The following is a 40,546-nucleotide window of genomic DNA, read 5'->3' as shown; positions in this document are numbered from 1 at the left end:
CTGCGTAATGCACTCCATCCACTGGCTACTGCGGCATAAATCGCTATTTTGTTAGCTGAAATATTGAATTTTCAAGGAACAAGTCCCATTTGGGGTATGGGAAGTCTTAGTTACTTAATCATACACACAACTCAGAAAAAACATGTGTATAGTTGTATGTTATCATACAATTTATTTTTTTTCAACATTTCATTCATTTTTTTCATCATTTTATATCTGTTTTGTACCCACATTCTTCATTTGAACAGAGAAGTTTATTGCCTTTTTCCACCATATAGCTTCCACACTTTGGACATTTCTCCTTAGATGGCTTTTGCCATGACATAAATTCACAAGTTGGATTATCTTCACATCCGTAATATTTTCTTCCTTTTTTTGTCTTTCGAAGAACCACATCTTTTCCACAAACCGGACATGGTACACCGATTTTTTCAAGATACGGTTTTGTATTTCTACACTCTGGAAATCCCGGGCAGGCAAGAAATCTTCCGTGTGGTCCATATTTAATCACCATGTTTCTTCCACATTCTTCACAGATTACATCCGTCACTTCATCTTCAATCTTGACACTTTCCTGCTCTTTTTCAGCTATTTGCACTGCTTCTTCCAAATCTGGATAGAAATTACTGATCACAGACTTCCATGCAACTTTTCCTTCTGCAACCATATCAAGCAGCCCTTCCATATTTGCTGTAAAATTCTCATCTACGATGCTTGGAAACGATTGTTTCATGATATTATTTACGACTTCACCAATCTCTGTCATATAAAGATTTTTATTTTCCTTGGCCACATATCTTCTTGCAATGATCGTTGAAATTGTCGGTGCATACGTACTTGGCCGCCCGATTCCGAGCTCTTCCAACGCCTTTACAAGAGATGCCTCTGTGTAATGTGCCGGAGGCTGTGTAAAATGCTGCTTTGGTTCCAGTTCCTCTTTGGTAAGTTTGGAATCCTTATCTATGCTCTTTACAAGTACATTGTTTTCTTCTTTTTCTTCATCCGATTCCACATAAACAGCCCGAAATCCTTCAAATACATTTTTGGATGCCGCAACAGAAAAACGATACTCCCCAGCTGCAATCTTAATAGATGTAGTCTCATATTTTGCCGGGTTCATTCTACTTGCCGCAAATCGTTTCCAGATCAACTGATACAATCGAAACTGATCCCTTGTAAGGGAGTCTTTCAAAGTTGCCGGTGTTCTTGTAATATCTGTCGGTCGTATTGCTTCATGTGCATCCTGAATTTTCTTCCCGTCATCTGCCTTTTTTGCCACCACCGATACATAATTCTCTCCATAATTCTGTGCAATATATTCTCTTGCATTCGCATCTGCTTCCGCGGAAATTCTTGTTGAATCTGTACGGAGATACGTGATTACACCGACCGTTCCACTTCCTTTGATGTCGATCCCCTCATAGAGCTGCTGCGCAATTCGCATTGTCTTCTGCGTTGCAAAATTTAGCACTTTTGATGCTTCTTGCTGTAATGTACTTGTCGTAAACGGAAGCGGTGCTTTCTTTGTCCGCTCACCCTTTTTGATGTCATCTACGTAATATTGTGCACTTTCGACCACTTTCATGATCTGTTCCAATTCTTCTTTCGAGTGGATGATCATTTTTTTTCTATCTGTTCCATAAAATTTTGCAAGGAGGGGCTTTCGCTCTCCTTCTACTTTTATCTTTGCATCTAAAGTCCAATATTCTTCCGGAATAAATGCATTGATCTCTTCTTCACGGTCTGCAATGATACGAAGCGCTACTGACTGAACGCGCCCTGCACTTAGTCCTCGCTTTACTTTTGCCCAAAGTAACGGACTGATCTTATAACCCACAATACGGTCCAACGCTCTTCTTGCCTGTTGTGCATCCACCAGATTCATATCAATCTCTCTTGCATCTTTGATTGAAGCTTTTACCGCATTTTTTGTAATTTCATTAAAACTGATCCGATACATTTTTTTGTCTTCTAACTTTAATGCCTTCGACAAGTGCCATGCAATCGCTTCTCCCTCACGGTCAGGGTCAGTTGCAAGATATACTTTATCCGCTTTTTTTACTTCTTTTCTTAAATTTGCAAGAATGTCTCCTTTCCCGCGTATGGTAATATATTTTGGTTCAAAATCATGCTCTACATCGATTCCAAGCTGGCTCTTTGGCAAATCACGTACATGCCCATTCGAAGCAGTGACAACATAATTACTGCCCAAAAATTTTTTGATTGTCTTTACTTTCGCAGGAGATTCTACGATTACAAGATAACGTGCCATTGATAATTCCTCCACTATGATTCTCTCTATTTCAATCTGATATAATGATTTTTTGAAATTTCACGAACATATCCTTGCAACTCTAAACTTACTAACACATTCATCAGTGTCGCTATCTTCATGTCTGTAATATCTGCCAATTCGTTCAAGTTCTTTGGATACAAATCGAGACAACTATACACCAAATTTTCTGGACTTTCAAGTGCTATTTTATTTTCTTCCAATTTTTTCATCTTTTCTTCACAAACAAATGATAATTCTTCTAGGAACTCCTCCGGCGATAACAATACCCCCGCACCTTGTTTAATCAGGCTGTTGCACCCTCTGCTCAACTGGCTGTTTATCGGTCCCGGCAGTGCATAAATATCTTTTCCCTGTTCCAACGCCATATCTGCTGTAATCAAAGATCCACTTCTTTCTCTCGCCTCCATCACAAGTACGATATCTGACATACCGCTGATGATTCGATTCCTCGCCGGAAAGAACTGTGGCAGTGGCTTTGTCCCGATTGGTTGCTCTGATAAAAGCCCGCCTCTTCTTTCCAGTTCCGTATAAAGTTCGATATGTTCTCTAGGGTAACAAATATCTACCCCGCAGCCCAGAACCCCATAGGAATCTCCTCCCTCCTCCAATGCTCCAATCTGTCCTGCACCGTCAATTCCTTTTGCCATACCGCTGATAATCTGTACTCCCACACTTGCCAGTTTCTTCGCAAATTCCTTTGTTAATTCTTTCCCATAAGGACTGCATTCTCTTGCTCCTACAATCGCTACTGAAAGCCTGTCTTCTTTTGGCAGTCTTCCCTTTACATACAGTGCATATGGAGGTGAACTGATCCGTTTTAATTTCTCTGGATAAACACTGTGAAAAAACGGATAAAACTGAATTTTCTTCTGTTGCATCCTCTCATATTCTTGTTCCAAATCCCATGTTTCTATACTTTTCCGAATAATTTGAGCATCCTTTTCTTCCATTCCAAGTTCTTGTAAGCCTGTTTCTTCTATATAATATAACTCTTGTGCACTCGCCAAGCGCTCTCGAATTTTTTTCTTTTTCTGATTGCCAATTCCTTTTATATTTGCAAACCAATATTCGTATTTCATGTTATCACCTGCCCCAATATTTTTTATCCAATGTCCGGTATCCGATTGCCTCTCTCAAATGCGACAAACTGATTTTCTCCTCGCCCGCCAAATCTGCAATTGTTCTGGCGACACAGAGGATTTTATGATACATTCTCGCTGTGAGATTTAGCTTGTCAAACGCCTGCCGCATCATCTTCTCCTCCTCGTTTCCAAGAATACAGTATTGCTTTATCTTCTCTGCATTCAACTGCGAATTTGTTGTAATACTTTCCCCTTTGTACCGTTCTTTTTGCCTTTCCCTTGCCATGATCACACGCTCTCTGATATCCTTTGAAGACTCTTCACGGGCTCCCTGTAAATCCTCATAAGCCACTCGTTCTGCCTCGACACAGATATCAATTCGATCCAATAGCGGCTGGCTGATCTTACTTAAATACGCTTGAATCTGAGTCGACGTACAAAGACATTTATTCAAGTTCGGATAGTTTCCACAAGGACAAGGATTCATGGCTGCCACCAACAAAAATTCTGCCGGGAAATGATACACACCTCGATTCCTTATAATTTTTATAAAATGTTCCTCAAGTGGTTGTCTTAGCATCTCCAACACCGGCTTTTGAAATTCTGCAATCTCATCCAAAAACAAAACACCTTTATCTGCCAGACTAATCTCTCCCGGCCGAGGTATCAAACCACCTCCGATCAACGCAGACTTTGTCGCTGTATGATGAACTTCCCGAAATGGTCGCTCCAAAATCAATGGCCTGTTCGCATTCAGCCCTCCAACAATACTGTAAAGCTTCGTCAGTTCCATGCTTTCTTCTTTTGTAAGCGGTGGCAAAATCGTCGGTATCCGTTTTGCAATCATTGTTTTTCCTGCTCCCGGTGGTCCGATCATCAACATATTGTGATTTCCGGCAACTGCCACCTCCGCCGCTCGCTTTGCAAGCTTTTGCCCTTTGATATCCTGATAATCCAATTCGTATGTATGCTCTCCTGCATCTCTCATCGTTCTTGTCTCCGTCGGATCTGCAGCAACGCCCTCATTGAGCACATCGCATGCCGCTTTTAAATTTTCCACTCCGATCACTTCAATTCCCTCGACAAGCTTTCCTTCACTTTCATTTTCTTTTGATACCACGCAAGCTTGAAAACCATGCTTTTTCGCCTCCAAGGCAATCGGCAGAATCCCCGGAACACTTCTCACCCTTCCGTCAAGGCTTAGCTCCCCGACAAAAACCGTTTTTGCAAGCCTCTCCTGCCCTACCAATCCAAGTGATGCCAAAATTGCCACTGCTATCGGAAGGTCAAATGCCGTACCTCTCTTTCTGACATCTGCCGGGGAAAGATTCACAACAATCTTCTTCGCCGGAAGCACAAGCCCCGAATTGCGAATGGCCGTTCGTACCCGCTCTCCTGCCTCTTTTACTTCTGAGGATAAATAGCCCACCATATGAAACATCGGTAATCCATTGCTTAAATCCGCCTCCACATCAATAAACTCTACCTGTAACCCTTGTAGTGTAGCGGATAACACTGTGCTAAACAATCATTTGCACGCTCCTTTCTTTATTCCTTTTTTCTTAGTTGAAATCTCTGGCAGAACTGCCGGATATTACTATAGAAGACAGAAAATCTTCTGAAATATAGTGTCCTTATTTTTGCACACTTCTCATTCATTGTCAATATTTACAAGTGGAAAAGCACAAATATTTTTGTCCGCTCATACATTATATTAAATACGCTAAGAGGTGTTTTCCTTGAAATCATTTCCAACTCCCCTAACTGCAGCCGAAGAACAATACTATATACAAAAATATATCGAAGGTGACCTTGAGGCGAAACACATCTTGATCGAGCGGAACTTGCGCCTCGTCGCCCACGTCATCAAAAAATATCAATACTTAGATGATGATCCGGAAGATTTGATCTCCATCGGAACCATCGGACTAATCAAAGCAGTTGCAACCTTCAATCCGGATAAAAACAACCGCCTCGGAACCTATGCCGCAAGGTGTATAGAAAACGAGATCTTGATGATGCTGCGCAGCAAAAAGAAAGTGTCGAAAGAGATTTCTCTCTATGAACCCATTGGCACCGACCGTGAAGGAAATGAAATCCAGCTTTTCGACATTATAGAAACTGACGACGATGATGCGCAGACAAAGGTTGCTCTCAAAGAGGATATCAAAACTCTCTATACAAAAGTTGAATCTGAGCTCTCACCTCGTGAACGTCTTGTTTTAAAAATGCGATACGGCCTCTACGATGATGAGGAGTATACACAGCGGGAAATTGCCGCTCAGCTTGGTATTTCTCGTTCCTATGTGTCTCGTATTGAAAAAAGTGCAATAGAAAAACTGCGGGAATTTTTTTAGAATCCCGCAGTTTTAACTGTCACAATTGCTTATGGTTCACGTCGTCTTAAAATATCATATGCATCCACTTTGATTCCCAAGTCTATATACAACACCTGCTTCGGATGTGGCGCACTTTCCTGCTCTACTCCGTCCTCTGTGAGAATCCGCTTTACAGTCACTTCAATGTTGTCGCCATTTGGCTTCATCACCTCGATCATCTCTCCGACAGAGAATTTATTTCTCTGTTCAATCCGATAGGTTCCCTCTTTTTCTTCCCCGATAATGCCAAGATAGGTATATTCCTTCACATAGGTATTACTGTCATAGATCTGTGTCGTCTCGTCCGGCTTTCCAAAGAAAAATCCGGTGGTGAACTGACGATATGTGCAATTAGATATCTGTTCCAAATACCACGACATATTCTCTTCGTAAATCTTTGGATCTTTTTGATAATCGTCGATCGCCTTACGGTATGTTCTTGCAACAGTCGCCACATAAAGCGCTGTCTTCATACGACCTTCAATTTTCAAACTGTCAATTCCGGTCTCTAAAAGTTCCGGAATATGCTCGATCATGCACAAATCTTTCGAGTTAAAAATATAAGTGCCTCTTTCATTTTCAAACACTGGCATCACTTCGCCCGGTCTTGTCTCCTCTACGATTGAATATTTCCATCGACACGGATGTGTACATGCTCCCCGGTTCGCATCTCTTCCGACCATAAAATTGCTCAGAAGACAACGTCCAGAATAGGAGATACACATTGCACCATGTACAAATGTCTCAATCTCCAGATTATCCGGAATATTTGCACGGATCTCTCTGATTTCCTCCAAAGACAATTCTCTCGCTGTAACCACACGGGTTGCGCCAAGCTTATGCCAAAAATTAAATGTACCGTAATTTGTGTTATTCGCCTGCGTGCTGATATGACGCTCTATCTCCGGACAGATCTCGCCCGCGATCTCAAAAATTGCAGGATCAGCGATAATGAGTGCGTCCGGTTTGATTTCTTTCAACTCTTGAAAATATTCCCTCACGCCTTCCAAATCATCATTGTGAGCTAAAATATTTGCGGTCACATACACTTTCACATCATGCTCATGGGCAAATGCGATTCCTTCCCGCATATCTTCCATCGAAAAGTTCTTTGCTTTTGCGCGAAGTCCAAACGCCTCTCCTCCGATATATACCGCATCGGCTCCAAACATGACTGCTGTTTTCAATACTTCCAGACTACTTGCCGGAATTAATAATTCAGGATGTCTTGCCATTTTTTATTCCTCTCTTATCTTTGTACTAATTGCTACTCCATCTCCCAATGGGATAATGGAAGTTTCCAATAATTTATGGTGTTTCAATTCATATAAATATTCTCTCATTCTGCTGTGGATCGTGCGATTTCTGCGTTCCACCGCAAACCGGGACTCAATAATATCTCCCTCTTGCAGCACATTGTCTGACACCAGCACACCTCCATGTTCCAACAGACGGAGCACTTCCGGCATATAATAAATGTACTGCCCTTTCGCCGCATCCATAAAAATAAAATCATACGTCTCATCAAGTGATTTTAAGATTTCCAATGCATCCCCCTCAAGCAGTGTGATCTGTTCTTCTTTCCCTGCTCTTTTAAAATTCTCGTGGGCGATTGGAATCCTCTTTTCATATTTTTCGATTGTTGTAATCTTGCAATTCTCAGGAGCATATTCACTCATCAGAAGTGCGGAGAATCCAACTGCTGTTCCGACCTCCAATATCCGCATCGGCTTTTTGATCCGCAAAAGTACCTTCAAAAAGCTCTGCATCTCCTTTCGGATAATCGGCACATAAGTATCGAGTGCTTCCTTCTCGATCGTCTCTAGTATCTCACTGTTTTCCGTCTCCAGCGAATGAATAAAAGTCACCATACGCTCATCTACTATCATATCTCTTATCTTTCTCCATTCATAACGAAACCAAAGACGGAGAAGTCACTTTCCCCGCCTTTCTCTCTAATTCTATACATCCATAATAATCGGAAGAATCATTGGTTTTCTCTTCGTTCTCTTCCAAATAAATTCATTCATGGTATCGCGTATCACAAGCTTAATACGGCTCCAATCTGCATTTCGGTTCGTCAGACACTTCTCCAGCGCTTCCTGAAGAACCTGTCTTGCCTCTTCCATCAAACTCTCAGACTCCCTTACATACACAAATCCTCTGGATACAATATCCGGTCCCGCAAGAAGCTGATTCGTTCTCTTTTCTAACGTAAGAACAACGATTAAAATACCATCTTCCGCCAGATGCTGACGATCGCGTAACACAATATTTCCCACATCTCCGACACCGAGTCCATCGACCAGAATTGCTCCTGTATGCACTTTATCTATAACTTTCGCCTCTTTTTCATCCAAAGCAAGCACATCTCCGGAATGTATAATAAAAATATTTTCTTTCGGAATTCCGAGACTCTCTGCCAACTTTGCATTTGCCTTCAAATGGCGATATTCTCCATGCACCGGAATAGCATATTGGGGTTTCAACAAAGAATAAATCAATTTCAATTCTTCCTGACAGGCATGTCCGGATACATGTGCATCCTGAAAAATGACATCCGCCCCCTTCTGCGACAATTCATTAATCACACGCGACACTGCCTTTTCATTCCCCGGAATTGGATTAGAACTGAAAATAACAGTATCTCCCGGCTTGATCGTCACTTTTTTGTGAATGTCCGCAGCCATGCGTGACAACGCCGCCATAGATTCTCCCTGACTTCCTGTCGTGATCAGAACCGTCTTCTCATCAGGATAATTTTTCAACTGATCAATCTCAATCAATGTCTTATCCGGAATGTGAAGATATCCCAGTTCTGACGCTGTTGAGATAATATTGACCATACTGCGCCCTTCCACAACTACTTTTCTGTCGTACTTATATGCAGAGTTAATAATCTGCTGTACTCGGTCTACATTGGACGCAAATGTCGCAATAATAATCCTTGTATTACGGTGTTCCGCAAATATCTGATCAAATGTCTTTCCAACTGTTCGCTCTGACATCGTAAATCCCGGTCTCTCTGCATTCGTACTATCTGACATCATCGCCAAAACACCTTTTTTACCAATCTCTGCAAATCTCTGCAAATCAATGGCATCGCCAAATACCGGTGTATAATCTACCTTAAAGTCACCTGTGTGTACTACAGTTCCCGCCGGCGAATAAATTGCAAGTGCTGCCGCATCCTGAATACTGTGGTTCGTACGAATAAATTCAATACGAAACTGCCCTAAGTTAATTGACTGTCCGTGACGCACTACTTTTCTTCTTGTACTGCGAAGCAGGTTATGCTCCTTTAACTTATTCTCAATAATGCCCATCGTCAACTTTGTCGCATATACAGGCAAATTCATATCTTTCAACACATAAGGCAAGGCACCGATATGATCCTCATGTCCATGTGTAATGACAAATCCTTTTACTTTTTTAATATTATCTCTTAAATACGTGATATCAGGAATGACAAGGTCAATTCCGAGCATATCATCTTCCGGGAATGCTAAGCCGCAATCCACAATAATAATACTGTCTTCATATTCAAAGGCAGTAATATTCATTCCAATCTGCTCTAAACCGCCGAGTGGAATGATTTTCAATTTTGAGTTACTTTCTCTTTTCAAATTTACACCTCCATGTGTTTTATGTAACTTTTTCCGCACTTTTTTTGACGCAGTCCTTACATTGTCCATAGAATTTCAATTCGTGGTCTAACACACGGAATCCCATCATTCTTTCTATATGGTTTTCTAATTCTTCCAAAAGATCATCGTTAAATGACAACACCTTTCCGCAATCTCTACAAATCAAATGATGATGTGTATGCTTCGACTCTCCATCCACCAAATGTCCGATCTCATACCGTACACATCCGTCATCTAAATTAATTCGATCCACCAATTGCATCTCTAACAACAACTGTACCGTTCTATACACTGTAGCAAGTCCGATATCCGGACATTCTGCTTTCACTAATTTATAAATATCTTCTGCTGCCATATGGATATCTCGATGCTTATCCAATACTTTTAAAACAACTAATCTCTGATTCGTCACCTTCAATCCCTTGGCTTTTAACATTTCTTTAAACTTTTCCTGGTTAATTGACATAGTGTCTCCTCAAAATGCAGCCATCTGTTACATATCAATATCAATATCTTCTAATAGTTCCTCGAATACTTTCAGTACTCCCATAAGCTCAGTTTCGTCTTCTACCACTTCATAGAGACTCTCCACGTCTTCTGCCGCACTTGTATCCTTTAAAATAAGACACTCCGCCTCATCTTCTTCGGAATCCGTTACTAAAATATACGAATTTCCATTTACTTTTGTCTGTTCCAGCACAAAAAACTCTACTTCATCTTTTGTGTCATCAAACACAAATTTAATTTTTTCCATAAACTCTCCTTAAGAATTCTTTCCTCTTATTCGTGATTCATACGAACTGAATCCAAATATCCCTGCAATATAAAAACTGCCGCTATCTTGTCCACATATTTTTTCCGGTCTTCGCGTCTTACTTTACTTTCAATCAATGTCCGTTCTGCCTCTAAAGTCGTCAGACGTTCATCCCACATAATAACCGGAAGACCTGTCCGTCTCTCCAGCATCGCTTTTAATTCCAAAGATTTTTCCGCACGATCACCTATTGTATTATTCATATGCTTTGGAAAGCCAAGCACAAGTTTGTCCACTTCGTATTCTTTCGCCAATTCTTCAATACGAGCAAGCGTCTGCCGTAACTTGTTCTCCGCTTTCCGATGAATTGTCTCTATTCCCTGAGCTGTAATTCCAAGTGGATCGCTTACCGCCACTCCCACTGTCTTCGAGCCATAATCTAATCCCATCACTCTCATAATTATTTTATTCCCAAGAATGATGCTCAATATACGACTTCAGCATCTCTTCTACCAATTCATCTCGTTCCATCTTCATGATCAAACTTCTTGCCCCATTATGACTTGTAATATATGTAGGATCTCCAGACATAATGTAGCCAACAATCTGATTCACCGGATTGTATCCTTTTTCCCGCAGAGCTTTATACACAATTTCAAGAATTTCTTTTGCCTGAATTTGTGGTGCGTTCCCTACTTGAAAAAATTGTGTGTTACTTAATTCACTCATTTGCTCACGTCCTTTTGTTTACTTCACTTTCTATTCTAATATAATTTTTAGTAAAATTCAATGAATAATTTGTGAATGATTATCAATTTGGACATCTACCAACTGATTCTGCAAATTCTCTCCTGTCTTTAATGCAACTTTCACATACTCTTTTGTATGTCCTACCTGATAGGTCTCTCCACCGATCTCCACTTGTTCTTCCATCAAAACTTGTACCGTAGTTCCAACAAACTGTTCTTCATATTTTCCCCGCTTTTTTTGATCCAATGCAAGCAATACATTGCTTCGTGTCGCTTTCTCCTGCTCCGGAATCTGGTTTTCCATCACTGCTGCTTTTGTGCCTTCCCGTTTTGAATATTTAAAAATATGCGTCTCATAAAAGTCTACTTTGTCGATAAACGCTTTTGATTTTTCAAATTCTTCTTCTGTTTCTCCCGGAAATCCTACAATCACATCTGTTGTAAGAGCCGGTTTTACAAAATATTTGCGGAGCAACTTGCATTTTTCATAATATTCCTCAGAAGTATATCTTCGATTCATGCGGCGAAGTGTATCATCACATCCGCTTTGCAGTGAAAGATGAAAATGAGGACATAGCTTTTCAAGACCCGAAATCGTTTTCACAAAATCCTCTGTAATAATACGCGGTTCTAATGAACCAAGACGAATCCTTTTAATGCCTTCAATCTCATTTACTGACAAAATCAGAGAAAGCAAATTCTCGTTTTCTAAATCTACGCCATAAGAGCTCAAGTGAATTCCAGTCAATACAACTTCCTGATAGCCATTTGCCGCAAGTTCTGTCACTTCCCGAACTACATCCTCTTTCGCACGACTTCGCACTCTTCCTCTCGCAAACGGAATGATACAGTAGGTGCAAAATTGATTGCATCCATCCTGTACTTTAATGTATGCTCTTGTGTGTTCTGCTGTTTTTTTCAAGTGCATCCGCTCATATTCGTGTGTATGATTAATGTCAATTACAGCCTTATTTTGACCTTGCTTTTCCTCATAAAATGCATCCAGAATCTGAATCAGATCTTTCTTTTTATTATTCCCGATAACGATATCAATACTCTCATCAATCTCTCCGCTTGCTTCTTTTGCCTGCACATAACATCCTGCCGCAACTACAATTGCATCCGGATTCATCTTTTTTGCACGGTGAAGCATCTGACGGGACTTTCTGTCTGCCATGTTAGTCACAGTACAAGTATTGATAATATACACATCCGCGCCTTCTTTAAACGGCACGATCTCATATCCATTTTCCTCCAAAAGCTGCTGCATTGCTTCCGTCTCATATGCATTTACTTTACATCCTAAATTATGTAATGCTGCCTTTTTCATATTCTTTTCCTTTCTATATATATGTTTAATTTGCCGAAAATGTTGCAGTTTTCTTTGGCAATTTATTTCTTGACTTTTGTGTCCATCCATTTTAAGATAGTCATAGAACAAAACAAAATTCAAGGAGGTTTTTTCTAATGAAAACAGTAGATATTTCTTTAAATTCAATCGACAAAGTAAAATCATTTGTAAATGATATCAGCAAATTTGATTCTGATTTTGATCTTGTATCTGGAAGATATGTTATCGACGCAAAATCAATCATGGGAATCTTTAGCTTAGATTTATCTAAACCGATCACCTTAAACATTCATGCTGATAACGCTAACTTAGATACTATCATGGAAGTATTATCTGCATACACAGTATAATAATCGGATTGACAAAGATGCTCCGCCTTTGGCAGGGCATCTTTTTTATGGCAGTTCCGTTATTTCAAACTTTCATGCCGGAACTGCCACATTTTATCTAAGGTTTGACAACAATCGTCTCCACTGTATTGACTGCAGTCTCAAATAATTCATCAATCTTCTCCGCCAGATTTTCTTCTGAGCGTCTAATGATATTAATGTTCGGTTTTGTCACCGGATGTTTTGCGACAAAAATTGTACAACAGTCTTCAAACGGTAAGATTGAAGTTTCAAATGTATCAATTTTTTCTGCAATTCCTACAATTTCCTGTTTATCAAATCCAATAACCGGACGATATACCGGAAGAGTGCACACATCGTTTGTCGCAGCAAGACTCTGCATTGTCTGACTCGCCACTTGTCCAATACTTTCTCCTGTGATCAATCCCAAACATCCGCTCTCTTTTGCGAAATGCTCTGCGATTCGCATCATATATCTTCTCATAATAATTGTCAGCTCATCATGCGGGCACTTTTCATAAATATACAACTGAATATCTGTAAAGTTGACAATATTCAGCTTGATCGGTCCTGAATATTTAGATACCAGTTTTGCCAGATCTACTACTTTTTGTTTTGCACGTTCACTTGTATACGGCGGTGCATGGAAATATGTCGCCTCCAGCGCAACTCCACGTTTTGATACCATATAGCCTGCCACCGGACTGTCGATACCGCCTGACAATAGCAACATCGCTTTCCCGTTTGTTCCAACCGGCATTCCTCCCGGTCCTGGAATAATCTCAGAATAGATATAAATCTTCTCTCGAATCTCTACATTTAATTTAATCGCCGGTTTGTGCACATCGACACGAATCTCCGGAAATGCATCTAAGATTGCTTCTCCCAAATCACAGTTAATCTCCATAGAATTCTTCGGATAGCTTTTCTTTCCACGTCTCGCTTCCACTTTGAATGTCGTATTTTTATCCGGATACATCTTATCCATGTAATCTACAACTTCTCTTTTCAGTTCCTCAAATCCTTTGTCTTCCACATGAACAACCGGACAAATCCCAACGATTCCAAACACTCTTTTCAGTGCATCCACCGTCTCCTCATAGTCATAATATCCTTCACAGTCTACATAAATTCTGCCCTGTGATTTGTGAATGTGAAATTCTCCTTCCACATCCTGAAGGGAGAACTTCATCTGTCTGATCAATGCATCTTCAAACAGATAACGGTTCTTTCCCTTAATTCCAATTTCTCCATATTTTATCAAAAAAGCCTGAAACATCATACGTTTATTTTCCTCTCTTTTGTCTTGTTCCAACATTTCTTAGTGTCTTGTATACTTTCGAAGCATCGGTACACAATTATATAGTGTTTCCAATGTATAGTCAATTTCTTCTTTTGTTGTAAATTCAGAAAAACTAAATCGAAGTGTCGCGTCCAAATATTCTGTTCCCGCTCCAATTCCTTTTAGTACACCGCTGATTGCCGGATGATTTGATGCACATGCAGATCCGGAAGATACATAAATTCCTTTCTCTTCCAACGTATGCAATAGTACCTCACTTCTAATTCCCGCAAATCCCACACTGACAATATGCGGCGCGCTCGTCTCATCGGTTCGTCCGTGAATCGCCGTGTTCTCAATCTTTGCAATTCCGTCTATAAAGTAATTCTTAAGCGACCTCATCGTCTCCACTTTTTGTTCCAGATTGGTATAAATCTCTTTTGCCGCAACGCCAAGTCCGGCAATTCCCGGAACATTCTCCGTACCAGAGCGGACATTTTTCTGCTGTTCGCCACCAAATACAATTGGTTTAATCTTTACTTTTTCATTGATGTAAAGCGCTCCGATTCCTTTTGGTCCGTGGATTTTATGTCCGCTCACCGACATCATATCCACTCCGATTCTCTTTGGAAAAATACGGTATTTCCCAAATCCCTGAACCGCATCCACATGGAACAGAATGTTTTTATTATAATTCTTCACAATCTGCACTGCTTCCTCGATCGGCTGCACGGAACCAACCTCATTATTCACATACATGACGGACACGAGAATGGTATCCTCGCAAAGTGCCTCTTTCAATGCATCCAAACGGATTCTGCCATCCTTATCCACCGGCAGGAAGGTCACTCGAAATCCTTCTTCCTCCTCCAGATAATGCATCGTATTTAAGATTGCCGGATGCTCGATAGAAGATGTGATCAGATGTTTTCCCGCTCTGTGATTGGCTCTTGCACAGCCAATCAGAGCCAGATTGTCACTCTCTGTCCCTCCGGAAGTAAAGTAAATCTCTTTCTCCTGCACTTTTAAAAGCTTCGCCAATGTCTCTTTTGACTCTTTTATATATTTTTCTGCATCTACTCCCTTTTTGTGCATTGAAGACGGATTGCCGTAATCTTCACACATTACTTTTCCTACAATCTCTCTGACACTCTCATAACATTTTGTAGTTGCAGAATTGTCCAAATAAACTTCCATGATCTTCTCCTGTTTTTCTTTCTTACTATATAAGTTATGTCATCACTCTTCCAAGTGATACATCAAAATTGACAGTGTCGTAAGACCTGCTGTCTCCGTTCTCAGAATCCGCTTGCCAAGTGTGATGGCTCTCGCTCCATTTGCAATGGCATCCTCTACTTCCTGCGTCTCAAATCCACCTTCCGGTCCAATAAAAATACCGACGGATTGTCCTCTTTTGATTTCCTCTATCACCTGCTTTGTCTCTTTCATTCCCTCTGCAAGTTCATATGGAATGAGAAGGACATCCAATCCCCTCGCATATGTCAGAGCGTCTTTATAAGACATCACATTTGTCACTTTCGGGATCACGTTGCGCCCGGACTGCTTTGCTCCGCTTTCTGCAATGCCTCTCCAGCGCTCCACTTTCTTTAGCGCCTTTTTCTCGTCGAGCTTTACAACCGCACGTTTTGTTGCGACCGGTATAATCTCATAGGCTCCAAGTTCCACCGCTTTTTGTACGATCAATTCCATCTTATCGCTTTTCGGAAGTCCCTGAAAAAGATATATTTTTGACGGTAACTCCGTATCCACCTGCTGTTCTTCTACAATCCGGACACAAACCTGTTGTGCCGTCATTGACTCAATCTCACAGAGATACTTTCGGTTATTTCCGTCACTGACTTTTAACGCTTCGCCCACTTTCATGCGGAGCACATTTTTAATATGATTCACATCCAGACCTTCTATATAGATATGATCCTCTTTCACCTGCATAGGTGTCACAAAAAACTGATGCATAATGATTCTCCTAATTTTTTCTCGCCGTCACGGATACCCATTCGCCCTGATATGTCACTTCCAAAACTTCAAGTCCTGCTTCTTTCACCGCCTTCACGACTGTCTCTTCTTTTGCATCGATAATTCCACTTGTGATATAAATGCCGCCTGTCTTTAACTGATGTAAGATAACAGGTGTAAGCGGAACTAATACATCTGCAAGAATATTCGCCACGACAATATCATATTTTTCATATCCAACTTTATCCTGCACTTCTTTGTCATCGATGATATTTCCGATCATGACTTCATACTGTTCCTTTGTAATTCCGTTTACTTCCATGTTCTCATAAGTCGCATCGATAGCGCATGGGTCCAAATCCGTTCCAACCGAATATTTTGCCCCGAATTTTAAGGCGAGCATTCCAAGAATCCCGCTTCCGCATCCTACATCTAAAATTGTCGTATCCGGTGTCACGTATTTGCGAATCTGGCGGATACAAAGTTGTGTTGTCTCATGCATTCCTGTTCCAAACGCAGTTCCCGGATCGATGTGAATGATCATCTTCTCCTCATCCTCCGGTTTCACCTCTTCCCACGACGGAATGATGAGCACATCATCCACATAAAATTGGTGGAAGTACTGCTTCCAATTGTTGACCCAATCCACATCTTCAGTCTGTGATTCTTCAATGGTACACGCCCCCACATTCGCATATGCCCGCATCTCTTCCAACTCTTTTTTTACATTCGCAAGAACCTCTTCTTTGTCCTCGTCCTCTTCCAGATAAAAACTAATGTACGCAACACCGTCATCTGCTTCAATCTCCGGAAGGATATCCACAAACATCTGCTCTTTATCAGACTGTGTCAACGGAATCTTGTCCTCAATCTCAATGCCCTGAATTCCAAGATCCATCAGCATACTGCTAACGATATCTTCGCTTTCTGTCGTTGTTTTCAATCTAAATTTATTCCATTTCATTTTCTGTTCACCTCTTCTTAATCTTTTAGAAGTATAACAAATATTCTAAAAAAACGCAACGAAAAGGGATTCTGATTATCCCAAGAATCCCAAATGCTCCAACAATATTTTCACTCCCATCAAAATCAGAATGATTCCTCCTGCAAGTTCTGCTTTTGATTTGTACTTTGCCCCGAAGATATTCCCGATCTTCACACCTGCCACCGAGATGATAAATGTAGTCACTCCGATAAAGCTGACTGCCGGCACGATTTTCACCTGAAGAAATGCAAATGTCACTCCGACTGCCAGCGCATCAATGCTCGTCGCAACCGCAAGTCCTATCATCGTCTTCACATCCAGCGCTTCGCTTGCCGTCTCGCATTCCTCTTCTCTTGACTCTCGCACCATATTAAATCCGATAATCCCAAGAAGGATGAACGCAATCCAGTGGTCGATTGATGTGATAAAGTCTTTAAACTGTACGCCCAAAACATATCCGTTCAACGGCATTCCAGCCTGAAACACTCCAAAATACAGACCTACGATTCCCGCTTTCGCCCACGTACATTTTTTCATTGCCAGCCCTTTACAGACTGCAACCGCAAATGCATCCATCGATAATCCTACCGCAATTAAAAATAATTCTACAATACCCATTTCCCTTTTCTCCTTTTCGTTTCCTTGCAATTACTCCAAACAAAAAGACCTACCCGTAGCCTTATATCTACGGATAAGTCTCATTATTTAAAGTAATGCCAGACAGTCAAACTGTCAGTATGTTGACAATACTACGTAATTACGCTAACTACTCCCTTATCGTCTCTGAACATTATAGGAAGTCTCACTGCACTTGTCAAGCCTATAAATCAACAGAAATGGTCTGTTTTTCTACGTGATGTTTCTTCGCATATCCTGTCAGCATCAGTGTCAACGCTCCGTCACCGGTTACATTGCAGGCTGTTCCAAAGCTATCCTGCAGTGCAAAAATCGTAAGCATCAGTGCCGTTCCTGTCTCGTCAAACCCAAGCACTCCCGTGATCAATCCAAGAGATGCCATAACCGTTCCTCCCGGAACTCCCGGCGCTCCGATTGCAAATACACCAAGCAGTACACAGAATAACAGCATTGTCCCAAGCGATGGAATATTCCCATATAAGATTTTTGACACTGTCATCACAAAGAAAACTTCTGTCAGAACCGAGCCACACAGATGGATATTGGCAAACAGCGGAACCCCGAAATCTACCATGTCATCACGAAGTGATTCTGATTTTTTTGCACAGCGAAGCGCCACTGCAAGCGTCGCTGCCGAAGACATTGTTCCAACTGCCGTAATATATGCAGATCCATAGTTTTTTACAACTGTCCACGGATTTTCTCCTGAATAAATTCCTGCCAGCACATACAACAATGCCATCCAGATAAAATGACCGTTCATAACAATCAGCACAACCTGAATAAATACCGGAAGCTGTTTTGTAATCGTTCCTTCATACGACAATGCACAGAAAGTAAATCCGATAAAAATCGGAAGAATCGGAATGACAATTTTTGTCACGATATCCAACACAATTTTTTGAAACTCCTCCAAAACAGTCGTGATTGTCTTCGCTTTTGTCCATGTCGCCGCAAGTCCAATCAACACAGAAAATACGAGCGCACTCATAACCGGCATAATCTGAGGAATATCAAGCTGGAATACGATTTCCGGAAGCTCTTTTAACCCTTCTACATTTGCATCAATGGACAAATGCGGAATCAGACCATATCCTGCCGCCATCGAAAACAACGCCGCGCCAAGCGAAGAAACATATGCCAGCACCAGAGCTACACCAAGCATTTTTGACGCATTGTTCCCCAGTTTTGTAATAGACGGAGCGATAAATCCGATGATGATCAAAGGAACACAGAAATTGATCACCTGATTCAGAATGTACTTGATCGTAACCACAACATTCATAACACCTCCATTTGCCACCTGTCCGACTAAAATGCCAATCACAACTCCAAGAACAAGTTTAAAAGGCAGGCTTCCAACTATTTTTTTCATAAACGCTTTCCCCTTTTCTTTTCTCACTCTTTATTCTATTCACCGACCATGATTTTGATGATTTCTTCGTTGGTCTCTTTCATTCCCTGTTTTCCGAGACGTCCCACATTCTGAATCGTCCCCTCCACTCCTCGTGTGACAATTCCGTCACCGCCATAGAACTGTTGTCCTCGTTTATACATATTATAGCCTAAAATCCCGGCATCCACCGCAGATGCAATCTTCGCTGCGCAGGACGCCTTCGCACCGTCACAGACAATCCCAGAGACAATTGCAAGTGCGTTGACAACTGTGTGAATCACTTCTTCATAACCTCCTCCACAGAGATATGCAATTCCAGCACCTGCTCCGGCTCCGGCACTGACTGCTCCACAGTATGCAGAAAGACGTCCGATTCCTGTCTTTTGGTGGATTGTAACAAGATTTGACAAAGCAAGCGCACGGTACAAGGTATCTTCATCCGCATCGAACTCTTTGGCATATTCAATGACAGGAATAGACGAAGTCATTCCCTGATTGCCGCTTCCTGAATTGATGATCACCGGAAGTTCGCATCCGTTCATTCTTGCATCAGATCCTGCCGCCGCCTTTGCCTTTGCTCTTGTCCGAATGTCATCTCCATACGTATCCAAAAGCACACTTCCAATGTTTGCGCCATAATCTCCTCTCAAGCCTTCCTCCGCAATTGCCGTATTATATGCAATCTGTCTGTCTAACGTCTCTTTTATATCTTTCACATCTACAGTCATCGCAAAATCCCAGATATCTTTCATATTCAAAAGATTTCGATCTGTCAATCCCTCTTCCTTTTCTCCCTCGACTGCTATTTCATAGAGCACTTCTCCATTTTTTTCCATCAGCACAATATTCGTGTGATAATTCGCAATTCTGACTTTCGCATAGGAGCTTCCTTTGTAAACTGACACGATGATATCAAATGTGATTCCATTGTCTGCATGTACAACTTTGATATCCGCTGTCTGCAAAAACTGTTTCATCTGCTCAATCTCTGACTCTGTCACCTGCGCAATCACTTCCAGTTCTTTCTCCGCTCTTCCCGCAATAATTCCCGCTGTGGCAGCCGCCGAAATTCCTTTCAGATGATTCGTGTTTGGCACAATGACGCTTTTTACATTTTTGATGATACTTCCACTTGCTTCAATCACAACCTTATCCGGAATACTCCCCAGTATTTCTCTTGCTTTCGCCGCGGCATATGCAAGTGCGATTGGCTCTGTACACCCCATTGCTGGAACCAGCTCCTCTTTCAAAATCTGAACGTACGCGCCATACTTTACATCTTCTTTTTTCATAGGTACTTTCCCCTCCTTTTTTAATAAACATCTCTTTATTTTCTAATAGGATACCACATTTTCTCTGCGGTGGTCAAATACTGTTCCCACTGAAAACAGTACCATAATTTCATGCGCGATAAGCGGAAATGCAGACAAAATAATAAGCTGAATCCACTCTCCCATCGACAAAGCTGCCGTTCCAAAAATCTCCACCATATAAGGGATCTCAGTCACCAGTATCTGAAGCCCAAACCCTGCGAAAAATGCAGCTATCATCAATTTGTTTGCACTGTGATCCATACAAAATACAGACTTATGCACATCCCGCATACCGACTGCATGAAAAAGCTGTGATAAGCCGAGCACGGTAAACGCATATGTCTGTGCCCGATTTAAGACTTCCGGAGATTTCAGTACAACCATCAGGTTTTCTAAACTTACAACTGCGTTTCTTGCAGTCAGTAGTTCCAGCGGCAGCTTTAAAAATGCAGTCAGACTGATTCCTGCGATCAGCACTCCATAAAACAATGTGCAAGAAAGTCCTCCGTTTGCAAACAAACTCTCCTGTACTTTTCTTGGAGGTCTTCTCATCAAACTCTTTTTATCGTTTTCATCAACGCCCAAAGCCAATGCCGGCAGCGAATCGGTGATCAGATTGATCCATAAAATATGGCTTGCCTTTAACGGAGACGCAAGTCCGCATAAAATAGACAGAAACATGGTGATAATCTCTCCAAAGTTGGAAGACAGCAAAAACAAAATGGATTTCCGGATATTTTCATAGATTCCTCTTCCCTCTTCAATCGCCTTTTCGATTGTCGCAAAATTATCGTCAGTCAAAATCATATCGGATGCATTCTTTGCCACATCTGTTCCTGACTCTCCCATGGCAATGCCGATATCTGCCGCTTTCAGAGACGGGGCATCATTGACCCCGTCCCCTGTCATTGCCACAATCTTCCCGGAAGCTTTTAAGCCTTTTACGATCTGCACCTTATGTTCCGGTGCCACACGGGCAAACACTTTTGTCTGTCTTAGTTTTCTTTGCAATTCACCGGCAGACAACCGCTCTAATTCTTCTCCCGTCATACACTCACTCATTTTGTTCGCAATTCCAAGCTGCTTTGCAATGGCAAATGCTGTATCAACGTGGTCTCCTGTGATCATGATTGTATCTACCGATGCCTCCCGAAACGTCCGAACCGCCTCTTTTGCCTCCGGTCGCGCCGGGTCTATCATTCCCGTAAGCCCAAGAAATGTAAGCCCCTCCTCTTTCGGCGCCGTCACATTCGGGCACATGGCAATAGCCAAAACCCGAAGCGCCTGCGCCGACATCTCTTCCATCGCGATCGTGATCTGCCTCTTATGTGTATCGGTAAGCGGAATCCGTTTCTGATTGATCAGAATATGTGTACATTTGGAAATTACCCGGTCTGCCGCCCCTTTTGTATAAGAAATCTTTCCATGTCGGCTTTGATGAAGTGTCGTCATCATTTTCCGTTTGGAATCAAAGGATACCTCATTGATTCTCGGCATGTCTGTCTGAAGTTCTTTTGGATTCAAATGATGTGCTTCTGCAAAATCCACTAATGCCAGTTCGGTTGGATCGCCAATTCGCTCTGTCTCAGAAACCGCTGCATCATTACACAGCACACAGCATTCCAGAAATTCACGATTTTTTCTTGCATCTGCTTGGCCTGCATCACACATATGCTGATCTACATAGCATGCTGTGACTGACATCTTATTCTGTGTCAGCGTTCCGGTCTTGTCCGAGCAGACAACACCGACTGCCCCCAGCGTCTCCACGGAAGGAAGCTTTCGGACAATCGTATGGACCTTTACCATCTTCGAGACACTCAACGCCAGTACGATTGTCACCACAGCCGGAAGACCTTCGGGCACTGCTGCCACGGCGAGCGATATCGCTGTAATAAGCATATCCGCTATATCTCGCTTCTGTATCACAGCAATCGCAAACAACGCTGCACAAAGAACCACAGCCACAATACTCAGAAGCTTTCCAAGATCCCCAAGCCTTTTTTGAAGCGGCGTAAGTTCCTGCGGCGCCTCGTCAATCATCGCTGCGATTTTCCCAATCTCTGTATCCATTCCTACTGCAGTGACAATCCCTGTTCCTCTTCCATATGTGACCACAGTAGACATATATGCCATGTTTTTCCGGTCACCGACCGGACATGTTTGATTTGCCTGAAACAAGGCATCCTTTTCCACCGGAAGTGACTCCCCTGTTAATGCAGACTCCTCCACCTTCATACTGACGGCTTCCAGCAGACGAAGATCCGCAGGAATCTGCCTCCCCGCATCCAAGTATACAATATCCCCCACAACCAGTTCTGAGGATAAAACCTCCCTTTTTCTTCCTTCACGTTTTACGATGGCTTTTGGAATCGTGAGTCCTTTGAGCGCTTCCAAAGCTTTCTGCGCTTTTCCTTCCTGAATGACGCCGACAACTGCATTTACTGTAACTACAACAAGAATGATCATCGCATCACTTACCTCGTGAAGCAGCAACGAGATAATCACCGCCACAAGCAGTACATAGATCAGCGGATCGTTCAACTGCTCAAAAAATGCTTCCGCCACAGATTTTTTCTTTCCTTCTTTCAGTTCATTTTTCCCATTTTGTTCCAGTCTTTTTCTTGCTTCTGCCTCGCTCAATCCATTGTCCGCACTGCTATGGAGCTCTAGAATCGTCTCCTTTGCCGACTTTTGCTCAAACATACATTTCCTCCTCGCTTTTTGCTTTCTCACAGCTATGATCGGCTGTTTTACTACTGTATGTCCAAGCAGTACAGATTATGAATATTCGATATTTACTCTGCTTCCACTAACTCCGGTCTCAGCAGGAGTCACCATCAGTCTAATTGGCACTCGTGCTTTTACGGATTCCACATGGGAGATAATCCCCACTTTTAAGTGCTCATTATGTATCTTTTCCAACGACTCCATTACGATATCAAGCAGCATATCATCCAACGAGCCAAAACCTTCATCCAAAAAGAACAATTCAAGCGGAGCTGTCCCTTTTAACTGAATCTCCGCCGACAGCGCAAGTGCCAATGCCAGGGAAGTGACAAAGGTCTCACCTCCTGATAATGTGGCAGTCTGTCTGCGTACGCCTCCGTTCTTATTGTCCCGAATAATAAATTCTCCATCCTCATTAATCTCCAGCTCATAATTGCCATTTGTGATCTCATACAACCGTTTGGATGCGCTTTTAGAAATATATCGCAGACGTTCTGTCGCCAAAAACTCTACAAATCGTTTCCCTCTTGTCACACTTCTTAAGTCTTCCAAAATCGCAAGATGGTGTTCAATCTCTGAGAGCACTTTTCGAATTTCAGACTGCTGCTTTAGGTGTTCCTCCATTCTTTTAATCTCTTGTCTGGTCGCAATCAGTATTTCCTCTTTCTCCCTTTTTTCACGGTCCAGCATCTCACAGTTTGTTACTGCTTCCTCGTAAATCTCTTTTTCTATCTTTCTTCCAGCCAGACGCTTTTCGACATTCTCAATCTGTGCCTGTGTCTGCTGCATCTGCCGCACATATTCCTCAATCTCTTCCAGATATCTTTCCTGACATTCTTTACTTAATAATGCCTTTTTCACTTCTTCCCGGTTCAAAAATCCCTGCTGTTTTAGTTCCTCTTCCAGATATGTGCGGGCATTTTTCAGTGCTTCTTCATTACCTGTCTTTGTGCCCTGCAAAATCTGCCATACTTCTTCACTTTGTTTTAGTAAATTCTCCGCTTCTTCCTTTTTGCGCTTTGCCTCCTGATATGTCTTGCGCAGGTTCGAAAGGCTGTTTTCCAGTGTCTGCAAATAGACTTCCGGATTTGTCTCTGTCCCAATCTTTGCCCGAATCTGCTCCTGCTTTTGTGTCACTTTTTCTTTTAGCGGGATAAGCAGCATCTCCAATTGTCTTGTCTGTTGCTCCTTGTTTTTCCATTCCTCCTGGACTGCACCTAATATCTGCTCAACTTCTGTCTGCTGTCTATACATGCGATTTCGCTCAATTTCCAGTTTTTCTCTTTCCTGATCCAGATTTCGCACGCGCTCTCTTTCCGCTTTCAGACTTTGAATGCCATATGCTAAAAGCTCTTCCTGCAAAGAATTTTTTTTCTCTTCCATCTCCTTTGCAATCGCTGCTGTTTTTTCCTCAAGCTCCTTGTATTCTTCCTGTGCTGCAAGGAGAAGGCTCTGCTTCACTTGATATTCCTGCTCGACTGCTTTATAAACGCTCTCCCGCTCCTCAATTTGCTTTCTTAATATCTCTAGTTTTTCTAAATCAATACTTTCCTGTCCTTTTTCTTCTCCACCGTCACTTTCTTCATATACAAAATGACGAGAACCACAGACTGGACAAGGCTCTCCGCTTTTGAGTTTTTTCCGCAGATTCAAAATCTGAGTCTGCTCCATATCTTTATTGAACTCGGCTTCCTCTTCTTTCCAAAGCTCCAGCTCCTTTTCGAGAACCGTCATCTTTTCTTTCAGTGCGACAATCTCCTGCTTTTGTGCCTGCAACTGGGCTTTCTTCCGGTCTGTCTTCTGCTCTTTTTCCTTTCGCTCCCTCAAAATGCCGGTCAGTTCATTGTAGCGCAGCATAAACTGTTCCAACGCTTCCCTGTATTCACTTGTGACCATACACTGACTCAGCATTTCTTCTGTTTTTCGCAATTCTTCTGTCTGCGACTCTTTTTTCAGTTGGGTCTTTTGTACCTTTTCTTTGAGCGATTGCTCCTGTGTTCTGCTCTCATTCCACAATGCTTCGCTGCAGTTCTGCTCTTTTTGCAATTGGGGCAGTTCCCGATAGTCCTTTAGCGCTTCTTTTGCCCGCTCAATCGAGGTGAGAAGTCCTGACTCCTTTGACTCCTTTTCTGTCTCCAGTTTGGAAAAATGTTCCTGTCTTACTTTGACATCTTCTTTCCGTTTTTCATACCGCGCCGTCTCTTGTTCCAATTTCTGCAAAAGTTCTGTTTCTTTATCTTCCAGTTCAGTCACCGAACGAAGAATAGGCATGACATGTCCCGCTTTATCAGACAACGTCAGGCTCTTTTTTTTCTCTTCAATGATTTGTTCCTTTTCAAAAAGCATTTTCTCTTTCTGCTTTAATAACTGCTGTTCTTCTTGAAGATTCCATATTTCTTTATAAATTTCTGCCTCTTTACGACGTTCCCGCAATGCCTTTTCAAGCAACTCAATCTCCGTCTGATAGTTATCTTTTCGCTCCCGTGCATCTCTTAGCTCTTCTTCACTACAGTCTCCGTAGACCTCCGCCTGTCCGCAGAGTCTTGTGTGCTCTGACTGCTCTTTTTTGATTGCAGAGGCGATGCGTTCCTCCAGACGCACACCATACTCCTCCAAACGAAAGAGGCGCTCTAAGATTTCTCTTCGGTCTTTTCCACTCACCTTTAAAAATTCACTGAATTTCCCTTGTGGCAAAACAACCGTCCGCATAAAGTCATCTGCAGTCAGACCGATAATCTCCACACAGGCACGATCCACACCTGTCACAGATTCTTCTAATACAGTCTCTCCATCTGTCACATCCAAAAGTCTGCATTTTCCGGATTTTGTCCCTTTTTCACCTGCTTTAAACTCACGCTCCACCCGGTAACGCTTTACCTGTGCCGCAGTAATCTGAAATTCATAACTCACCTGCGCACTCTTACAATTTTTATTTACAAACTCATTCGTTCCCCGTGACATTGCCTTCATTCCGTAAAGTGCAAGAATCATTCCATCTAAAATTGTGGATTTCCCACTTCCCGTAGGACCAAAAATTCCAAAAAAACCTTGTTTGGTCAGTTTTTCAAAATCAATTGTCTGCTCCTCCACAAAACTGTTTAACCCTTTGATCTTTAATTTAATCGGTCTCATGCGGCTCCTCCTCTTTACATAGCTTTAACAGCATATCCCGCGTCTCTTCAGACATCTGCGCACCACGTTCCCGTCTGTAAAACTCTGCAAACACTTCCGGAAATGGACGATCCTTCCACGATGTCTCTGCCTCTTCTGTGTCTTTTTCCCGCAAGATCGGGTGGATTTCCAGGATATCCTTTTTCGTCTGCTTCATCTTCTTGATCTCATCTTCCAAAATGGCGCGCTCTGTCTCAATTTCCAAGTACACCCAGCAGTTCTTGGCCCGATTCTCCTCGCAGACCATGATTGCCTCCGATATACTCGTGCATCTCCACACCTCGATTGGTTTGTACTGTTTTAATTCGATCGGCTCAACTTTCATCGATTCGCCCTTTCTGATATCCACACACAGCACCTGTTTTTGGTAACGTTCTTCTCCTTTCCGATACTCGATCGGTGAACCGGAATAGCGAATATTTGGGTGTCCCGGAATACTTTGCGGTCTGTGAATATGCCCAAGCGCCACATAATCTGCAAGCTTCGGAAAAATATCCGGATCTGCCAGATAACTTCCTCCAAGCTGTATGCTTCTTTCAGAACCTTCTTCCAAACTGTCCATTACAAACAAATGAGAGACGATGATATTGACCGTCTCTTCTTCAAACTGATCTGCCAGTCTGTCAAACAGACATCTCAGCCGCTCATTATACGTTTCCAATTGTATTTCTTCCGATTCCATCTCCGAATAAAGTACCTCTTCCAGCCTTTTTTCACTTGGAAACGGCACGGTCAAAACGACCGCTTGCTCAGATTCTCTCTCAATCCTGATGTATCCTTCTCCACTTCTGCAAACCTTCCAGCTTCCATACTGCCCTTTTGGGATCACCGTCTTTGGTGTTCCGACCATGATAATGCCATGCTCCATCGCAAGCGGTGTCGCCGACACAAGACGCTCCGGGTTATCATGATTGCCCGCAATCACAATCGTAAGTCTTCTGCCTCCCTCCGAAATCTTTTTCAGTGTATCATAAAACAACTGCTCCGCCTTCGCTGGTGGATTCGAGGAGTCATAGATATCGCCGGCAATCAGAACAACATCTGCATCTCTTTCTTTCACGATATCCACAAAATCCTCTAAAAACAGTTCTTGTTCCTCCAGACGGCTATGACCTTCAATATGTTTTCCAAGATGCCAGTCTGCTGTATGTATCAGTCTCATATATCCTCTCCTTATACAGATAAAATACGAATCAATTGTTTTGGCTGAAACAGTGGCAGCTTATCAAACAGTTTTTCAAGCCGCAGCAGATTGATATCAGAGTGTTCAATTTCTCTGGAGTAACGGTGTGCCACATCTACAAAATCCATAAATGTAAACCCTTCCTGTTTCTCCTGCCAAACCGCCTGCGCCAATTCCTGAATCAATATGGTACTAACCACTGCTGTCTGCATCTTTCCAAGAATGTGATCATCATAAACAGCCCCGCAGAAATAGGTAAACACAAAGTATACCATCAATTGCTCCAACAGACACGACCACACATCGTAGGAGGCACTTTTTAATCCAATCGCTTTGTGGAACTCCTTATGCCTTTCAAGATATTCTCGCTGTCCTTCCCCAAACAAAAGCCGCTCTGCCTTTCTTACATAATCTGGCCAATCCTCTTTCAGCACTTCTAATTTTGAAAGTGTGCGAAACATCTTGCGCATCTCGCTACAGTATTCATTTTCTCCAATCGGATCTTCTCCGATCTGTTTTTGCATCTCAAGCAAAGAATCCATCTCTCCGAAATCTTTCAACAGCTCATCAATCTGGAATAATTCCCCGTGATCCACCGCAATCTGGATTTCTTTCGAGAGATTTAAGACCATCCCCATGCGTACACAAATATCGACTTCCCTGTTTTGCAGCATCTTAAGAATCGCCTCTCGTGTATCCATCAATTTTGTAAACAACAAAAAATCAAACTCTTCATCTTCTTCATCCTCGGTGTCATCTTCCATCGTAATAAACTGAACCGGATCCTTACACCCTAAAATAATCTTCGCCGCCTCAATACAAGACAGCGAAAGAGATCCTTCCCGCAGACCGTCAAACTCCTCCATATGTCTCGGATAATTTCTGCACGTGTCACACAACATCTCTTCGCTGCCCTCCAAATGCAGATCACAGAGATTTTCTTCGTTCAAGAATGCACATCTTTTTTCATACTGTTGGAAACTTCCTTCCTCCCAGTCAATTGAATTGTGAAGGCGGTTTCCCAAAGCCCCCTCTGTATTTTTATATTTTTCCAATGATTTCTCATCAATCATAATCGCCCATCCTGCACAGCAGGTATCCACACATTCTGCTGCTGTACATCGAAATTGTTCAAAATAATGTGGTATTGTATATTTCATAACGTGTCCTTTCTATTTTTCACCATTTAGTGTATACCGACGCTAGTATTATACAATAAAACAGGCTTTTTCGCTACTAACGCCGCTAAAATTCTCTGGTCAGCAGCGTGTTGTCCTCCAAAAGTTCTTCCACGGTTTCAAATCCAAGCTCCTCTAGCAGTTTTCGGACATAAGGATTTTCAAGCGGCGTCTGGTAGATTGATTTTTTTGCATACTCGTCCACATACCGCTTCCCTTTTTCACTGTCTATGATTGCTTTCGGACCTCCCACACAGCCGCCAACGCATCCCATCCCCTCAAAAAAATTCGCATCCGTCTCTTTATTTTGAATGCGCCTCATCATCTCCATACACTCTTTTGTTCCATTCGCCTGTTCACAGTGAACGTTGATCTTCCCATCCGGCGAAAGCTGCCGCACCATCTCTTCCACTGCCTGACTCACTCCGCCTGTACGCGCATACAGCCTGCCTGCTTTCGAAGCATGTTCTTTTTCCTCTTCAGGAAGTTCTTCCAAAGAAATCTCTGCCGCATCAAATATATCCTGCATTTCCTGAAAGGTGAGCACATAATCTACCGCATCAGCAATATCAGGCTCTTTTGCTTCTTTTTTCTTCGCAAGACAAGGACCTGCAAATATCGTCACCGCATCCGGGTGGATTCGCTTCAAAAAACGTCCGCAGGCAACCATCGGAGAGACTGCCCCCGGAACATGCGGTAATAACTCGTGATACCTCTTTCGGATCATTGCAATCCAAACCGGACAGCAACAGCTTGTGAGCTGAAAATCTCCCGGCTCTCTGACATGTCGTTCAAACTCCAGCGCCTCTTTCAGTGTCAGAATATCTGCAAACAATGCCACCTCCACCATTCCGGTAAATCCAAGCGCTTTGCACGCACTTCTTAATTTTCCCGCCGTCACATGCCCGCGAAACTGTCCAGAAAATGCCGGCGCAACCATCAGATAAACAGGACCACTTGCATTTCGCACCGCTCTCATCGCCGGAAGCACATCTTTACTTGCTGCAAGATGATTGGATTTACATACGTCTATGCAGGCGGCACACCCCTCACAACGTGATGGATTGATAAAAAGCTCTCCTTCTTTTCCTGTCTCAATCGCATCAAATATGCAGCTTTTCTGGCACGCTCTCTCGAAACAATCTGTGCATGTATCCGTCGAAATAACAGGTGCGTATTCTTCCGGATGCAAAAGACAATCCAGATGCTTTGGATCATATTCCCTCGGCAGCAGCTCCTCCACCGAAACTTTTTGCCTCAGCAAATCTTCGTATAATTCCTGAAATGTTTTCATAGGATTTCCTCTCTTTTCTGATCATAATACTATTATGAGCAAAAAAGCTTCGTTTTATCACACTGCCTCAATTGTTTTAATAATCCCCATCTGTTTTTCTTGCTTCTTATGCCTTGATCGCCCATCTCATCTTCGTTGATTTCGCCCGGCTGTTGCGAACACATTCCTTTGCGGACGGTCGGATGACATCATTTGCAATCTCACTGTAAACACCGGCCTTTTTCCACTCCTTGAATGCCTTCTTCACAATTCTGTCTTCCCCGGAATGGAATGTTAAAATCGCCACTTTCCCACCACTTTTCAGAGCGCTTGGAAGCTTTTCCATCAGCGCATACAACACTTCAAACTCACTGTTTACATCGATTCGAAGTGCCTGAAAAGTTCTCTGGCAGGACTTTTTCACTGCCTCTTTTCGTTCTTTCTCCGGAATGAACGAAAGCGCCTCCTCTATCGTCTCATACAATTTAGTTGTCGTGTCAATCATTTCTCCCTGTCTGAGTTTTTTCATAACCAACTGTGCAATCTCTGCCGCATATGGTTCATCCGAATTCTCCACAAGCATTCCTTCCAATTCATCTTCCGTCACATTCTTTAAGCGTTCTGCCGCAGATTCTCCTTTTTCCGGATTCAGACGCAGATCCAAAGGTCCTTCGCTTTTGTATGTAAATCCTCTATCCGGATTGTCAATCTGCATGGACGATACTCCAAGATCCGCCAGAATAAAATCAAACGGTCCGGCTTCTTCGACAACCTGATCAATGTCTGCAAAATTCAAATGACGGATAGAAAGCATCTCTTCTCCATATCCAAGGTTCTTCAAACGCTCTTTTGTCTTCACCGACTCAATCGGATCGATATCGAGCGCATACAGATGCCCTTCACCTTTGAGACATTTTAACATTTCCAATGTGTGCCCTCCGTATCCAAGGGTTGCATCCAGCCCTTTCTGTCCCGGCTCTATCTGGAAAAAATCCAAAATTTCTTTTACACAGATGGAAATATGCATCCCTGCCGGAGTCCCACCCTTTCCGATTACTTTTTCAACGGTCTCCGGATATTTTTCCGGATTCAGCTCTTTATACTTTTCTTTATAACTTCTTGGGTGGGTGCCTTTATAGCGCACTCGCCGTTTATGTTGTTTTTCCTGATTTTCCATATATTCTCCTTTGTCTGTTTTATTTTTGCTCCGATAAAAACCGGAAGAGCATTCCAAAATATCCTCTTAAAATCTTCTCATCTGCTCCCCATATCTCATGTCTTGTCCCAGGTACCCGCACAAGCTTTGCATCTGTATTTCCATTTTGGTTCAATTTTAATATAAACCGCACCTGTTCCTTTTTCGATACCAAATGATCATGTTCTGACTGAAACAAGATAACCGGTATTCGAATCCGTCTGACTCCGTCTCTTTGAAGGTCCCTGTTCAGACATGCTGCCGCATGAAGCCAGCCATACGATGCCGCATTCATCTGAAACAACGGCTCCTGTTCTTTTTTCGCCCGATAATATTCATAGCGAACTCTTGAAGTGGACGAACTATTTTCAAACCTTCCCGGTCCACTGTAAGGCTTCTGTCCTGCCACATACCGCTTTGCCTGCCCTGCTTTACAAAAAGCCATCGCAATGGTTCTCGCATCATGCCACGGTACTTTCCCGCTCAGAGGACGTATCATCGGCGAGGACAGAACCAGTCTTTCGAATAATTTCGGCTCCGCTGCCACTGCGGCTGCTGCAATGCCGCCTCCCATAGAATGCCCGAACAGATATAGATTTAGATTTTTATGCTCCTTTTTCGCCGTCCTTGCCACAAATAAAAGATCTGCCACATAACGCTTGTAACAATCTACATGTACAAGCGACGGATCCTCCACCAGACGATAACTGTGCCCATGCCCACAGTGCTCCGGTATATACACATGATATCCGCCTCTCAAAAAATAGTAGATCAGTTCTTTGTATTTCTCACTCGTCTCCGTAAATCCATGCGAGATCAAAAGAATTCCTTTTGCCTTCTTTGCCTGATAACATCTTACATAAATCTTTTTTCCGTGCTCCCTTTCAAGCCACAGTTCCCGCTCTTTAGAATGCAAATACGGCTCCACAACATGTTCCATCTGTTCCTGATAGTCCTGTTCTTTTAAAATACCATTTTTCATCGCATGTCTCTCCTTTCTGCTTATCTGATCTCATACATATAAAGTTCATGCAGCGCCCTCGTCGCGCAGATATATCTCGCCTGCTTTGCAAGTGCATCCTCTCTGTCAGGACAGACTGCAAATACCTGATCGAATTCCAGCCCTTTTGCAAGATAAAATGTCGTCACCGTCAGTCCCTTTTGAAAAGCAGAACTGTCCCTGTCTATATAGGCAGCCTCTTTTCCACGATGCTTCAGTTCCTCATAGACTGCTTTTGCCTCCTCCTCAGTAAATGTAAGTACAGCGGCAGTCTCAAACGCATCTTCCGCAAGACGCAGTTCCTGTTCCAATGCATCCAGTGCATCCTCTCTCCTTTCAAAAACTGCTTCGGTCACTTCTTTTCCATGCCGCTCAAACAACTCCAAATCCTGAATTCCGGTAATTGCTCCTGCGTATGCTGCAATCTCCATCGTATTTCGATAGCTTTTGTTCATCACAATTTTCTTTACCTGTCTACCAAATATCCCCGGCAAAAATGTCAGCACGTCCTGTTCTCTGTCGTCCATCGTCTGCGCTCTGTCCCCAAGAATCGTCATATCACAGGAAAACAGTTGTTTCAGAATATAATATTGCAGATAAGAATAATCCTGCATCTCATCGATGACCAGATGTTTGATCTTTTGCCTTGACGTTTTCTGCTGCAGACGATATTTCAAATACAGCATCGGATATACATCTTCATACGGAAGGATGCGTTTCTCGTAAGACCGTTCCGGAAGGATTGGATACCCTGCCTCCTCAAGCAGCCAATTATAAATCTCATAAAGATCTCTTGTCACATACATCCCCATAAATCGGTTTTTGAGTATCTCACATTCTTCTTCCGAGACTGTCCGATCATAGAGTGTCTCGTACTCATCGATCACATATTCCATCACCGCATCCATACGCGACAATAGAGGCACATCTTGAAACTTAAAATAAAACAGCTCAATCAACTCCTGCTCTGTCTTTTTTAACCCTTTCCATTCTATCTCGGAAAAATCCATCAATTCATCTTCCAGCCCCGCCAAAAATCCTTCTGTCCGACCGATAAATTCTGCTGACTGCTTCTGTCTGTACCTCTCTTCTTCCTCGTCTGTCATCCACTTTAACTGCCGTTCAATCTGATGGTATCTATCCTCACAATCCGAGACTACATGCTTAAGTTCTTTATATGCAAATAGATCAAAACTCATCTCCTGTATATTTTCCTCTCCAAGTTCCGGCAGAATGTGCGAGATATAATCTGCAAACACACTGTTTGGAGAAAGAATCAAAATATTCGAAGATTTCAAATGCTCTCTGTCGTGGTATAACAGATATGCGATCCGGTGAAGTGCCACCGAAGTTTTCCCACTTCCTGCTGCTCCCTGAATGATGAGAATCTTGTCTTTTGTATTTCGGATAATTGCATTCTGCTCTTTTTGGATTGTCCGCACAATATTTTTCAACTGCACATCCCCATTACTTCCAAGCTCTTGCTTTAAAATCTCATCATCGATCTTCACATCACTCTCAAATCCATAGATCATCCTGCCATTTCGAATCTTATACTGCCACTTTGACACAATCTCACCCTCAATCGTCCCAAGTGGAGCTTCATAAGATGCCGGACCCTGATCAAAATCATAAAACAGTCCGCTCACGGGCGCTCTCCAATCATACACAAGTGGCACACTCCCTGTGCGCTCTGCAAAATTGCCAATCCCGATATAGAACGACTCTGCCTCATCTTCCCCGTCATAGATAAAATCAACTCTCCCAAAGAATGGCGAATCCAGCATTTTTTCAAATCGGTGCTTTAACAAAAGCTTGTCCTGATTCGCATTCACCTGCTGCAGCAATGCCTGCTGATTGTCATAGTTCTCATACCCATACTCGTCCATCTCGGTATAATTCTCCCAGTAGTATTCATGCATACTCTCGACATCTTTCTGTCCTTCTGAAATGACCGTCTCCAGTTCCTCTATACGATATTTTAATTTTTCTGTCAATTGTTCTAAAAATAATGTTCCATCTGTACTCATGTTGTCATCCATTCTCTTACATATTTTCTAAGCTCTTTGTCTTGATGTTATATTATATCATATCCTTTTATGTTATGAACAAAAAAATTCCGTCCGAAAAATCATTTTCCGAACGGAATCTAACCCATTTTTATTATTGTTTTTTATCTTCTTTTGGAAGAATCAAATTTAGCAAAATTGCCACGATTGTTGTGACAACAACCGGTGATTTTCCAAATACCGTTGTCACCCATGCCGGAAAACTTGCAAGTGCGTCTGAACACTGTGTGATTCCCATTCCAAGTGCAACCGCAAGACCAACGATTGAAGTGCTGCGGTATGTAAGTGGCTGCTGTACGACAAGCTTGATACCTGTCATTGCAATCGATGCGAATACCGAAATCGTTGCACCTCCGAGTACACACTGCGGAATCGTTGTCAACAGCGCTGAGAATTTCGGGACGAACCCTGCAAGCAGAATAATCACTGCCGCCAGTCCAAGCACCATGCGGTTCACAACCTTTGTAGTTGCAACAATTCCCACATTTTGGCTGAAAGTAGCTGTCGGAAGTCCTCCAAAGAACGATCCGAAAATATTTGTGATACCATATGCCACAATACCGCCTGACAGCTCTTTATCGGTCGGCTCACGGTCAAGTCCACCGCCTGTCGTCGCTGAAAAATCTCCGATTGCCTGCACAGAGTTGATCACGAAAAGCAATACCATTGTAACAATTGAAGATACCTCAAATTTCATTCCGAAATACATCGGCTGCGGGATTTGGAACATTCCTGCCCAACCTACCGCTGAAAAATCAATCATGCCAAAGAATCCTGACACAATATATCCGACAATCATACCAATCAAAATAGATGCAAGTTTCAAAATTCCTTTTGCAAAATGGTTCAGTGCAATTACAACTGCCAGTGTGATAAATCCGACAAGCCAGTTCTGCCATGCACCATAATTCGGTGAAGATGCTCCTCCTGCCATATATTTGACAGCAGTCGGATACAATGACAGACCAATCGTAAACACAACCGTTCCCGTAATCAACGGCGGAAACAGCACTCTCAATTTCTTTACAAAAATTCCGACAAACACAGCCACCATACCGCCGATCAACTGCGCTCCTAAAATAGTCGCAATATCAAAATTTCCTGCGATCGCCTGCATACTTGGGAGATACGCAAAGCTGACACCCATAATGACCGGAAGACCGGAACCAATCTTTCCTCCAAGCGGAAACAACTGAATCAATGTGGAAATTGCAGCAATAAACAATGCTGCCTGCACAAAAATAACCTTATCGTTCCCCTCTAATCCTGCCACTCCTGCAATCACGATCGCAGGGGTTACACATCCAACAATCATTGCCACTACATGCTGCAGTGCAAGCGGAAATGCCTGTGAAAACTTCGGCATTCCATTCAATTCAAAGACAGATGCATATTTCTTATCTGTTTTCATTCCTATAGTTCTCCTCTCACTCGTCTCGCACCGACTCTCTGCCGATACTGCCGCATATCATTATAGGAAATGTTTAGATACATTGTCAATGATTGACAAACAGCTTATCCATTAGTTATTTTAATAGCTATTCATAAGCAGGAAGTTGTGCTTTTTCAAAGATAATATGAATGAAAACACTGCCGTCCCGATACCTTGCATAAATCCTTCCGCCCATCTGTTCTGTGAGCGTTTTCGCAATCGACAGTCCTAGCCCGGTTGATTTTCTGGCATCCTCAACGGTATAAAAACGATGGAATAATTTCCCTGCTTCCACCTCATTTAATTTAGACGCATGGTTTGCACATATGATTTCTCCTTCTTCTGTCAACGTAATCTTCAGATCCCCATCGCTATATTTCACCGCATTGCTCATTACATTGCCAAGAATACGCGACAACGCTTTCTTATCAAGCGCTCGAACTACTTTCTTATCCGGCATAGAAATTGTCGGACAAATATCTGCATGTTTCAGAACTGCATAGTACGCAGAAATGCATTCTTCCAAAGCAGCGTTCAGCGACACTGTTTCATAAGAAAGATTGTGCGTCGTTGATATCACAATTGAATAGCAAAACAGTTCTTCTGTCAACTGCCGCATCACCTCGGTACGGTTTCGAATAAGTTGAAGATACCTTCCGACCGTCTCTGATTTTTCCTCTTCCTCCAAAAGATCCAAATACCCGCAAATTACCGTAAGCGGTGTCCGAAGATCATGGGAAATATTCGTAACCGCATCTTTTACTTGCCGGTCTCCCTTCTGGTACCGCCTTCTCTCTTTTCGCAGCATTTTAAGCTGAACGTTCATGGAAGCAGCCAGACTGCACAAATACCGATCACGGGAAGAAATATCAATCAGCGTATTCGTGTCACTGCGGATTCGATCGGTAAATGCCTCCTCCATCTCCCTTGCTGATTTTTGCATCACATATACTTTCACCAAAAGCGCTGTCACACACCCGCTCAGCAAGACAATGATTCCAAGCAGCCACACTTCCATACGCCCCTACACTCCTTTTACTTAATATCTTTCTTCAAAAACAGTCCTATTCCACAAATAGTTGTCACCACAGTCACCACAAGTGAATAAACCATCATACGAACAGGATGGGCTATGGTCATCCCCGCTACATGCATCGCCTGTCCGCTTGGGAGCAATTCGCTCAAATTCTGATAAAGTTCCCGTTTCATTCCGGTCAGATAATGTGTATTTTTGACCGTCTCGGTCACCATCTGTCCGTTTTTCATCACCATCTGTTCAATGTATTCCGGCTGTGACAGACAATTGATGAGATACGCTGCAAAAAACATCATTCCAAATGCAAGTAAGATACAAAATACTGCTGCATTTGCCTTGCTTGAAATATTCATCGTAATCATGTTAAAAATAGAGACGTAAGCGACACAGAGCAAGATCGTTACTATCCCAATTTGAAACATCATTCCAGCAGAGAGCTTTGGCATCCCAAACATCGGAATCCCCATGGCACACCCCAGCAGATAGGCACATACAGTTATCCCTACCGCGCCAATTGCTTGAATAAGAAAATTAGACAGATATATTTGTGTTCTGGACAGTCCAAGCACCAGCTTATTCCGAATCGTTCCGTCACCATACTCCGTCCCCACATTCATACTGACAACCACAGCTGTCACAACCCCCATCAGCATCGCAAACTGGAAGAAAATAGTTTCCAGCGTAAACTCAAAATCGTATTTTCTCATATTATGATACTGTGAAACGTAGATAAAAGTCCCATATGCCAGTATCACCGCAAAGGAACTCCAATACACCTTGTTCTTCTTCAGACGATATAATCCTGCATACAGCAATCTACTCATCTTTGTCACCTCCGATCAGATTCATATAATAACTTTCCAGACTTTCATCCCGCTCTTGCATGGAAATAATTTCGCATTGCTCTTTTGCAAGTTCCAAAGCCAACGTTGACACATTGACTTTCGCATACACGTCAGCCTGTTTGTCAGAGATGATCTTGTATTCTATTTTCATCGTATCTAAAGTACGCACCAGTGCTTTTATATCAGACACTCCCACTCGAATACATTTTCTGCCTGCCTCCTCCAGCTCTTTTGCACTGACTTCTTTTATTATGTGTCCTCTGTCAATAAATCCATAATGTGTCGCAAGTTTTGACAACTCATCCAAAATATGACTGGAAATCAACACGGTGATCCCATACTCCCGGTTCAATTTTAAGATCAGTTCGCGCATTTCTATAATTCCCTGCGGATCCAGCCCATTTACCGGTTCGTCCAGCACAAGAAAATCCGGATCTCCAGCAAGCGCAATCGCAATTCCAAGCCTTTGGCGCATGCCGAGCGAAAAATTTTTAGCTTTCTTCTTTCCGGTATTTGCAATCCCCACCAGTTCCAGCAACTCCTGTATTCCGCCAAAAGATGGCATTCCAAGAATTCGGTATTGTTCTTTCAGATTCTCCTCTGCCGTCATATCCAAATAAATTGATGGCGACTCCACAACCGCTCCCATTCTCCTTCTTGCCTTTGCGATCTCCGATTCCGTCTGTCTCATCCCATACAGCGTATAGGTTCCTGACGTCGGCTTTTGCAGTCCGCAGATCAAACGGATCAGCGTCGTCTTCCCTGCACCATTTTTCCCGACAAATCCATAGATTGCACCTTTTGGCACATGCATGGAAAGTTCATCCAACGCCCGAAATCTCTTATAATTTTTGCAGAGTCTATCAGTAGTCAAAATATAGTCCATAAATTCAGCCTCCCTTTCTTTGATACTGATATTGTATCGGACAGCAATTAAGAAAACCGTTAAGAAAACTATTAAGAAATCGTAAAGATTTATACTTCTTTCATCTTAAATCCGATTCCCCACACCGTCTCAATATAATCCCGCCCGTTCACATCACGCAGCTTTTTTCTTAAATTGCTGATATGGACATTCAGTGAACTTTCCATACAATCCGGTGTATCCTCGCTGATGCGGTCAAGCATCAAAGACTTTGTGATCACCTGTGTCGGATTCTGCATCAAAAGCTTTAAAATCGCATATTCTGTTTTGGTAAGGCGGACACCATGTTCCTCCACCGAGACAACATGCGATACTGTATTCATCTGAACTCCTTCAAACTCAAGTACATCGCCGTCTGTCTTCTGCGAGTGATCTCGAAACTGTACTACAATCCTCGCAAGCAACTCTTTTATGTCAAATGGCTTTGTCATGTAATCTGCAGCACCATTTAGCAGCACATCTACTTTGTTGTCCACATCCACTTTCGCGCTGAGCACGATTACCGGAATCCCACTGATCTTTGGAAGCACTTCTTCCCCGTTCAATCCCGGCAGCATTAAATCCAGCAAGACCAAATCCGGTCTCGACAAAGACAGAAGCAATAATGCTTCTGTCCCCGAATACGCACGGCTTACGCCATACCCCTCTTTTGTTAATATCTCCTCCAGCATATCTCCGATGCTGACATCATCATCTACGATTAAAATCTGTTTCATGTTCTGATTCCTTCTCCTGATACACTTGGTATCCGTTTTTGAATATGATATCCCACTATTTTATTATAAAGAAATATTTGGAATGCCATCAAATCCTGTTTGCAGTTCCGCATCTGTCGGAATGTAATCTGACATCTTTCCATCGTGGAATTTTTCATACGCATACATATCAAAATATCCAGTTCCGGTAAGTCCGAACAAAATCGTCTTTTCCTCTCCTGTCTCTTTGCATTTAAGCGCTTCATCAATTGCAACTTTGATTGCGTGACTGCTCTCTGGCGCCGGCAGGATGCCTTCCACTCTCGCAAACTGCTCCGCCGCTTCAAACACTGCTGTCTGTTCTACCGATCTTGCTTCCATATATCCATCCGCATAAAGCTGTGACAGCACCGGACTCATTCCGTGATAGCGAAGTCCTCCCGCATGATTTGCCGACGGAATAAATCCACTTCCCAGTGTGTACATCTTCGCCAACGGACACACCATACCAGTGTCACAGAAATCATATGCAAACACACCTCTTGTAAGACTCGGGCAAGACGCCGGCTCCACTGCAATGAAATGATAATCCTTTTCTCCTCTTAATTTTTCTCCCATAAACGGAGAGATCAATCCGCCAAGATTCGATCCACCTCCGGCACATCCGATAATAATATCCGGAGTAACACCATATTTATCCATTGCAAGTTTTGCTTCTACACCGATGACTGACTGATGCAGTACAACCTGATTGAGAACACTTCCAAGCACGTAACGATACCCTTCACTTCCCACTGCAACTTCCACAGCCTCCGAGATCGCACATCCAAGACTTCCTGTCGTTCCCGGATGCTCTGCAAGAATCTTGCGCCCAACCTCTGTCTCCATCGACGGCGACGGTGTCACGCTCGCGCCGTAGGTGCGCATCACTTCTCGCCGGAACGGTTTCTGCTCATAAGAACATTTCACCATGAATACTTTACAGTCTAAGCCGAGATAAGAACACGCCATCGAAAGTGCCGTTCCCCACTGTCCTGCTCCCGTCTCTGTCGTAACACCTTTCAATCCTTGTTTCTTCGCATAATACGCCTGCGCAATGGCGGAATTCAATTTGTGACTTCCGCTCGTATTATTCCCTTCAAATTTATAGTAAATCTTTGCAGGGGTCTGTAGTTTTTCTTCCAGACAATATGCTCTTACAAGAGGTGCCGGACGGTACATCTTATAAAAATCCTGTATCTCCTGCGGAATCTCAATGTATCTGTTATCGTTGTCCAATTCTTGTTCCACCAGCTCTTTGCAGAACACAACAGAGAGTTCTTCTTCTGTCATCGGCTGCAACGTCTCCGGATTCAAAAGCGGCGCCGGTTTGTTCTTCATATCCGCACGCATATTGTACCATGTCTTTGGCATCTCATTTTCTTCCAGATAGATTTTATAAGGGATTTTTCGTTCGCTCATTGTATTTATCTCCTTTTCAATATGAAATCTGCAAAATAAGGGGTATATAAAAAATAGGCTTCGCCTATTCAGCTCCCCTTCCCCTCAATCTTGAGGGGTTAGGGGGTTTCTTTTTCTTCCTTTTTCCTGCATAATAGACTTATGAATATCTTACAAA

Annotated in this window: 34 protein-coding genes; 2 read left to right on the top strand and 32 right to left on the bottom strand. The window is 42.7% G+C overall.

Annotation, left to right across the window (positions count from 1 at the left end):
- Positions 1-205 precede the first annotated feature (205 nt).
- From topA to ACTQXY_RS10420, 3 genes are read right to left on the bottom strand one after another with little or no spacing between them, the layout of a single operon-like run.
- Positions 206-2,272 (bottom strand): type I DNA topoisomerase, encoded by a 2,067-nt coding sequence (gene topA, locus ACTQXY_RS10430; protein WP_441659394.1) that lies wholly within the window; start codon positions 2,270-2,272, stop codon positions 206-208.
- 26 nt (positions 2,273-2,298) lie between these two features.
- Complete coding sequence (dprA, locus tag ACTQXY_RS10425) at positions 2,299-3,375, bottom strand: DNA-processing protein DprA (RefSeq protein ID WP_441659393.1); 1,077 nt, start codon at positions 3,373-3,375, stop codon at positions 2,299-2,301.
- A 4-nt stretch (positions 3,376-3,379) separates the two neighbouring features.
- Positions 3,380-4,906, bottom strand: a complete 1,527-nt coding sequence (locus ACTQXY_RS10420; RefSeq protein WP_441659392.1) for a YifB family Mg chelatase-like AAA ATPase — start codon at positions 4,904-4,906, stop codon at positions 3,380-3,382.
- 211 nt (positions 4,907-5,117) lie between these two features.
- On the opposite strand from ACTQXY_RS10420, the gene sigK reads away from it, so the two are divergent.
- Positions 5,118-5,735, top strand: coding sequence for an RNA polymerase sporulation sigma factor SigK (sigK, locus tag ACTQXY_RS10415; protein WP_441659391.1), 618 nt, complete (start codon positions 5,118-5,120; stop codon positions 5,733-5,735).
- 29 nt (positions 5,736-5,764) lie between these two features.
- Here sigK and ACTQXY_RS10410 read toward each other — a convergent pair whose 3' ends face one another.
- The 8 genes from ACTQXY_RS10410 to mtaB form a co-directional block, all read right to left on the bottom strand.
- Positions 5,765-6,991: a U32 family peptidase C-terminal domain-containing protein gene (locus ACTQXY_RS10410; RefSeq protein WP_441659390.1), complete on the bottom strand. Its 1,227-nt coding sequence runs from the start codon at positions 6,989-6,991 to the stop codon at positions 5,765-5,767.
- A 3-nt stretch (positions 6,992-6,994) separates the two neighbouring features.
- Positions 6,995-7,645: a class I SAM-dependent methyltransferase gene (locus ACTQXY_RS10405; protein ID WP_441659389.1), complete on the bottom strand. Its 651-nt coding sequence runs from the start codon at positions 7,643-7,645 to the stop codon at positions 6,995-6,997.
- A gap of 72 nt (positions 7,646-7,717) precedes the next feature.
- Positions 7,718-9,382 carry a ribonuclease J gene (locus ACTQXY_RS10400; RefSeq protein ID WP_441659388.1) on the bottom strand — a complete coding sequence of 555 codons (1,665 nt, stop codon included), beginning with the start codon at positions 9,380-9,382 and terminating at the stop codon, positions 7,718-7,720.
- Positions 9,383-9,401: 19 nt separating this feature from the next.
- Positions 9,402-9,869 (bottom strand): Fur family transcriptional regulator, encoded by a 468-nt coding sequence (locus tag ACTQXY_RS10395; RefSeq protein WP_441659387.1) that lies wholly within the window; start codon positions 9,867-9,869, stop codon positions 9,402-9,404.
- A gap of 27 nt (positions 9,870-9,896) precedes the next feature.
- Positions 9,897-10,157 carry a DUF1292 domain-containing protein gene (locus ACTQXY_RS10390; protein ID WP_441659386.1) on the bottom strand — a complete coding sequence of 87 codons (261 nt, stop codon included), beginning with the start codon at positions 10,155-10,157 and terminating at the stop codon, positions 9,897-9,899.
- A gap of 26 nt (positions 10,158-10,183) precedes the next feature.
- Positions 10,184-10,615, bottom strand: a complete 432-nt coding sequence (gene ruvX / locus ACTQXY_RS10385) for a Holliday junction resolvase RuvX (RefSeq protein ID WP_441659385.1) — start codon at positions 10,613-10,615, stop codon at positions 10,184-10,186.
- A gap of 7 nt (positions 10,616-10,622) precedes the next feature.
- Positions 10,623-10,886: an IreB family regulatory phosphoprotein gene (locus tag ACTQXY_RS10380; protein WP_004611400.1), complete on the bottom strand. Its 264-nt coding sequence runs from the start codon at positions 10,884-10,886 to the stop codon at positions 10,623-10,625.
- A gap of 57 nt (positions 10,887-10,943) precedes the next feature.
- On the bottom strand, positions 10,944-12,236 hold the full coding sequence (gene mtaB / locus ACTQXY_RS10375; protein WP_441659384.1) for a tRNA (N(6)-L-threonylcarbamoyladenosine(37)-C(2))-methylthiotransferase MtaB: 1,293 nt from the start codon (positions 12,234-12,236) through the stop codon (positions 10,944-10,946).
- 137 nt (positions 12,237-12,373) lie between these two features.
- On the opposite strand from mtaB, the gene ACTQXY_RS10370 reads away from it, so the two are divergent.
- Positions 12,374-12,607 (top strand): HPr family phosphocarrier protein, encoded by a 234-nt coding sequence (locus ACTQXY_RS10370; RefSeq protein ID WP_004611402.1) that lies wholly within the window; start codon positions 12,374-12,376, stop codon positions 12,605-12,607.
- 97 nt (positions 12,608-12,704) lie between these two features.
- Here ACTQXY_RS10370 and thiI read toward each other — a convergent pair whose 3' ends face one another.
- The 21 genes from thiI to ACTQXY_RS10265 form a co-directional block, all read right to left on the bottom strand.
- Entirely contained in the window at positions 12,705-13,889 is a 1,185-nt protein-coding gene (gene thiI, locus ACTQXY_RS10365) for a tRNA uracil 4-sulfurtransferase ThiI (RefSeq protein ID WP_441659383.1), read from the bottom strand.
- Between the two features lie 39 nt (positions 13,890-13,928).
- Positions 13,929-15,086: an IscS subfamily cysteine desulfurase gene (locus ACTQXY_RS10360; RefSeq protein ID WP_441659382.1), complete on the bottom strand. Its 1,158-nt coding sequence runs from the start codon at positions 15,084-15,086 to the stop codon at positions 13,929-13,931.
- A 42-nt stretch (positions 15,087-15,128) separates the two neighbouring features.
- Complete coding sequence (locus ACTQXY_RS10355; RefSeq protein ID WP_441659381.1) at positions 15,129-15,866, bottom strand: 16S rRNA (uracil(1498)-N(3))-methyltransferase; 738 nt, start codon at positions 15,864-15,866, stop codon at positions 15,129-15,131.
- Positions 15,867-15,876: 10 nt separating this feature from the next.
- A complete protein-coding gene (prmA, locus tag ACTQXY_RS10350) occupies positions 15,877-16,830 on the bottom strand; it encodes a 50S ribosomal protein L11 methyltransferase (protein ID WP_441659380.1) in 954 nt (317 codons plus the stop codon).
- A gap of 75 nt (positions 16,831-16,905) precedes the next feature.
- Positions 16,906-17,469: a manganese efflux pump gene (locus ACTQXY_RS10345; protein WP_441659379.1), complete on the bottom strand. Its 564-nt coding sequence runs from the start codon at positions 17,467-17,469 to the stop codon at positions 16,906-16,908.
- 202 nt (positions 17,470-17,671) lie between these two features.
- Complete coding sequence (locus ACTQXY_RS10340; protein ID WP_441659378.1) at positions 17,672-18,862, bottom strand: cation:dicarboxylate symporter family transporter; 1,191 nt, start codon at positions 18,860-18,862, stop codon at positions 17,672-17,674.
- A 35-nt stretch (positions 18,863-18,897) separates the two neighbouring features.
- A complete protein-coding gene (locus tag ACTQXY_RS10335; protein WP_441659377.1) occupies positions 18,898-20,175 on the bottom strand; it encodes an L-serine ammonia-lyase, iron-sulfur-dependent, subunit alpha in 1,278 nt (425 codons plus the stop codon).
- 42 nt (positions 20,176-20,217) lie between these two features.
- Entirely contained in the window at positions 20,218-22,902 is a 2,685-nt protein-coding gene (locus tag ACTQXY_RS10330; RefSeq protein ID WP_441659376.1) for an HAD-IC family P-type ATPase, read from the bottom strand.
- A gap of 75 nt (positions 22,903-22,977) precedes the next feature.
- Positions 22,978-26,058 carry an SbcC/MukB-like Walker B domain-containing protein gene (locus ACTQXY_RS10325; RefSeq protein WP_441659375.1) on the bottom strand — a complete coding sequence of 1,027 codons (3,081 nt, stop codon included), beginning with the start codon at positions 26,056-26,058 and terminating at the stop codon, positions 22,978-22,980.
- Positions 26,045-27,259, bottom strand: coding sequence for an exonuclease SbcCD subunit D C-terminal domain-containing protein (locus tag ACTQXY_RS10320; RefSeq protein ID WP_441659374.1), 1,215 nt, complete (start codon positions 27,257-27,259; stop codon positions 26,045-26,047). The genes ACTQXY_RS10325 and ACTQXY_RS10320 overlap by 14 nt, the downstream gene beginning before the upstream one ends.
- 11 nt (positions 27,260-27,270) lie before the next feature.
- On the bottom strand, positions 27,271-28,440 hold the full coding sequence (gene fliB / locus ACTQXY_RS10315) for a flagellin lysine-N-methylase (protein ID WP_441659373.1): 1,170 nt from the start codon (positions 28,438-28,440) through the stop codon (positions 27,271-27,273).
- Between the two features lie 85 nt (positions 28,441-28,525).
- Entirely contained in the window at positions 28,526-29,752 is a 1,227-nt protein-coding gene (locus ACTQXY_RS10310; RefSeq protein ID WP_441659372.1) for a [Fe-Fe] hydrogenase large subunit C-terminal domain-containing protein, read from the bottom strand.
- A 106-nt stretch (positions 29,753-29,858) separates the two neighbouring features.
- Positions 29,859-30,908, bottom strand: a complete 1,050-nt coding sequence (gene rsmH / locus ACTQXY_RS10305; protein WP_441659371.1) for a 16S rRNA (cytosine(1402)-N(4))-methyltransferase RsmH — start codon at positions 30,906-30,908, stop codon at positions 29,859-29,861.
- A gap of 19 nt (positions 30,909-30,927) precedes the next feature.
- On the bottom strand, positions 30,928-31,908 hold the full coding sequence (locus tag ACTQXY_RS10300) for an alpha/beta fold hydrolase (RefSeq protein WP_441659370.1): 981 nt from the start codon (positions 31,906-31,908) through the stop codon (positions 30,928-30,930).
- Between the two features lie 20 nt (positions 31,909-31,928).
- A complete protein-coding gene (locus tag ACTQXY_RS10295; RefSeq protein WP_441659369.1) occupies positions 31,929-33,968 on the bottom strand; it encodes a UvrD-helicase domain-containing protein in 2,040 nt (679 codons plus the stop codon).
- Positions 33,969-34,089: 121 nt separating this feature from the next.
- Positions 34,090-35,406, bottom strand: a complete 1,317-nt coding sequence (locus ACTQXY_RS10290; protein ID WP_441659368.1) for a solute carrier family 23 protein — start codon at positions 35,404-35,406, stop codon at positions 34,090-34,092.
- Between the two features lie 127 nt (positions 35,407-35,533).
- Positions 35,534-36,445 carry an ATP-binding protein gene (locus tag ACTQXY_RS10285; protein ID WP_441659367.1) on the bottom strand — a complete coding sequence of 304 codons (912 nt, stop codon included), beginning with the start codon at positions 36,443-36,445 and terminating at the stop codon, positions 35,534-35,536.
- Positions 36,446-36,462: 17 nt separating this feature from the next.
- Positions 36,463-37,287, bottom strand: a complete 825-nt coding sequence (locus ACTQXY_RS10280) for an ABC transporter permease (protein WP_441659366.1) — start codon at positions 37,285-37,287, stop codon at positions 36,463-36,465.
- On the bottom strand, positions 37,280-38,194 hold the full coding sequence (locus tag ACTQXY_RS10275) for an ATP-binding cassette domain-containing protein (RefSeq protein ID WP_441659365.1): 915 nt from the start codon (positions 38,192-38,194) through the stop codon (positions 37,280-37,282). Before ACTQXY_RS10275 ends, ACTQXY_RS10280 begins: the two co-directional genes overlap by 8 nt.
- Before the next feature lie 89 nt (positions 38,195-38,283).
- Positions 38,284-38,949 carry a response regulator transcription factor gene (locus tag ACTQXY_RS10270; protein ID WP_441659364.1) on the bottom strand — a complete coding sequence of 222 codons (666 nt, stop codon included), beginning with the start codon at positions 38,947-38,949 and terminating at the stop codon, positions 38,284-38,286.
- Between the two features lie 63 nt (positions 38,950-39,012).
- On the bottom strand, positions 39,013-40,389 hold the full coding sequence (locus tag ACTQXY_RS10265) for a TrpB-like pyridoxal phosphate-dependent enzyme (RefSeq protein WP_441659363.1): 1,377 nt from the start codon (positions 40,387-40,389) through the stop codon (positions 39,013-39,015).
- Between the last annotated feature and the right edge of the window lie 157 nt (positions 40,390-40,546).

Source organism: Faecalimonas sp. LCP19S3_D12 (assembly GCF_052121495.1).
In the GTDB taxonomy this organism is placed as follows: Bacteria; Bacillota; Clostridia; order Lachnospirales; family Lachnospiraceae; genus Faecalimonas.
Note: the sequence above shows the minus strand (reverse complement) of the source record. Positions and strands in the feature narration are given on the sequence as shown.

What these genes read in the sequence shown, in the direction of transcription:
- ACTQXY_RS10270 (WP_441659364.1), bottom strand. Translation starts at nt 38,949, where the DNA reads ATGAAACAGATTTTAATCGTAGATGATGATGTCAGCATCGGAGATATG.
- dprA (WP_441659393.1), bottom strand. Translation starts at nt 3,375, where the DNA reads ATGAAATACGAATATTGGTTTGCAAATATAAAAGGAATTGGCAATCAG.
- ACTQXY_RS10295 (WP_441659369.1), bottom strand. Translation starts at nt 33,968, where the DNA reads ATGGATGACAACATGAGTACAGATGGAACATTATTTTTAGAACAATTG.
- ACTQXY_RS10395 (WP_441659387.1), bottom strand. Translation starts at nt 9,869, where the DNA reads ATGTCAATTAACCAGGAAAAGTTTAAAGAAATGTTAAAAGCCAAGGGA.
- ruvX (WP_441659385.1), bottom strand. Translation starts at nt 10,615, where the DNA reads ATGAGAGTGATGGGATTAGATTATGGCTCGAAGACAGTGGGAGTGGCG.
- mtaB (WP_441659384.1), bottom strand. Translation starts at nt 12,236, where the DNA reads ATGAAAAAGGCAGCATTACATAATTTAGGATGTAAAGTAAATGCATAT.
- ACTQXY_RS10380 (WP_004611400.1), bottom strand. Translation starts at nt 10,886, where the DNA reads ATGAGTGAATTAAGTAACACACAATTTTTTCAAGTAGGGAACGCACCA.
- ACTQXY_RS10300 (WP_441659370.1), bottom strand. Translation starts at nt 31,908, where the DNA reads ATGAAAAATGGTATTTTAAAAGAACAGGACTATCAGGAACAGATGGAA.
- ACTQXY_RS10265 (WP_441659363.1), bottom strand. Translation starts at nt 40,389, where the DNA reads ATGAGCGAACGAAAAATCCCTTATAAAATCTATCTGGAAGAAAATGAG.
- fliB (WP_441659373.1), bottom strand. Translation starts at nt 28,440, where the DNA reads ATGAAATATACAATACCACATTATTTTGAACAATTTCGATGTACAGCA.
- prmA (WP_441659380.1), bottom strand. Translation starts at nt 16,830, where the DNA reads ATGAAATGGAATAAATTTAGATTGAAAACAACGACAGAAAGCGAAGAT.
- ACTQXY_RS10280 (WP_441659366.1), bottom strand. Translation starts at nt 37,287, where the DNA reads ATGAGTAGATTGCTGTATGCAGGATTATATCGTCTGAAGAAGAACAAG.
- ACTQXY_RS10405 (WP_441659389.1), bottom strand. Translation starts at nt 7,645, where the DNA reads ATGATAGTAGATGAGCGTATGGTGACTTTTATTCATTCGCTGGAGACG.
- ACTQXY_RS10335 (WP_441659377.1), bottom strand. Translation starts at nt 20,175, where the DNA reads ATGAAAAAAGAAGATGTAAAGTATGGCGCGTACGTTCAGATTTTGAAA.
- ACTQXY_RS10285 (WP_441659367.1), bottom strand. Translation starts at nt 36,445, where the DNA reads ATGGAAGTGTGGCTGCTTGGAATCATTGTCTTGCTGAGCGGGTGTGTG.
- topA (WP_441659394.1), bottom strand. Translation starts at nt 2,272, where the DNA reads ATGGCACGTTATCTTGTAATCGTAGAATCTCCTGCGAAAGTAAAGACA.
- thiI (WP_441659383.1), bottom strand. Translation starts at nt 13,889, where the DNA reads ATGATGTTTCAGGCTTTTTTGATAAAATATGGAGAAATTGGAATTAAG.
- ACTQXY_RS10325 (WP_441659375.1), bottom strand. Translation starts at nt 26,058, where the DNA reads ATGAGACCGATTAAATTAAAGATCAAAGGGTTAAACAGTTTTGTGGAG.
- ACTQXY_RS10310 (WP_441659372.1), bottom strand. Translation starts at nt 29,752, where the DNA reads ATGAAAACATTTCAGGAATTATACGAAGATTTGCTGAGGCAAAAAGTT.
- rsmH (WP_441659371.1), bottom strand. Translation starts at nt 30,908, where the DNA reads ATGGAAAATCAGGAAAAACAACATAAACGGCGAGTGCGCTATAAAGGC.
- ACTQXY_RS10330 (WP_441659376.1), bottom strand. Translation starts at nt 22,902, where the DNA reads ATGTTTGAGCAAAAGTCGGCAAAGGAGACGATTCTAGAGCTCCATAGC.
- ACTQXY_RS10355 (WP_441659381.1), bottom strand. Translation starts at nt 15,866, where the DNA reads ATGCATCAGTTTTTTGTGACACCTATGCAGGTGAAAGAGGATCATATC.
- ACTQXY_RS10345 (WP_441659379.1), bottom strand. Translation starts at nt 17,469, where the DNA reads ATGGGTATTGTAGAATTATTTTTAATTGCGGTAGGATTATCGATGGAT.
- ACTQXY_RS10340 (WP_441659378.1), bottom strand. Translation starts at nt 18,862, where the DNA reads ATGAAAAAAATAGTTGGAAGCCTGCCTTTTAAACTTGTTCTTGGAGTT.
- ACTQXY_RS10360 (WP_441659382.1), bottom strand. Translation starts at nt 15,086, where the DNA reads ATGGAAGTTTATTTGGACAATTCTGCAACTACAAAATGTTATGAGAGT.
- ACTQXY_RS10290 (WP_441659368.1), bottom strand. Translation starts at nt 35,406, where the DNA reads ATGAAAACAGATAAGAAATATGCATCTGTCTTTGAATTGAATGGAATG.
- ACTQXY_RS10370 (WP_004611402.1), top strand. Translation starts at nt 12,374, where the DNA reads ATGAAAACAGTAGATATTTCTTTAAATTCAATCGACAAAGTAAAATCA.
- ACTQXY_RS10410 (WP_441659390.1), bottom strand. Translation starts at nt 6,991, where the DNA reads ATGGCAAGACATCCTGAATTATTAATTCCGGCAAGTAGTCTGGAAGTA.
- ACTQXY_RS10275 (WP_441659365.1), bottom strand. Translation starts at nt 38,194, where the DNA reads ATGGACTATATTTTGACTACTGATAGACTCTGCAAAAATTATAAGAGA.
- ACTQXY_RS10390 (WP_441659386.1), bottom strand. Translation starts at nt 10,157, where the DNA reads ATGGAAAAAATTAAATTTGTGTTTGATGACACAAAAGATGAAGTAGAG.
- ACTQXY_RS10320 (WP_441659374.1), bottom strand. Translation starts at nt 27,259, where the DNA reads ATGAGACTGATACATACAGCAGACTGGCATCTTGGAAAACATATTGAA.